The 56891-nt window shown below is 65.7% G+C and carries 52 protein-coding genes (1 of these 52 running past the window's edge); 31 read left to right on the top strand and 21 right to left on the bottom strand.

Translation table 11 applies throughout. The features are described from left to right. From narI to HG262_RS06735, 13 genes are all read left to right on the top strand, one after another. On the top strand, positions 1–170 hold the end of the coding sequence (gene narI / locus HG262_RS06795) for a respiratory nitrate reductase subunit gamma (RefSeq protein ID WP_169270290.1). The gene continues 514 nt to the left of window position 1, outside the view; 170 of the gene's 684 nt are visible here — the last part of the coding sequence; its start codon lies beyond the left edge, outside the window; the stop codon is at positions 168–170. A gap of 25 nt (positions 171–195) precedes the next feature. Continuing rightward, positions 196–960, top strand: a complete 765-nt coding sequence (locus tag HG262_RS06790) for a peptidylprolyl isomerase (protein ID WP_169270289.1) — start codon at positions 196–198, stop codon at positions 958–960. Further along, entirely contained in the window at positions 957–1955 is a 999-nt protein-coding gene (gene moaA, locus HG262_RS06785; RefSeq protein ID WP_169270288.1) for a GTP 3',8-cyclase MoaA, read from the top strand. Before HG262_RS06790 ends, moaA begins: the two co-directional genes overlap by 4 nt. Position 1956: 1 nt before the next feature. Next, a complete protein-coding gene (locus HG262_RS06780) occupies positions 1957–2616 on the top strand; it encodes a carbonic anhydrase (protein WP_169270287.1) in 660 nt (219 codons plus the stop codon). Further along, entirely contained in the window at positions 2613–3110 is a 498-nt protein-coding gene (gene mobB / locus HG262_RS06775; protein ID WP_169270286.1) for a molybdopterin-guanine dinucleotide biosynthesis protein B, read from the top strand. Before HG262_RS06780 ends, mobB begins: the two co-directional genes overlap by 4 nt. A 46-nt stretch (positions 3111–3156) precedes the next feature. Continuing rightward, positions 3157–5094 (top strand): type IV pili methyl-accepting chemotaxis transducer N-terminal domain-containing protein, encoded by a 1938-nt coding sequence (locus HG262_RS06770; RefSeq protein ID WP_169270285.1) that lies wholly within the window; start codon positions 3157–3159, stop codon positions 5092–5094. Positions 5095–5106: 12 nt separating this feature from the next. After that, on the top strand, positions 5107–5769 hold the full coding sequence (locus tag HG262_RS06765; protein WP_169270284.1) for a response regulator transcription factor: 663 nt from the start codon (positions 5107–5109) through the stop codon (positions 5767–5769). 83 nt (positions 5770–5852) lie between these two features. Then, entirely contained in the window at positions 5853–6869 is a 1017-nt protein-coding gene (locus HG262_RS06760) for a peptidase U32 family protein (RefSeq protein ID WP_169270283.1), read from the top strand. Continuing rightward, positions 6866–7759: a U32 family peptidase gene (locus HG262_RS06755; protein ID WP_169270375.1), complete on the top strand. Its 894-nt coding sequence runs from the start codon at positions 6866–6868 to the stop codon at positions 7757–7759. The genes HG262_RS06760 and HG262_RS06755 overlap by 4 nt, the downstream gene beginning before the upstream one ends. Then, the gene (locus HG262_RS06750; protein ID WP_169270282.1) at positions 7756–8193 is read left to right on the top strand and encodes an SCP2 sterol-binding domain-containing protein; all 438 of its coding nucleotides are present in this window, start codon (positions 7756–7758) and stop codon (positions 8191–8193) included. The genes HG262_RS06755 and HG262_RS06750 overlap by 4 nt, the downstream gene beginning before the upstream one ends. Positions 8194–8347: 154 nt before the next feature. After that, positions 8348–9700, top strand: a complete 1353-nt coding sequence (locus tag HG262_RS06745) for an MFS transporter (protein ID WP_169270281.1) — start codon at positions 8348–8350, stop codon at positions 9698–9700. Then, a complete protein-coding gene (locus tag HG262_RS06740) occupies positions 9697–10716 on the top strand; it encodes a histone deacetylase family protein (protein ID WP_169270280.1) in 1020 nt (339 codons plus the stop codon). The genes HG262_RS06745 and HG262_RS06740 overlap by 4 nt, the downstream gene beginning before the upstream one ends. 70 nt (positions 10717–10786) lie before the next feature. After that, the gene (locus HG262_RS06735; RefSeq protein WP_248293261.1) at positions 10787–11770 is read left to right on the top strand and encodes a LysR family transcriptional regulator; all 984 of its coding nucleotides are present in this window, start codon (positions 10787–10789) and stop codon (positions 11768–11770) included. 29 nt (positions 11771–11799) lie between these two features. On the opposite strand, the gene HG262_RS06730 is transcribed toward HG262_RS06735, so the two are convergent. Beyond that, positions 11800–13959: an ABC transporter permease subunit gene (locus HG262_RS06730; protein ID WP_169270279.1), complete on the bottom strand. Its 2160-nt coding sequence runs from the start codon at positions 13957–13959 to the stop codon at positions 11800–11802. Between the two features lie 63 nt (positions 13960–14022). After that, a complete protein-coding gene (locus HG262_RS06725; protein ID WP_169270278.1) occupies positions 14023–15045 on the bottom strand; it encodes an amino acid ABC transporter substrate-binding protein in 1023 nt (340 codons plus the stop codon). Positions 15046–15214: 169 nt separating this feature from the next. Here HG262_RS06725 and HG262_RS06720 point away from each other — a divergent pair, with 169 nt between their 5' ends. Next, positions 15215–16354, top strand: coding sequence for an aminotransferase class V-fold PLP-dependent enzyme (locus tag HG262_RS06720; protein WP_169270277.1), 1140 nt, complete (start codon positions 15215–15217; stop codon positions 16352–16354). Positions 16355–16390: 36 nt separating this feature from the next. After that, positions 16391–17686 (top strand): aminotransferase class I/II-fold pyridoxal phosphate-dependent enzyme, encoded by a 1296-nt coding sequence (locus HG262_RS06715; RefSeq protein WP_169270276.1) that lies wholly within the window; start codon positions 16391–16393, stop codon positions 17684–17686. A gap of 141 nt (positions 17687–17827) precedes the next feature. Here the strand turns inward: HG262_RS06715 and HG262_RS06710 are convergent, their stop codons facing one another. After that, entirely contained in the window at positions 17828–18757 is a 930-nt protein-coding gene (locus tag HG262_RS06710) for an AraC family transcriptional regulator (RefSeq protein WP_169270275.1), read from the bottom strand. A gap of 204 nt (positions 18758–18961) precedes the next feature. Here HG262_RS06710 and HG262_RS06705 point away from each other — a divergent pair, with 204 nt between their 5' ends. The 5 genes from HG262_RS06705 to HG262_RS06685 are packed head-to-tail and all read left to right on the top strand — an operon-like array spanning position 18962 to position 23527. After that, positions 18962–19516 (top strand): carboxymuconolactone decarboxylase family protein, encoded by a 555-nt coding sequence (locus HG262_RS06705; protein WP_169270274.1) that lies wholly within the window; start codon positions 18962–18964, stop codon positions 19514–19516. Further along, positions 19516–20646: an acyl-CoA dehydrogenase family protein gene (locus tag HG262_RS06700; RefSeq protein WP_169270273.1), complete on the top strand. Its 1131-nt coding sequence runs from the start codon at positions 19516–19518 to the stop codon at positions 20644–20646. The genes HG262_RS06705 and HG262_RS06700 overlap by 1 nt, the downstream gene beginning before the upstream one ends. Next, a complete protein-coding gene (locus HG262_RS06695; RefSeq protein WP_169270272.1) occupies positions 20643–21440 on the top strand; it encodes an ABC transporter ATP-binding protein in 798 nt (265 codons plus the stop codon). Before HG262_RS06700 ends, HG262_RS06695 begins: the two co-directional genes overlap by 4 nt. Before the next feature lie 33 nt (positions 21441–21473). Beyond that, complete coding sequence (locus HG262_RS06690) at positions 21474–22664, top strand: ABC transporter substrate-binding protein (RefSeq protein WP_169270271.1); 1191 nt, start codon at positions 21474–21476, stop codon at positions 22662–22664. Beyond that, positions 22661–23527, top strand: coding sequence for an ABC transporter permease (locus HG262_RS06685; protein ID WP_348984369.1), 867 nt, complete (start codon positions 22661–22663; stop codon positions 23525–23527). The genes HG262_RS06690 and HG262_RS06685 overlap by 4 nt, the downstream gene beginning before the upstream one ends. A gap of 9 nt (positions 23528–23536) precedes the next feature. On the opposite strand, the gene HG262_RS06680 is transcribed toward HG262_RS06685, so the two are convergent. Further along, positions 23537–24106 (bottom strand): surface-adhesin E family protein, encoded by a 570-nt coding sequence (locus tag HG262_RS06680; RefSeq protein WP_169270270.1) that lies wholly within the window; start codon positions 24104–24106, stop codon positions 23537–23539. Positions 24107–24252: 146 nt separating this feature from the next. Here HG262_RS06680 and HG262_RS06675 point away from each other — a divergent pair, with 146 nt between their 5' ends. Beyond that, positions 24253–25569 (top strand): hypothetical protein, encoded by a 1317-nt coding sequence (locus HG262_RS06675; protein WP_169270269.1) that lies wholly within the window; start codon positions 24253–24255, stop codon positions 25567–25569. A gap of 27 nt (positions 25570–25596) precedes the next feature. On the opposite strand, the gene HG262_RS06670 is transcribed toward HG262_RS06675, so the two are convergent. Beyond that, positions 25597–26016 (bottom strand): universal stress protein, encoded by a 420-nt coding sequence (locus tag HG262_RS06670; protein WP_169270268.1) that lies wholly within the window; start codon positions 26014–26016, stop codon positions 25597–25599. Then, complete coding sequence (locus HG262_RS06665; protein ID WP_169270267.1) at positions 26013–27020, bottom strand: TerC family protein; 1008 nt, start codon at positions 27018–27020, stop codon at positions 26013–26015. The genes HG262_RS06670 and HG262_RS06665 overlap by 4 nt, the downstream gene beginning before the upstream one ends. Before the next feature lie 101 nt (positions 27021–27121). Between HG262_RS06665 and nhaR the strand changes: the two genes are divergently transcribed. Continuing rightward, positions 27122–28105: a transcriptional activator NhaR gene (gene nhaR / locus HG262_RS06660; protein ID WP_169270266.1), complete on the top strand. Its 984-nt coding sequence runs from the start codon at positions 27122–27124 to the stop codon at positions 28103–28105. A 33-nt stretch (positions 28106–28138) separates the two neighbouring features. Here nhaR and HG262_RS06655 read toward each other — a convergent pair whose 3' ends face one another. Then, entirely contained in the window at positions 28139–28828 is a 690-nt protein-coding gene (locus HG262_RS06655) for a GntR family transcriptional regulator (RefSeq protein WP_169270265.1), read from the bottom strand. 125 nt (positions 28829–28953) lie between these two features. Here HG262_RS06655 and araD point away from each other — a divergent pair, with 125 nt between their 5' ends. The 3 genes from araD to HG262_RS06640 all read left to right on the top strand — a co-directional run bounded on the left by araD (position 28954) and on the right by HG262_RS06640 (position 32522). Continuing rightward, the gene (gene araD / locus HG262_RS06650) at positions 28954–30684 is read left to right on the top strand and encodes an L-arabinonate dehydratase (protein WP_169270264.1); all 1731 of its coding nucleotides are present in this window, start codon (positions 28954–28956) and stop codon (positions 30682–30684) included. A 78-nt stretch (positions 30685–30762) separates the two neighbouring features. Continuing rightward, a complete protein-coding gene (locus tag HG262_RS06645) occupies positions 30763–31473 on the top strand; it encodes a ribonuclease activity regulator RraA (protein WP_105557239.1) in 711 nt (236 codons plus the stop codon). Between the two features lie 59 nt (positions 31474–31532). Beyond that, the gene (locus HG262_RS06640) at positions 31533–32522 is read left to right on the top strand and encodes a tripartite tricarboxylate transporter substrate binding protein (protein WP_169270263.1); all 990 of its coding nucleotides are present in this window, start codon (positions 31533–31535) and stop codon (positions 32520–32522) included. Between the two features lie 22 nt (positions 32523–32544). Here HG262_RS06640 and HG262_RS06635 read toward each other — a convergent pair whose 3' ends face one another. Together HG262_RS06635 and HG262_RS06630 are read right to left on the bottom strand one after the other, a co-directional pair. Continuing rightward, positions 32545–33501 carry a tripartite tricarboxylate transporter substrate binding protein gene (locus HG262_RS06635; RefSeq protein ID WP_169270262.1) on the bottom strand — a complete coding sequence of 319 codons (957 nt, stop codon included), beginning with the start codon at positions 33499–33501 and terminating at the stop codon, positions 32545–32547. Positions 33502–33524: 23 nt separating this feature from the next. Further along, entirely contained in the window at positions 33525–34427 is a 903-nt protein-coding gene (locus HG262_RS06630) for a dihydrodipicolinate synthase family protein (protein WP_169270261.1), read from the bottom strand. Positions 34428–34707: 280 nt separating this feature from the next. On the opposite strand from HG262_RS06630, the gene HG262_RS06625 reads away from it, so the two are divergent. Next, the gene (locus HG262_RS06625; RefSeq protein ID WP_169270260.1) at positions 34708–35433 is read left to right on the top strand and encodes a GntR family transcriptional regulator; all 726 of its coding nucleotides are present in this window, start codon (positions 34708–34710) and stop codon (positions 35431–35433) included. A 33-nt stretch (positions 35434–35466) separates the two neighbouring features. Here HG262_RS06625 and HG262_RS06620 read toward each other — a convergent pair whose 3' ends face one another. Together HG262_RS06620 and HG262_RS06615 are read right to left on the bottom strand one after the other, a co-directional pair. Further along, positions 35467–36453 (bottom strand): tripartite tricarboxylate transporter substrate binding protein, encoded by a 987-nt coding sequence (locus HG262_RS06620; RefSeq protein ID WP_169270259.1) that lies wholly within the window; start codon positions 36451–36453, stop codon positions 35467–35469. Positions 36454–36563: 110 nt separating this feature from the next. Further along, positions 36564–37688 (bottom strand): muconate/chloromuconate family cycloisomerase, encoded by a 1125-nt coding sequence (locus HG262_RS06615; RefSeq protein WP_169270258.1) that lies wholly within the window; start codon positions 37686–37688, stop codon positions 36564–36566. A 107-nt stretch (positions 37689–37795) separates the two neighbouring features. Between HG262_RS06615 and HG262_RS06610 the strand changes: the two genes are divergently transcribed. Next, positions 37796–38677 carry a LysR family transcriptional regulator gene (locus tag HG262_RS06610; RefSeq protein WP_169270257.1) on the top strand — a complete coding sequence of 294 codons (882 nt, stop codon included), beginning with the start codon at positions 37796–37798 and terminating at the stop codon, positions 38675–38677. Here the strand turns inward: HG262_RS06610 and mug are convergent. Both mug and HG262_RS06600 read right to left on the bottom strand, forming a co-directional pair. Then, positions 38604–39194, bottom strand: coding sequence for a G/U mismatch-specific DNA glycosylase (mug, locus tag HG262_RS06605; protein ID WP_169270256.1), 591 nt, complete (start codon positions 39192–39194; stop codon positions 38604–38606). The two genes, HG262_RS06610 and mug, sit on opposite strands and share 74 nt — an antisense overlap. Positions 39195–39205: 11 nt before the next feature. Further along, on the bottom strand, positions 39206–40195 hold the full coding sequence (locus tag HG262_RS06600) for an SLAC1 anion channel family protein (protein ID WP_169270255.1): 990 nt from the start codon (positions 40193–40195) through the stop codon (positions 39206–39208). A 99-nt stretch (positions 40196–40294) separates the two neighbouring features. On the opposite strand from HG262_RS06600, the gene HG262_RS06595 reads away from it, so the two are divergent. Continuing rightward, complete coding sequence (locus tag HG262_RS06595; protein ID WP_169270254.1) at positions 40295–41203, top strand: LysR family transcriptional regulator; 909 nt, start codon at positions 40295–40297, stop codon at positions 41201–41203. Between the two features lie 123 nt (positions 41204–41326). Here the strand turns inward: HG262_RS06595 and HG262_RS06590 are convergent, their stop codons facing one another. From HG262_RS06590 to HG262_RS06570, 5 genes are all read right to left on the bottom strand, one after another. Next, on the bottom strand, positions 41327–42514 hold the full coding sequence (locus tag HG262_RS06590) for a hypothetical protein (RefSeq protein WP_169270253.1): 1188 nt from the start codon (positions 42512–42514) through the stop codon (positions 41327–41329). Between the two features lie 151 nt (positions 42515–42665). Next, positions 42666–43169, bottom strand: a complete 504-nt coding sequence (locus tag HG262_RS06585; RefSeq protein WP_169270252.1) for a hypothetical protein — start codon at positions 43167–43169, stop codon at positions 42666–42668. Positions 43170–43213: 44 nt separating this feature from the next. Next, a complete protein-coding gene (locus HG262_RS06580; protein WP_211186987.1) occupies positions 43214–44122 on the bottom strand; it encodes a hypothetical protein in 909 nt (302 codons plus the stop codon). Positions 44123–44440: 318 nt separating this feature from the next. Continuing rightward, the gene (locus HG262_RS06575) at positions 44441–45781 is read right to left on the bottom strand and encodes an MFS transporter (protein WP_169270251.1); all 1341 of its coding nucleotides are present in this window, start codon (positions 45779–45781) and stop codon (positions 44441–44443) included. Positions 45782–46020: 239 nt separating this feature from the next. Further along, a complete protein-coding gene (locus tag HG262_RS06570; RefSeq protein WP_248293260.1) occupies positions 46021–46839 on the bottom strand; it encodes a leucine-rich repeat domain-containing protein in 819 nt (272 codons plus the stop codon). Positions 46840–47050: 211 nt separating this feature from the next. Here HG262_RS06570 and HG262_RS06565 point away from each other — a divergent pair, with 211 nt between their 5' ends. Continuing rightward, positions 47051–47680, top strand: a complete 630-nt coding sequence (locus HG262_RS06565) for an arylsulfatase (protein ID WP_169270249.1) — start codon at positions 47051–47053, stop codon at positions 47678–47680. Positions 47681–47776: 96 nt separating this feature from the next. Here the strand turns inward: HG262_RS06565 and HG262_RS06560 are convergent, their stop codons facing one another. The 3 genes from HG262_RS06560 to HG262_RS06550 all read right to left on the bottom strand — a co-directional run bounded on the left by HG262_RS06560 (position 47777) and on the right by HG262_RS06550 (position 51026). Further along, the gene (locus tag HG262_RS06560) at positions 47777–48643 is read right to left on the bottom strand and encodes a tripartite tricarboxylate transporter substrate binding protein (RefSeq protein ID WP_248293268.1); all 867 of its coding nucleotides are present in this window, start codon (positions 48641–48643) and stop codon (positions 47777–47779) included. 107 nt (positions 48644–48750) lie between these two features. Beyond that, entirely contained in the window at positions 48751–49815 is a 1065-nt protein-coding gene (locus HG262_RS06555) for an NADPH:quinone oxidoreductase family protein (RefSeq protein ID WP_169270247.1), read from the bottom strand. After that, positions 49815–51026, bottom strand: coding sequence for a CoA transferase (locus HG262_RS06550; RefSeq protein ID WP_169270246.1), 1212 nt, complete (start codon positions 51024–51026; stop codon positions 49815–49817). The genes HG262_RS06555 and HG262_RS06550 overlap by 1 nt, the downstream gene beginning before the upstream one ends. A gap of 90 nt (positions 51027–51116) precedes the next feature. Between HG262_RS06550 and HG262_RS06545 the strand changes: the two genes are divergently transcribed. Then, the gene (locus HG262_RS06545) at positions 51117–52076 is read left to right on the top strand and encodes a LysR family transcriptional regulator (RefSeq protein WP_169270245.1); all 960 of its coding nucleotides are present in this window, start codon (positions 51117–51119) and stop codon (positions 52074–52076) included. Positions 52077–52452: 376 nt separating this feature from the next. Continuing rightward, on the top strand, positions 52453–56891 hold a 4439-nt coding region (locus HG262_RS06540), incomplete at its 3' end, for an autotransporter-associated beta strand repeat-containing protein (RefSeq protein ID WP_248293259.1).

Here is a 56891-nt window from a genome sequence, read left to right as displayed (position 1 = left end):
GCGACGCCGCCAGCCATGTCGCCGACGTGCCGCTGCTGTTCAAGGCGCATCTCTTCATGGGCCTGACGCTGTTCGTGATCTTCCCGTTCACGCGTCTCGTCCACGTCTGGAGCGGCTTTGCTTCGCTGGGCTATCTGGGCCGCGCGTGGCAGCTGGTCCGCCCGCGTTGAACCGACACGCACCCAGGAGCTGAACATGCCTGTCATCGTCAATGGCGTCGAACTGAACGACGCGGATCTGGAACGTGAACTGCCGCTGCACGCGGATGCCGGCAACCCGATGCGCCACGCGATCACCGCGCTGGTCTTGCGCCGGGTGCTGCTGGACGAGGCCGCCCGGCTCGGGCTGGCCGCGGGGAACGAGGAGGGCGCCATCAGCGCCTTGCTCGCCGCGCAGGCGCCGGCGCCCGAAGCCGACGACGCCGCCTGCCGCCGCTTCTACCAGATGCATCCGCAACGCTTCATGGTGGGCGAACTGGTCGAAGCCGACCATATCCTGTTCCAGGTCACGCCCAGCGTGAACCTGGACATGCTGCGCGCCCACGCCAACGTGGTGTTGCAGGAGCTGCTGGCCGACCCCTCGCGCTTCGCCGAGGTGGCGCGCGAGCAGTCCAATTGCCCGTCTGCCACGGTGGGCGGCAACCTGGGCCAGTTGGGCCGGGGCGACACCGTGCCGGAGTTCGAGCGCGCCGTCTTCGCGCTGCCCTCGGGTGGGTTGCTGCCGCATCTGCTGCAAACCCGTCACGGCCTGCACATCGTGCGGGTGACGCGCCGCATCGAAGGCCGGTTGCTGCCGTACCAGCACGTGGCCCAGCAGATCGCCCTGGCCCTGACCGCCATGAGCCGCGACACCGCCTGGCGCCAGTACACCAAGCTGCTGGTCGAGCGCGCCGACGTTCAGGGGATCGACCTTGAGGCGGGCGGCGAACCCGACCGCGTCTACGGCGGGAGCGCCGCATGATGGACGAGCCTGCTGCCGGACCTTTGATAGACGGATTCGGGCGCCGGATCGATTACCTGCGCGTTTCCGTCACCGACCGCTGCGATCTGCGTTGCAGCTACTGCCTGCCGAAAGACTTCAAGGGTTTCGAAACCCCGGCCAATTGGCTGCGCCATGACGAAATGGCCAGGCTGGTCGGCGTGTTCGTGGGCCTGGGCATCAGCAAGGTGCGGCTGACGGGAGGCGAACCGCTGCTGCGCCGGGGGGTGGCGGGCCTGGCCCGCGACATCGCCGCCATGCCGGGGTTGACGGATCTGTCCGTCTCCACCAACGGCACGCAATTGGCCCGGCATGCCGAATCCTTGCGCGCCGCCGGCGTGACCCGCCTGAACATCAGCCTGGACACGCTGGATGCCGCCGCGTTCAGCCAGATCACCGGACGGGATTGCCTGGATTCGGTGCTGGCGGGGTTGGCCGCGGCGCGGCAGGCGGGCTATTCGCCCATCAAGCTGAACAGCGTCGTGCACGCCGCCACGCCCGAGGCCGAGGTGCGGCGCTTACTGGATTACGCGGTCGAGCAGGGGTTCGTGCTGCGCCTGATCGAACCCATGCCGATGGGCGAATGCGGCCGGGGCTTCACGCATACCGACCTGAATGCGCTGGGCGCGCGCCTGGCGGCCGACGCGGGGCTGGTGCCGGCGCTGTCGGGTTCGGGCACGGGTCCGGCACGGTACTGGACGGCAGGCGAGGGCGCGCCGGTGCTGGGCGTGATCACGCCTATGTCGCGCCATTTCTGCGCCACCTGCAACCGGGTGCGCCTGGGCGTGGACGGCACCCTGTACCTGTGCCTGGGGCAGGAAGCCCAGGTGCCGCTGGGCAGACTGCTGCGCGGCGGGGCCGGCGACGCCCAACTGGCGAGCGCGATCCGGGCGGGCATCGCCGCCAAGCCCGAACGCCACGATTTCGTGAGCCGCCCCGATCGCATCGTCCGGTTCATGGCGCAGACGGGGGGCTGAGATGGGAGACATCGAACGTTTCATCGACGGCTTCCAACGCTTCCAACAGCAGTATTACGAACAGGCGCCCGCGCTGTACCGAAATTTGCGCGACGGCCAGCACCCCAGCACGCTGCTGATCGGCTGCTGCGATTCGCGGGTGGATCCCGCCATGATGCTGGGCTGCGACCCCGGCGACATCTTCGCTGTGCGAAACGTGGCCAACCTGGTGCCCCCCGCCAGCGCCGACCGGGGCCTGCAGGGCGTGCTGGCAGCGATCCAGTTCGCCGTGGAGCAACTGCGGGTCAGCCGCGTCATCGTGCTGGGGCATGCGCATTGCGGCGGCATCCGGGCGCTGATGGAGCGTCGTACCCGCAGCGACGGCGAAACCGATTACCTGGAACGCTGGATGGACATCGCCGAACCGGCCCGTCACCGTGTGCTGCGCCAGATGCCCGCCGCCACCGACGCCGAGCGCCGCCGCGCCTGCGAGCAGGCGTCCATCCTGATCTCGTTGCGCAACCTCGAGGACCTGCCGTTCGTGCGCCGCGCCGTCCAGGCGGGCGATCTGACGCTGCACGGCTGGTACTTCGACCTGGTGGCCGGGGCATTGCTGGCATACTCGCCGCGGGCGGACGCGTTCCTGCCCATGGTCTGTCCCTTGTTTACGGAGCATGCATGACCCCAGTTTTCGGTATTGCCGGCCGGTCCGGCAGCGGCAAGACCACCCTGATCGAAGCCATGTTGCCTTTGCTGGCGGCGCGGGGCTTGCGGGTGAATGTCATCAAGCACAGCCATCACGACTTCCAGATGGAGCCGCCCGGCAAGGACAGCGCGCGCTTCCGGCTGGCCGGCGCGCAGGAAGTGATGGTCGCATCGCCGTACCGCTACGCCATCGTGCACGAGCTGCGCAACGCGCCCGAGCCGTCGCTGGCGCAACAGCTGGCCCGCCTGTCGGCGGCCGATCTGGTGCTGGTCGAAGGCTTCAAGCAGGCGGCGATTCCCCGGATCGAAGTCTATCGGCCCGCGCTGGGCAAACCGCCGCTGCATGCCGAAGACGTCAGCTTCCTGGCGGTCGCGACCGACGTGCCGCTGGACTCCGGATTGCCCTGCCTGCCGTTGAACGACCCGGCGCGCGTGGCGGATTTCCTGTGCGGCGCGCTGGGCCTGGAATGAAGGCGACTACACTATCAGCCGTGCCGCCCCGCCTGTACCGATCTTCATGACGCCTTCCTCACCCATCGTCGGGCTTGATGGCCTGCCTTCCCCCTGGCATCGCCTGTCCACACGCATCATCGCCAGTTCGCTGGTGGCGCTGGTGGTCGTGCTCTCGATGATCAGCTGGACGCTGTGGCTGTCCTGGCAACTGGAAGGCGCGGGCGCCGCTATCAACGACACGGGCAGCCTGCGCATGCGCGCCAACCGTGTCGCGGTCGAACTGATGCGTCCGCAGGCGGGCCGCGAGGTCCGCACCCAAGAGCAGATCGCGGTGCTGGACGAAACCATCGCGCGGCTGGCGCGGGGCAACCCGGCCCGCCCGCTTTTCATTCCCAGCAACGCGGAGATCCGCGCGCAATGGCACGACGTGGCCACTTACTGGCAAGACGTCATGAAGCCGGCCGCGCTGCGTGCGATCGGGCAGCCCGACTCGGCGGCGTATCTGCAGACATTGCCTGAATTCGTCTCGCGCGCTGACACGCTGGTAGGGATGATCGAACAGGACAACGCCGGCAAAACCACGTCGCTGCGGTTGTCGCAGGGCATCCTGGCGGCGATCGCCAGCGCCGGCACGCTGGCGATGATCTATCTGCTGTATTTATGGATCATCGCGCCCGTGCTGCGTTTGCGCGACGGCTTGAAGCGCATGGCCGAACGCGAATTCAGCACGCGGATGCCTGTGGAAAGCCAGGATGAATTCGGCCTGCTGGCGCGCGGCTACAACCGCATGGCGGACGAACTGCAAGACCTGTACACCAGCCTGGAACAGCGCGTCGAGCACAAGACCGCACAGTTGGCCGCGCAGAACCGCGACATCGGCGCGCTGTACGACATGGCGGCCTTTCTGAACCAGCCCAATGAGATCGAAGCCATGTGCGACGGCTTCCTGCGCCGCGTCATGCTGCAGTTCGACGCCGAAGGCGGCAGCATCCGCGCGCTGGATCCCACCAATGAAAAGCTGAACCTCGTGGTGTCCGTGGGCTTGTCCGACGCACTGGTGGAATCCGAGCATTGCATGAAGGTGGACGACTGCTACTGCGGCGTGGCGACGCGGCAGGCCGGCGTCATCGTCATCCAGGATTTTCGCCAGTCGCCGCCCGAACTGGACCTGAACTGCCAGCGCGATGGCTTTGCCAGCGTGGCGGTGTTCCGCATCGTGACCCGCGACGAGGTCCTGGGATCGTATTCGCTGCATTTCCGCCAGCAACGCCGTCTGGCGCCCTCCGATTCCCAGTTGCTGGAAACCCTGGGCCAGCACTTGGGCGTGGCGCTGGACAACCGGCGGTTAAGCGCCCAGGCCCGGCAGCTGGCGGTGGTCCAGGAACGCGGACTGGTCGCGCAGGGCCTGCACGACAGCCTGGCGCAGGGCCTGAACTTCCTGAACCTGCAATTGCAGATGCTGGACGCGGCGGTCAAGCGCGGGGACCAGGAAGAGATCACCGAGATCCTGCCGTTGCTGCGTACGGGCGTGGATGAAAGCTATCAGGACGTGCGCGAACTGCTGACCAACTTCCGCAGCAAATTGGGGCAGGGGGATTTGCAGGCCGCCATCGAATCCACGGTAGACCGTTTCCGGCGGCAGACCGGCATCGACACGGACCTGCGCTTTGGCGGGGACGAAGGCGGGCCGCTGCCGCCCGAGCAGCAGCTGCAAGTGCTGTTCATCCTGCAAGAGGCGCTGTCCAACGTGCGCAAGCACTCCGAGGCCAGCCAGGTCTGGGTCTTGGTCAGCAACGAGCGCGATTTCTCGTTGTCGATCCGCGATAATGGGCAAGGCTACGACCCTGCTGAAGTGGCCGCGCGCGGCGAGTCCCATGTCGGCCTGCACATCATGCAAGAGCGCGCCGCGCGGATGCGCGCCGTGATAAACCTCGAATCCCAGCCCGGCGCCGGCACGCGCGTCGCGCTGACTTTGCCTGGCAGTGAACGCCAGGCCGCCTGACACGTTCCGAACATGCCTATCCGTATCCTGCTTGTCGATGACCATACGCTGTTCCGCTCGGGCGTGCGCCTGCTGCTGCAACGCCAGCCCGATTTTGAAGTGGTGGCCGAGGCGGGCGATGGCGTCGAAGGCATCAAGCGCGCCAAGGAGCTCAAGCCCGACGTGGTGCTGCTGGACTTGAACCTGCCTGGCCTGTCCGGCCTGGAGACGCTGCAATTGCTGACGCAGGATCTGCCGTCCTGTGCGGTCATCATCCTGACGGTTTCCGAAGAGGCCGATGAGCTGGGCCAGGCACTGCGCGACGGCGCCCGCGGCTATCTGGTGAAGAACATCGACGCCGAGGTGCTGACCGCCGCCATCCGCCGCGCCGCGGCCGGCGAATCGGTCATCGCCGAAAGCATGACCGCCAAGCTGGTCGACCAGTTCCGCGGGCAGGCCACGCTGGCGGCGCAGGCGTCCGGCAACGCGGAACGTCACCGGCTGACCGCGCGCGAAACGCAGATCGTCCAATGCCTGGCGCGCGGCGCCAGCAACAAGGTCATTGCGCGCGAGCTGGACGTCAGTGAAAGCACCGTCAAGATCCACGTGCAGAACGTGCTGAAAAAGCTGAATCTGACCAGCCGCGTGCAGGTTGCCGTGTACGCCGTGGAACACGGCTTGCATTCCGACGAATAGCGCCGCGTTTTTCGGCGCGCGGGCGCAGTCGGATTTGATCTGCGACAAGGCCCGGATGGCGGCCGGCCCCTAGACTGGCCGGCATGCAAACTCGAACCTCTCCCATCGAGCTCGTGGCCCCCGCCGGCAGCCTGGCTGCCCTGAAAGCCGCCATCGAGGCGGGCGCCGACACCGTCTATCTCGGGCTCAAGAATGCGACCAATGCCCGCAACTTCGCCGGGCTCAACTTCACCGAAAGCGACATCCGGGCTGGCGTTGAGCTGGCGCACCGCAAAGGGCGCCAGGTGCTGTTCGCCATCAACACGTTCGTGCAGGCAGGCCGCGCGCAGGAGTGGCGCGACGCGGTGGATGCTGCCCATGGGCTGGGCGCCGACGCGGTCATCATGGCCGATCCCGGGCTCCTGGCCTACGCCAGCGACCGCTATCCTGATTTGCGCTTGCACCTGTCGGTGCAGGGCTCCGCCACGCATGCGGATGCCATTGAACTGATGAAAGAGCAGTTTGGCATTCGGCGCGTGGTGCTGCCGCGCGTGCTGACCCTGGCCGAAGTCGCGCGTATCTGCGCCAACGTCAGCGTGGAAGTCGAAGTCTTCGGCTTCGGCAGCTTGTGCGTCATGGCGGAAGGCCGTTGCCTGCTGTCGTCCTACGCCACCGGCGATTCGCCCAACAACAAAGGCGTCTGTTCCCCCGCGCACGCCGTGCGCTGGGTAGAAGAGAACGGCCGCATGGACGCGCGCCTGTCCGGCATTCTCATCGACCGCTACGAACCCGGCGAACCCGCTGCCTATCCCACCCTGTGTAAAGGCCGCTTCGAAGTCGACGGGCAGGCCGACCACGCGCTGGAAGAGCCCACCAGCTTGAACGCCATCGGCCTGTTGCCGCAGCTGGCGGAAATGGGCGTGTCCGCCATCAAGATCGAAGGCCGTCAACGCAGCCCGGCCTATGTCACGCAAGTGGTGTCCACGTTGCGTGCGGCGCTGGACAGCGTGCATGCCGATGCCGCGCGCTATTCCCCGCGCCCCGAATGGAACGCCTTGCTGGCGCGCCACGCGGAAGGATCCCAAGTCACCCAAGGCGCATTTGAACGTCCATGGAAATGAAACCGAACGCATTCCAGATATCCGTCGGCCCGTTGCTGTACTACTGGCCGCGCCAGCGCACGCTGGACTTCTACGCCGATCTGGCCGATAGCCCGGCCGACATCCTCTACCTCGGCGAAACGGTCTGTAGCCGCCGCCACGAACTGCGTGCGGACGATTGGCTGGATCTTGCCCGAGACCTGCGGGCCGCCGGCAAGACCGTGGTGCTATCGGGCCGAACGCTGATCGAAACCGGCGCGGAGGCGCACGCGCTGAAAAAGCTCTGCGGCCAGGACGAGTTCATGGTCGAGGCGGGCGAATTGGGCGCCGTGCGGCACTTGGCGGGCCGTGCTTTCGTGGCGGGCCCCCACGTCAACGCCTATCACGGCGGCACGCTGCAATGGCTGGCCAGCCAGGGCGCGGTGCGCTTCGTGGCGCCGCTGGAAATGGATGGCGGCACGCTGGCGCGCTTGCTGGAGGAGCGCCCGGTGGATCTGGCCGCCGAAGTGATGGTGTGGGGCCGCATGGCGCTGGCCTTTTCGGCGCGCTGCTTTACCGCCCGGCATTTCCGGCTGAAGAAGGACGATTGCGGCTTCCGTTGCATCGAACACCCGGACGGGCTGGACATGCGCACCCGCGAGTCGCGCGAATTCCTGGGCATCAATGGCATCCAGGTGCAATCCGCCGCGTGCCTGGACTTGCTGGCGCAGGCGCCCGAGCTCGCCCGCATGGGCGTCGACGTCCTGCGCGTCAGCCCGCAGTCGGCCGGCACGTTGGAGGCGGTGGCCGCGTTGGACGCGACGCGTGGCGGCGGCGAACCCATGCCGGTTGCGCCGCCCGCCGGCATCGGCCGGTGCAACGGCTATTACCACGGCCGCTCCGGCATCGAATTGCTGGAGGCCGCGGCATGAGCACCGCCTTGAACCTGGACCCGCCGGCGTGGGTCGCACGCCTGGGCCGGCGCCTGCCCGCACCGTTTGTCTCGCTGCACTTCGTGGCGGGGCTGGAGCTGGCGCGACGGCTGAATTGGCTGCAGCCTACGCCGGAACTGAACGGCCGCAGTTTCGGCATCACCATCGAAGACCTGGGCCTGCGTAGTGCTTTTACGGTGCGCGACGGTGCATTCCGGCCGGCGTGGGACCGGGCTCCTTGCGAACTGGAGTTGGGCGCCAAGCTGGCCGACCTGTTCAGCCTGATGCGGGCGGAAACCGACGCGGACACCTTGTTCTTTCAACGCCGCCTGCGGATTTCGGGCGACACCGAGCTTGGCCTGATCGTGAAGAACTGGCTGGACGCCGCGCCGCGTCCGGCCTGGTTGCAGCGGCTAAATGGGGTAGCGGGCTAGACGCGCAGCGGCAGCGCGCAATTGCATGAAAATAAGGGTTTTTACTCATTAGCCAAAGTAATTTGGCGGATAAGAAATAAGAATTTTTCTTATGGTGGGGCCGGGGCTATAACAGCGGGCTGATAGACCTCAACCTACCGTAAGAGAGATAAACATGAGGGGAAAACCTGCGACGGGGCACCAGCCGGTGCGCGCGTCGAGCGCCGCTTTCGTCGGCACGATGATCGAGTGGTACGACTTCTACATCTACGCCACCGCCGCGGCGCTGGTGTTCGGCAAGCTATTTTTCCCATCGGCCACAGGCTTCTACGGAACCCTGGCCGCCTTGGGCACGTTCGCGGTGGGCTTCTTCGCCCGGCCGTTGGGTGGCGCGATCTTCGGCCATATCGGCGACAAGATCGGCCGCAAGAAATCCCTGGTGATCACGCTGGTCATGATGGGCACGGTGACCGTGCTGATCGGGCTGCTGCCCACCTATGCGTCCATTGGCTTCTGGGCGCCCGTCCTGCTGATCCTGCTGCGCATTGTGCAAGGGATCGCCGTGGGGGGCGAATGGGGCGGGGCGGTGCTGATGGCCGGCGAGCATTCGCCGGACAAGAACAAGCGCACCTTCTTCGCGTCGTTCGCGCAATTGGGCAGCCCCGCCGGGCTGATCCTGTCGATGCTGATGTTCAAGCTGGTGACGGGCCTGGATGACGAGGCGTTTCTCAGTTGGGGATGGCGCGTGCCGTTCCTGTTTTCGGCGGTGCTGCTGATCGTGGGCTTCGTGATCCGGCTAAGCGTCAACGAATCGCCGGATTTCCTGGCTGACAAGCAGGCGCAGGCCGACCGCGCCAAGGCCACCCCGTCCCACAAGCCGGCCACACCCGCCCAGGCGCCGCTTGCGCAGGTGCTGCGCGGCGCGCCCCGCCTGCTGATACTGGCGGTTGGCGCCAACGTGCTGGGCATTGCCGGCTTCTACTTCACCAACACGTTCATGATCGCCTACACCACGCAGTACGTGGGCCTGAACCGGGCGGTGATCCTGGACTGCCTGCTGGTCGTGTCGATCATGCAATTCTTCATTACGCCGCTGGCCGCCTATATCGCCAGCCGGGTCGGCAACTTGCGGTTCCTGGGCGCGATGGCCTTCGTGTCGATGTTCACGCCTTACGCCATGTTCAACCTGGTCGACCAGGGCTCGCTTACCAGTATTACGCTGGGCGTCGGCGTGGCGGTATTCTTCATGGGCGCCTACTACGCGGTGATCGCGGGCTACGTCAGCGACAGCTTTCCGACGAGCATCCGCTACACCGGGATCTCGATGGCTTATCAGCTGTCGGGCGCGATCTTCGGCGGTTTGACGCCGTTGCTGGGCACCGTGCTGGCCGAGAACTTCAAGGGCCAGTGGTGGCCGCTGGCGTTGCTGTTTTCGGCGATTTCTTTGCTTTCCCTGGTTTCCGTCCTGCTGCTGGGCAATGCTGGCCAGCGCACCGAGCAATTCCAACTGAAGGATCAGCAAGCATGAAGGCATTTTTTCACGACGACCAGAAGCTGCACCATCCGCAGACATATTTTTCGCGCGGCAAGATGCGCACGCCCCAGGAAGTGCCCGCGCGGCTGGACGGCCTGGTGCAAGCGGCGAAGAAGCTGGGATTCGACGTGCAGACGCCGGCTGATCACGGCGCGGGGGCCTTGTCGGCCGTGCATTCCCTGGACTATCTGCAATTCCTGCAAAGCGCCCATGAAGACTGGATGAAGCTGCCGGGCGATTGGGGCGGCGAAGTCGTCTCCAACGTGTTCGTGCGCGAACCCAACGCGCTGCGCGGTGTGCTGGCCAAGGCCGGTCGCTACCTGGCCGACGGCAGTTGCCCGGTGGGTCCGCAAACCTGGCAGTCGGCCTATTGGTCGGCCCAGTGCGCGGTCGCCGGCGCCGAAGCCGTGCTGGCGGGCGACCGCCACGCCTACGCGATCTGCCGGCCGCCCGGCCACCATGCGCGTCGCGACGCCGCAGGTGGGTTCTGCTATCTGAACAACGCCGCCATTGCCGCCCAGCACTTGCGGTCGAGGTACCGGCGTGTGGCGATCCTGGATACCGACATGCATCACGGCCAGGGTATCCAGGAGATCTTCTACGAGCGCAATGACGTGCTGTATGTGTCGATCCACGGCGATCCCGAGAACTTCTACCCCGTGGTCGCGGGCTTCGAGGACGAGCGCGGCGCGGGCGAGGGCTACGGCTACAACATCAACCTGCCGATGCCCCACGGGTCGCCCGAATCCGTGTTCTTCGACCGCCTGGCCCAGGCGCGCCGCGCGATCGACCTGTTCCAGCCGGACGCGCTGGTGCTGTCGCTGGGCTTCGACATCTTCGAGAAAGACCCCCAGGCCATGGTCAGCGTCACGGAAGACGGCTTCGAGCGCCTGGGCCGCGAGGTCGGGGGCCTGCGGCTGCCGACGCTGATCGTGCAGGAAGGCGGCTACTATATCGAAGGGTTGGAATCCAACGCGTCGCGGTTTTTTGCGGGGCTGGCCGGCAGGTGAGGCGCGCGGCGCCGGCATGGCCAGCGGGGGTTCGGAATCCGTCCATTTTTTTGATCCCGTCCGCGAAGCCATGCCTCAGCCGCCCGCCCGAAAACCGACCTCGCCGCCCACCGCGCTGACGCTTGCGCCCGAACGCATGGACTGGAACCTGCTGCGCACCTTCATGTTCGTGGTGCAGGAGCGCGGGGTCGGCCGGGCGGCGCAGGCGCTTCATCTGAGCCAGCCTGCGGTCAGCCAGGCGCTCAAGCGACTGGAAGAGGCGGTGGGCGGCTTGCTGCTGCACCGGCGCAACGGCGAATTCCGCTTGACGGGCCTGGGCGACGAGATCTACGCGATCGCCCGCGACATGTACGGCACGATGGCGCGCATCGAGAACGCCGCGACCCAGGACAAGGCCGAAATCGCGGGAACGCTGCGGCTGCTGGTGATGAGCAAGGTGCAAAGCCCGGCATATGACGACTTCCTGGCGCAATTCCATCGGCGTTACCCCAAGATCGAATTCCATATGGACGTGCTGCCCAGCGCGGCCATCCTGGATGCGCTGACCAAACGCGTGCCGGCGCTGGGTATCTGCCTGTGCCGCAAACCCGTGGATGGGCTGGAACGCCGCCTGTTCCTGCGCCACCACTACGCGGTCGTCTGCGGGCGCCATCATCCGCTTTTCTCCAAGCAGCGGGTCAGCATCGAAGACCTGATGGATCAGAATTTCGTGTGCTTCGCCAGCGACCAGATCGGCGACACGCTGTCTCCGCTGACTATCTTCCGCGACCAGCAGGGGTTCACGGGCCGGATCGTGGGTACGTCGTCCAATATCGAAGAAGTCCGGCGCATGGTGGTGGCCGGCATCGGATTGAGCTTCCTGCCGGAACACTTGATCCGCCAGGATGTGGTCAACGGCGAACTGCGGCGCTTGCCGCCGGCCGAATCCGTGGCCGAGATGGACGTCTTCCTGACCTGGCACAAACAGCGCAAACTCACGGCGGTCGAAGTGGCGTATCTGAATGCGTTCGACCGCTTTCTGAACCGCACGCCTTTGGGGTCTCGGGCGGGGTGATTGCGCAAAGACGAGGAGGGCGATGCCTTCTAGGCGGCATGCGCCTCCATCCGCCGCGCAACCTTCGACAACGCCAGGCTGGCCGCAAAATACAGCAGCGCCACCGCCAGGTATACCTCGACGTGATAGGGCCGCCAGTCGGTGCCGGCGACCACGGCCTTGGCCGCGCCCAGCACGTCGAACACGCCGATGATGCTGACCAGCGACGTGTCTTTGACGGCGCCCACGAAGACGCCCAGCGCGGCGGGGGCGGCGATGCGGCGGACCTGCGGCCAGATGACCGTGGCATAGGCCGTGGCCGGGCCCATGCCCAGTGCGCGCGCCGCCATCATCTGGCCCGGCGGGATGGCCTGCAGCGCGCCGCGCAGCACTTCGGCCAGCAGGCAGGCGGTGTGCAGCGTCAGCGCGGCCAGCGCCATGCTGAACTTGGAAACCCCGCCGCCCAGCAACATGGGCAAGACAAAAGAGGCGAACAGCAGCTGCGTCACCAGCGGGACGCCGCGCACGGCTTCAACCAGGCCGGCGGCGGCGAGCGAAGCTGCGCGACTGCCGGAGCGGCGCAGCAGCGCCAGCGCAAAGGCCAGCGGCACGGCGGCCGCCAAGGCGGCGATGGACAGGATCAACGTCACCAGCAACCCGCCCCAGCGCTGGGGGCCGATCAAGGCGCCGCCCCACGGCCAACCGGTCAATGCGCTGACGACGATCAGCAGCAGGACGGCAAGCGTTGCGGCACGCACGCGGGCGGGCAGGCGGCGCGCGCCCAGCGTCAACCCGATTCCGCCCAGCAGCGCCGCGCAGGCGATGAAGCCCGGGTAGCGGTCGGCGGGCGTCATGGTGCCGAAGAAGAGCAGCGGCAGGTTCTCTCCCACGGCCGCCCAGCAGGCGCCGGCGGCGTTGGCGCAGGCCGCGGGGTCGCCCCGCCAGACGGCGTGCATCACGGCCCATTCCAGCAGCGTCCAGGCCGAGACGGCCGACAGCACGGTCAATGCCGCCGACAGGATTTTGCCGCGCCACGGATGCGGATCGCTTCCCGCCTCGCGCCAGAGGGGGCGGTCGCTGAGCCTCGCGCCGTGGGTGTCGCCGGGGTCGTGCCGGGCATGGCGCGCGTTCCAGGCCGACAAGCCGCCGCCCAACACCAGCGCCACCGTCAGATAGGCCAACACGGCCAATGCAATGCCCTCGAGCGCCAGGCCAGTCTGTGTGATGGCGGTATTGATGACGGCCATCAATTCCTGGTAGCCGATGGCGATCGCCAGCGTGCTGTTCTTCACCAGTGCCAGGCACTGGTTCGCGTAGGGGGGCAGGGCGACGCGCGTGGCGTAGGGGGCGATCACCCGCCGCAGCACGCCCCAAGGCGCGAGGCCCATTGCCTGGCCGGCCTCGACCAGCCCGACCGGGACGGCGCGTACTGACGCGCGTACGATGTCGGCGATGTAGGCCGCATGGAAGACGACCAAACCGATCAGCAGCGCCGCGAATTCGATGCTGGGTTGCCAACCGCCTTGCAGGCCCAAGCCGCGTTTGACCGGCAGGTCGACCTGCATGGCCGGCAGCAAGGTCCAGCCCAATGCGGCGACGGCCAATGTTGCGAATGTGGCGCCGTTGCCCCAGCGGCGCTTCGCGCGCCAGCCCACCGCCACGGCAAGCAGCAAGACGGCGGCGTACGGCAGCCCGCCCTGCACGGCGGGCAAGGCCAGTCCGCGGTTGGACAGCAGCACGGAAGGCAGCGGCGACCACGCTTGCCGCATGTCCGGCAGCCGCAGCAGCAGTCCGTACCACACGAACAGCTGCAGCAGCACGGGCGTGTTGCGCAGCGGCGCCACGATGACGGCGGCGCAACGCGCGGCCAGCGGATGGGTCGACAGGCGCATGAGGCCCAGTGCGATGCCCAGCGCGGTCGCAAGCGGAATGGCCACGGCCGCCACGGTCAGCGTATTGACCAGGCCGGCGGCGATGGACATCCAGTACGGGTCGTCCGGCGAGACGGCGAGCAGGCTTTCTGAAATGCGAAAGCCCGCGGCTTGAAACAGGAAGCCGAATCCGCCCTGGATGCCGCGCGCGGCCTGTACAGATTCAATGTGCAGCACCAGGACGGCGACCATGCCGCCCAGGGCCAGGATCCAGGCCAGGGACGGCAGCCAGCGGCGCAGCAGGCCGGGAGAGGGGAAGGAAAGGGTCGTTGCAGTCATGATGGCCGGTACCAATGCAAAAGGCGGGCAAAAGGCCCGCCTGCCGCGTTCAGGGGATCAAGCTCACTGGAACGGCGGTGCATATAGCAGGCCGCCCTGGTTCCATTGCGCGTTCAGGCCGCGGTCCAGCTTTAACGGCGTGGCCGCGCCCAGGTTGCGGTCCCACACTTCGCCATAATTGCCGACGGCCTTGATGGCGTTCTTCGCCCAGCTTTCATCCAGGCCGAAACTCTTGCCGATGCCCGCGTCCACGCCCAGCAGGCGGCGGACCTGCGCATCGGTGCTTTGCGTCTGGCTGTCGGCATTCTTGGCCGTGATGCCGAGCTCTTCGGCGGCGACCAGCGCGTTGACGGTCCAGCGCACGATGGCCGCCCAATTGGCGTCGTCCTGCCGCACGAAGGGGCCCAGCGGCGATTTGTTGATGCGCTCGGGCAAGATCACGAAGTCGTCCGGTTTACCGGCCCGCGCGGCGCGGCTGGCCGCCAGCGTGGAGGCGTCCGACAGATAGACGTCGCATCGGCCGGCATAGAAGGCCTGCTCCAGTTCCACCAGGTTCTCGATCACCACCGGGCGGTACGTGAGCGTGTGCTTCTTGAAGTAGTCGACCAGGTTCTGTTCGTTGACCGTGCCGGGCTGTACGCAGACCTGCGCGCCATCCAGTTCGGTGGCGCTTTTGACGCCCAGCTTGCGCGGCACAAGAAAGCCCTGACCGTCATAGAAGACGATGCCGGCGGACACGATCCCCAGACCCGCGTCGCGGCTGGACGTGATGGTCGTGTTGCGGTTCAGGACGTCGATCTCGCCAGATTGCAACGCGGGAAAGCGCTGCTGCGAACTGAGCGGAACGAAGCGCGTCTTCTCGGCGTCGCCCAGCACGGCGGCGGCCAGCGCGCGGCACAGGTCCGCGTCCAGGCCCGTCCAGCGGCCCTGCTTGTCGGCGATCGACAAGCCCGCCGAACCCTGGCTGACGCCACACACCAGTTCGCCGCGTTTCTTGATGGTGTCCACCGTGCCGGCGTGCGCGGCGCCGGCGATCGTCAGCGCCGTCGCGACGCCCGCTGCTTTGAATAATCGAGTCAATCGCATGCCGTTCCCGTATCGTGTGTATGCAAGAAAGGCATGAATTATGAGCGGATGCCGCAGGTTTCCGAGCGACGATATGGTCATATCAATATAAGAACTAAGCCTTATCCAGATCCGCGTCATATACCTAGAATTCCGGCATACCAAGTTGGAATCACAGGGAAGGTCGCGCATGAGCTGGCAGGACGAATTCAGGCAGTTTTTTCCCGTCACGCGTGACAAGGCCTACGCCAACATCGCCTACACCAGCCCGCTATCGCCAAAGGTGGCGGACGCTGTCGCCGCCTTCTTCGACGGCATCACGCATGCCCGCAGCGACAAACCGCAATGGCTGCGCGATGCGGATGCCTTGCGCGTGCGGCTGGCTCGGCTGATTGGCGGAGACCCGCGCCGGCTTGCCTTCACCAAGAACACCACCGAAGGCTTGAACACTGTCGCGCAAGGCCTGGCATGGCAAGACGGCGACAACCTGATCGTCGACGACCAGGAACATCCCACGAACGCCTTGCCCTGGCTGAACCTGCGCCGCCGCGGCGTGCAGGTGCGGGTGGCGCAGGCAAATGCGCACCGCTACACCGTTGATGACCTGTGGCGGCATGTCGACGCCCGCACCCGATTGATCGCCGTGTCCTGGGTGCAGTACGGCACGGGCTTGCGCACCGACATCGCCGAGCTGGGCCGCCGTTGCGCGGCGCTCGGGATCTGGTTGGTCGTCGACGGCATCCAGGGCGCGGGCCTGTTGCGCGCCCAGGTCGATGAATGGCACGTGGACGCGTTCGCATGCGGCGCGCACAAAGGCCTGCTGGGCCCGCTGGGCGTGGGCTTCCTGCACGTGTCGCCCAAGCTGCTGGATGCGCTGGAGCCGCTCTATATCGGCCCGTCTGGCGTGACCACCTTGGACAAGTCCGGTCTGCAATGGCAGGTGGGCGTCTCCGACGCGGACGATGCGCGCCGGCTGGAATCCGGCAACCTCAACTATCCTGGCATCGCCGGCTGGGCGGGCGCATTGGATTTGATCGAAGGCGCGCAGCCCGAGCGCATCGAACCATGGGTGCTGGAACTGTCGCAGGCGCTTGGCGACGGCTTGCGCGGGCTAGGCGCGCAGGTGGTGTCGCCAGCCGGCGCCGCAATGCGCAGCACCACCACGGCGTTGCGCGTGGCCGATCCCACCGCCGCCCTGGCCCATCTGAATCAGGCGGGCGTGGTTGCCAGCGTTGTGGAGTATGGTTACGTGCGCGTGTCCGTCGGCGCCTACAACAATCATGCAGACGTCGAACGCATCTTGCGCGCCGTGCGCGCGCTTGGCGTCTGATCTGAATCATCAATAACGCATCTCAAGGAGAGACACATGACCGAACCGAAGAAGCCTAACTGGCGCTTGGAAACCGTTGCCGTGCATGGCGGCTACCGGCCCGACCCCACGACGCGCGCCGTGGCCGTGCCCATCTATCAAACGGTCGCCTATGCGTTCGACGACACGCAGCACGGCGCCGACCTGTTCGACCTTAAGGTGCCGGGCAACATCTATACCCGCATCATGAACCCCACGACCGACGTGCTGGAACAGCGCGTGGCGGCGCTGGAAGGCGGCATCGCCGCGCTGGCGCTGGCCTCGGGCCAGGCCGCGGTTACCTATTCCATCCTGACCATCGCTGAAGCGGGCGACAACATCGTGTCGTCCAGCACGCTGTACGGCGGCACTTACAACCTGCTTGCACACACGCTGCCGCAGTACGGCATCACCACGCGCTTCGCCAACCCCAGCGACGTGGCCGCTTTCGAGGCGCTGATCGACGACCGCACCAAGGCCATCTTCGCGGAGTCGGTCGGCAACCCACTGGGCAACATCACCGACATCGCCGCGCTGGCCGACGTGGCCCATCGCCATGGCCTGCCGCTGATCGTGGACAACACCGTGCCGTCGCCGTACCTGCTGCGCCCGATCGAGCACGGCGCCGACATCGTGGTGCAGTCGTTGACCAAGTACCTGGGCGGCCACGGCACGAGCCTGGGCGGCGCCATCATCGATTCCGGCAAGTTCCCCTGGGCCGAACACAAGGCCCGCTTCAAGCGCCTGAACGAACCTGATGTCAGCTACCACGGCGTGGTCTACACCGAAGCCTTCGGCGCCGCCGCCTACATCGGCCGTGCGCGGGTCGTGCCGTTGCGCAACACGGGCGCGGCGATCTCGCCGTTCAATTCGTTCCAGATCCTGCAAGGCATCGAAACGTTGGCGCTGCGCGTGGACCGCATCGTCGAAAACGCCGTCAAGGTGGCCAGCTACCTGCGCGAGCACCCGAAGGTGGAATGGGTGAACTACGCCGGTTTGCCGGACCACCCCGACCATGCGTTGGCAAAGAAGTACCTGGGCGGCAAGGTCCCGGGCCTGTTCACCTTCGGCGTGAAGGGCGGCCGCGACGCCGGCGCACGCTTCCAGGACGCCCTGCAGCTGTTCACGCGCCTGGTCAACATCGGCGATTCGAAGTCGCTGGCTACGCACCCGGCGTCCACCACGCACCGCCAGCTGAATCCTGAAGAACTGCAAAAGGCCGGCGTGCGCGAAGAAACCGTGCGCCTGTCGATCGGGATCGAGCACATCGACGACCTGATCGCCGATCTGGAACAGGCGCTGGCGCAGGTGTGACGCAATGACGCTGATTCCCCGTAGGACCCTGTTGAAACTGGCTGCCGGGTTGCCCGCCCCGCACGAAGCGCACATCACGCATCCCGGCGTGCTGGCAGAACTGCTGCTGGGCTTGGGCTGACGGTTGGGGCGCCTTTCCTCCTAGCCTTGCGCCACGCCGCGCTTGCGCCAGACCGAAGGCGCTATGCCTTCCGTACGCTGGAACACACGGCTGAACGCGGCCTGGGATTGATACCCCACGCGTTCGGCCGCGTCCTGGATGCCCATGCCCTGGCTCAGGAGGCGGCGCGCCACCCGCATCCGCAACCGCTGCAGCAACTGCGCAGGCGTCGTGCCGCTTTGCAGCGTGAAGCGCCGATGGAACGTCGCCGTTGACATATGCAGGCGGTCCGCCATGTCCTGCAGGCTCCAGGTGGCGGCGGGATCCTCCAGAATGGCTTGAAGCAGGCCTGCCATGGCCGGATCCCGCGCCAGTACGAACAGGCCGTAGGCCTGCCGGTCGTGGATGGCCAGATGGCGCAGCATGAAGAAGATCAGCAGGTCGGTCAGCCGTTCCAGCACCACGGGCGAGGCGCCGGGTTCGCGCGCCGTTTCGCCCAAGATCAATTCAAAGACGCCCCGGGCCGTGCGGAAGCGTTCGTCATCGGCACGCAGCACCAGGAAGTCGGGCAGCGTGTCGGCCAACAGGTCCGCCAGGCCGGGGCGGAACTGGAAAAAGCCGCAAGCAAGGCCCGTGCTGTCGGCTTGCCGCGGCAGCAGCGGCTCCATGGCCGTGCACAGGGTGGTGCCGGAAGCGGGCGGGTCCAGCGGCGTCAGGGCATGGGGGATGTCGTGCAGGAAGAAGATGCCGTCGCCCGCGGCCAGCGTCAGCGCGTCTTGCCCTTCGCCCAGGTCGACCCGGCAACGGCCATGCAGGATCAGATGAAAACTGGCGCGTGCCCGCCCGCTGGTGCTGGCGGACCAATTGCCGCAGTATTGCCCCAGGTGATACAGGCTGGATTGGACTTCCAGGCTGGACAGCAACAGGGCATCTACGGCGGCCTGGTCGGTATGGTCGGGATGCAAGGGCAAGATGGATGGGCCGGGTAGGGGGCGTCAAACTGATCCGGTCAGAACGCCGTCGCAGTTTGCGAGGATGATGGAAGATCGAATCCGGTTATAAGCGCATAGCTGAAAGTCGATAAGATCTAGCATCAAGTTGCGATCTTCGTGCATTGTCGCTTGTTGCCGGCCACCCGCACAATATGGTTTTCTACGATACCCCAGGAGATCTTCATGGCCCGTTTGCCTGTCCATACCGCGCAAAGCGCTCCCGAACCCACGCGCGCCGCGCTGGCCGCCGCGGAACAGGCGTCGGGATACCTGTCCAATCTGCTGGGGGTGCTGGCCAACGCGCCCGTCGCGCTGGAGGCCTACCAGACGCTGTCGCAGATCAATGCGCGCGCGGGCCTCACCCTGCAGGAACGCGAAGTCGTCCAACTGGTGGCGGGCACCCGCCATGGCTGCACGTTCTGCGTGGCCGGCCATACGGCGCTGGCCCGCAACAAGGCCAGACTGTCGCCCGAAGTCGTGGATGCGCTACGCGCCCAGGGCGTGCTGCCCGATGAACGTCTGCAAGCCCTGGCCGCCTTTACCGAGGCCGTCATCCAGACGCGCGGCCGCGTCAGCGACGAGGCCTTGCAGGCATTGCGCGACGCCGGCTACTCGGACGGCAACGCCTTGGAAGTCATCGTGGGCGTCGGCCTGGCCACGATCTGCAACTTCGGCAACAACCTGGCCCAGACGCCGTTGAACGACCAATTGCGCGACTACGCCTGGAGCGGCGCGTGATGGCGGAGCAAAGGTTCAGCGACGAGTCCGCCGCAGGCTGGACCTTGTCCGAGGATCTGGCGGCATGGCTGGATCAGCGCGCCGACGCCCTGGATGACGGCAGCCTGGACGCCGCCGCCGTGCTGCCCCGGCTGGCCGACGGCGGCCTGTTCCGCATCGGCGTGCCGGCGGGCCAAGGCGGCTTGGCGGGCACCGACATCGGCGATGCCATTGAAGCCGTTTCCCAGGTGGCGGAACGCTCGGTCGCCAGCGCCTTCGTGGCCTGGAGCCAGCGCGTCTTTATCGAATACCTGTTGCGCAGCCCGAACACGGCGTTGGCCGATGCCTGGATGGCGCCGCTGCTGGCGGGTGAACAAGCCGGCGCGACCGCGCTGTCCAACGCCATGAAGTTCCTGTCGGGCATCGAATCCCTGCAGATCGGCGCCCGCGATGCCGACGGCGAATGGCTGCTGGACGGCCGCATGCCGTGGGTGACGAACTTGCGGCCGCAGGGTTTTCTGGTGGCGGCGGCGGTCACGGCGCCTGACGGCACGCCCGCCGTGGTGGCGCTGCCGCACGACATCGCCGGCCTGGTCCGCAGCCCGGACCTGTCCTTGCTGGCCTTGCAATCCAGCAACACCGCGGCGCTGGCCGTGCAGGGGGTGCGTATCGGCCCGGAATGGCTGATCCATCCCGACGCCCGGCAATATCTGCCGCGGGCGCGTCCGGCCTTTGCCGGCCTGCAATGCGGCCTGTCCATCGGGCTGGCGCGCCGAGCCCTGCAAGCCGCAACGCAAACCGGCCAAGGCCAGGCGTCGCGCGGCATCCTGGGCGAGCCGCTGCGTGCCCTGCACGCACAGGTTGAAGCGCTTAGCGCCAGCCTGATCGCCGGCGTGCGCAGCGACCGCTTTGTGTCCGAACCCTGGGCCCTGTTCGACATCCGCATTGCGCTGGCCGAAGCGGCCCATCAAGCGGTGCAGCTGGAATTGCAGGCCAGCGGGGGCGCCGCCTATCTGAAGCCCGCCGGGGCCGGGTTTGCCCGGCGCTGGCGCGAAGCGGCATTCCTGCCGATCGTCACGCCCAGCCTGGTCCAGTTGAAGACCGAACTGGCCAAACGCCAGGCCAAGCTGGCTGCCGAGGCCGCTGCATGACGGGCGGTGTGCCACCGGTATTGCAGGCGCGCGGCTTGGCGTTGCGCTATGCCGGCGCGGCCGGCCCCGTCTTCCATGGCGTGGATCTCGATTTGGCGCGCGGCGAAGTGGTGGCGGTGTTGGGCGCCAGCGGGGCAGGCAAGTCCAGCCTGCTGCGCGTGCTGGCGGGTTTGCAGACCGCCACGGCCGGGTCGCTATTGATGGAAGGCGCGCCGCTGACGGGTGTGCATCCCCGCGTGGCCGTCGCGTTTCAGGACCCCAGCCTCTTGCCTTGGCTGTCGCTGGAACGCAATGTCGCGTTCGGCCTGGATTTCAAGCATCAACCCGCGCTGACGGACAGCCAGCGCCGGACGCGAATCGACCAGGCCATCGACGAAGTCGGCCTGTCACATGCGCGGCATCTGCGTCCGTCGCAATTGTCCGGCGGCATGGCGCAGCGCACCGCCCTGGCGCGCTGCCTGGCGCGCCAGCCGTCGGTGCTGCTGCTGGACGAACCCTTCGGCGCGCTGGACGAAGTGACGCGCAGCGATATGCAGGCGTTGCTGCGCAAGGTCGTGGCCGACTTTCGGACCGCCGCCGTCCTGATCACGCACGATATCGACGAAGCACTGGTGCTGGCCGACCGGATCGTGCTGCTGGGCGGCGCGCCGGGACGCATCCTGGGCATATGGCAGGTGGCGCTGCCGCACCCGCGCGCCGACCTGTTGCCTGAAATGGGCGCGCTGCGCCTGGAAATCCTGACTCGCTTGCGTGCTGCGCTGCGGGCCGTGCGCGACGATGCCGCGCTGGTTTGAACTGACGTTTGACCCCTTGCTAGGAGCTCATTGATGTGCCTGGAACACATGTCGCGTCGCGACTGGTTGAAACTCTCGGCCCTGCTGACGGCAGGCGGTGCAACCTCATTGCTGTCGGCGTTCAACGCCCGCGCGCAGAGCGAGCCCGACGCGCCGGTGCGCATCGGTTACCTGCCTATCACGGACGCTGCGCCGTTGCTGGTGGCGCACAACAACGGCTTGTTCGACAAGGCCGGCGTCAAAGCGGAAAAGCCGACATTGCTGCGCAGTTGGGCACAGGTGATTGAAGCCTTCATTTCCGGCCAGGTGAACGTGGTGCACCTGCTGTCGCCGATGACGGTATGGGCGCGCTTTGGCAGCAAGGTGCCGGCCAAGGTGGTGGCCTGGAACCACGTGGGCGGATCGGGCCTGACGGTCGCGCCCGCCATCAACAACGTCAAGGAACTGGGCGGCAAGACGGTCGCCATTCCGTTCTGGTATTCCATCCACAACGTCATGCTGCAGTACCTGTTGCGCGAGAACGGCCTGACGCCGGTGGCGCGGAAAGACGGGTCGGTCGGCGCAAACGAAGTGAACCTGATCGTCATGGCGCCGGCCGACATGCCACCCGCGCTGGCGCAGAATCGCATCGCCGGCTACATCGTGGCCGAACCCTTCAACGCCGTCGCCGAGACCCTGGGCGTGGGCAAGGTGCTGCGCTTTACCGGCGACGTCTGGCGCAACCATGCCTGCTGCGTGGTCTTCATGCACGAGCGCGACCTGGAGCAACGCCCCGAGTGGTCGCAAAAGGTGGTGGACGCCATCGTGCAGGCGCAATTGTGGATACGCGACCACCGTTCGGAGACCGCCCAGCTGTTGTCCAAGGAAGGCATTAACCGCTATACGCCGCACGGCCTGCCGGCTTTGACCAAGGTGTTGGCGCCGCCGGCGTCCGACCGCGAGGCGTACCTGGGCAGCGGCGCTATCCGCCACGCCGATTGGGACGAACGCCGTATCGACTTCCAGCCCTATCCGTTCCCCAGCTATACCGAGGAGCTGGTGCGCCGCTTGCGCGATACGCTGATCGAGGCCGACCGAGGCTTCCTGTCCGACCTGGACCCGGCACGCGCCGCGCGTGAGTTGGTCGACGACCGTTACGTCAAACGCGCGATCGAATCCGTGGGCGGGCTGAACCGCTTCGGCTTCCCGGACGCCTACACGCGGACCGAAATGGTGCAGGCGTGACGGTTCGCGAGTCCTACGCTGGCTCAGAAGGGCACGCAGCAGTTACGCCGGCCGGTTCCACTGACCCGGCCGGATCAACCGCCAAACCGGCCAGCCGCGCCAGTAACCCCGGCCTGGGTCTGGGCGGGCGGTGCGCGATGGGGCTGGCCGGCTTGGCGGTCTTGCTGGCCTTGTGGTGGCTAGGCACCGACGTGTTCTCGCCTGCGGGCAGCATGGCGCGGCGCTTTTCACCGGGCGCGACCTTCTTGAGCCTGGCGGAATTGCTGACCGCCTCGGACCTGCCCCTGCACATCCTGGTCAGCCTTCGGCGCATCGCCGTGGGGCTGGGTTTTGCGCTGTTGATCGGCGTGCCGCTGGGGCTGGCGATCGGCAGTTGGCGGCGTCTTGAGGCCACCTTGTCACCCGCCATGCAGTTCCTGCGGATGATCTCGCCGCTGTCCTGGATGCCCATTGCCGTGATGGTGTTCGGTGTCGGCGACGACCCCGTCTATTTCCTGCTGACTTTCGCCGCCGTCTGGCCCATCGTGCTAAACACCGCCGCTGGCGTGCAGCAGCTGGATCCGCGCTGGCTGCAACTCGCCCAAAGCGTGGCCGCCACCCGCTGGGAGACCTTGCGCAGCGTCATCCTGCCCGGCGTGCTGGGCCACATCCTGACCGGGGTGCGTCTGGCGATCGGCATCCTGTGGATCGTGCTGGTGCCTTGCGAAATGCTGGGCGTGTCGGCAGGGATGGGGTATTTCATCCTGGACACGCGCGACAGGCTGGCCTATTCCGAACTGATGGCCATGGTGCTGATGATCGGCGTCCTGGGCTTCTTGCTGGACGCGGCGGCACGGGCGCTGTACCGCTATTGGCGCGGGTAGGGCGCCGCGCTATTTGCGCACGGTCTTGCCCGGGGCCGGGCAGACCATGGCGCGCAGCTTGCGCTGGACGGGGTCGCGCGCCACCGGCGCGTTGTGGATGCCGGCCACCGGGATGGATTCCACCAGCGCGCCCGTGGCGTCGTTGCCGGCGTAATGCCGGGTTTCGGTAACCGTGTAGGTGTTGGCGCTGCAGTTCAGCATGATCGGCTGCGACACGGATCCATAGGACTGGCCGTTCGTTTCCGACACGCGGGGCTGCGCATAGAACCACGCTACCGTCACCGCCATCACCACGGGCCGTTCGGAAATCGGCGCAATCGACGCGCTATCGTAGAACACGCCCGGCATCGCCTGCGGATCCAGCGGCGTCCACGCCGGACCGTCGCCAAACACGATGAGCGATGCGTCAAGGTTGCGGGGCACGATATTCACTGCGCAAGCATCCGGCGGAATCGGATCGCCTTCGCGCACGGTCACCGCCTGGCAATCGTAGGGCGGCGCGGCCAAGGCCGGTTGCATCCAACCGGCTGTCCCCAGCAAAGCCAGGGCCAGAGCGTAGCATGCGTGCCTTGCGATCATGTCGGGTTTCCGTGTGCTGCCGGGTGCGGCGTGAGAGTATGTCACGTCAGTATAGAGAACGTCTCGCAACACGCTATAGTTTCGTCTGTTTCCCTAAAGTCGCCGGCCGGATGGCGGGCGCCCACGCATCAGGATGCTTTGCAGCCATGAACCTTAGACTGCTTGCCAGCGGTACCGCGATCGTGATCGCGGGGGTCATCGGCTATGGCATCTATCAATTAGCACCCATAGGCAAGCCGCTTGCCCGCAGCGAGGTGATCGGCGAACTCAACGGTCCGCCGTTGGCCTCGTCTTCCCGCGTGTCGCTGCAACGGTTCGGCGAACGCCAATTGCTGATCGGGCAGCGCCTGGTCACGGGCAAAGACATGGCCGGCCTGGAAAAAGCGCCGCTGCTTGACGCGCTGGTGCCTGCCCTGAATACCCGTCCTCAGAATCCATGGCAATTGGCCGACACGCGCAACCTGATTTACGGCGGGCAGGGCACGGGCGTATTCGAACTGCTTGGCTCGATCAGCGGCGATACCGGCGTGAGCCTGATCGGTTCCCCTCAAGGCCGCACGCTGTATCTGATCACCGGGACGCCGCGCAGCCCCAGCCCCGGAAACGGGAGCGATCCGTCGGCCGCCTGGGAAACGTTGCGCTCGACCGACCAGGGCAAAACCTGGGCCTACGACCCGGACACCGTCCTGGGGGCGCCACTGCAATACACGGTGTTCCTGACCCAAGACCGCGTCATTGCGCTGGAACGGCATGACACCGGTCAGCGCCTGCTGGTCAGCGAAGACGGCGCGCGCCACTGGTCCGCCACGTTGCTGGATGAGCAGGTCTGGCCCGACGCGCAAGCCTTTGATCGCGCTTTCCAGGAAAAAGACGGCAAGGACGGCAGCCAACTGGCCTATGACTGGTCGCTATACCCCCTGGACGACAGGCGTGCCGTGGGTTGGAGCTGGCGCACGCGAATCAGCCTGAACGCGGCGGAAAGGAACGAGGTGCTGGAAACCCGGCGTTTCGAGGTGGAGTTCCAGCACGGCGCATCGCCTGCTTTCCGCATCACCCCGCACGCGACGCCCGTCCCGGCGCCTGCGCCCGATGCGCGCTTTGCCCCGGACGAGCCCGTGTTCGAGACGTCGGGCAATGCCATCTTTGAATTGGACAAGGCCGAACGGACCTGGCACCCGCGTTCGGTATCGCCCACTGTGCAAGGCAAACCCACCTGGATCGGCGACGCCTGGTTCAGCCGCAACGCCTGGGTGATCAAGACCTACGCAGACCATCTGTTTTCATTCAACGAATACACCAAGACCTATTTCGCGACGCGCGACCAAGGCAAGACGTGGACACCGTTCCAGATACCGCAGGAGGTGGAGACGGGGTTGCTGGGCATGGATGCGTCCGGTGAAGCCTTGCTGTCGCTGGCGGAACGGGACGGGAAAACGGTGATCCGGCGGTATCCGCTGGATTGACGTCCGCCGGATGCCGCCGAAAGCCGGTCAAACCACCAGCACCGGGCATGGCGCCTGCGCCAGAATCCTTCCACTCACCGATCCCAGCAACGCATTGACGAGCGGACTTCGGTGATGCGATCCCAGTACGATGCAGGCGGCGTTGACGCTTTCCGCGTACGTGACGATCTTTGCGGGCGTGAATCCCGTCAGCTCGTGGCATTCATAGTTCACGTTGCCGCGGCGAAGGATGTCCACCACCGAACGCATCGCCTTGCCGCTTTCTTCGTGGTGCCAGGCATCGACCTCGGCCTTGCCGATGAACGACTCGACGTCCCCGGACACCTGGGGTTCGCAATGCACCACATGCACGACGAAATCGCGGTTCAGCAGGGGGCTGGCGACCAGGTAGCGGGCCGCCTCATCGCTGTACGTCGATCCGTCGGTAGCGAGAATGATCGTGTTCATGGCAGCTCCTCGGTGTGTGCCTTCTTCACGTTGTGGCGATTGGCTGATGCCTTTCGCCGGGGCAGCAGCAAGCTGGCGCCGATGGAGGCGGCCAATACCAGGCCGACCACGCCAAGCGACCAGTGCACCGGCACGTGGACCCATTGCGCCGCCAGCATCTTGCCGCCGATGACGATCAGCACGATCGCCAGCCCATACTTCAGATAATGAAAGCGGTCGACCATGTCCGCCAACAGGAAATACAGCGCCCGCAAGCCCATGATGGCGAAGATATTCGAGGTGAAGACGATGAACGGGTCCCGCGTGACGGCGAAGATCGCGGGGATGCTGTCGACGGCGAAGACGACATCCGTTGCCTCGATCACCAGCAGGACGACGAACATGGGCGTGGCGTAGCGCAATCCGTCGATGCGGATGAAGAACGACTGTCCGTGATAGTCCGGCGTGATGCGCATTCTTGCCCGCATGAAGCGGACCAGCGGGTTCTGGCCGATGTCGGGCTGGCGTCCGCCCGTGGCCAGCATCCTGGCGCCGCTCAGTATCAGGAAGAGGCCAAGCACATAGAACAGCCAGACGAATTTCGACAGCAGCCAGACGCCGGCAAGAATCATCCCGATGCGCATCACGATGGCGCCCAGCACGCCGTACAGCAGCACCCGCCGCTGCAATTCCGGGGGCACCGCGAAGTACGTGAATATCAGGGAAAAGACGAACATGTTGTCCGCCGACAGCGACAGTTCGATCAGGTATCCGGTGAAGTATTCCAGCGTTTTCTGGTTGGCCACCGCCCGGCCGGCGCCGGCATCCAGAAACCACCACATCGACAAGCCGAACAGCGTCGCCAGCGTGGACCAGGCGAGCACCCAGGCCAGTGCTTCCCGCGACGACACCCGGTGTGCGCGACGTCCGCCCAGCGCATAGAGATCAAGCGCCAGCACAGCCAGCACGAAGCCGATGAATCCCACCCACATCGGCGTTGTGGCGAACGTCTCGACCTGACCCATTGCCGCCTCCTGCAAGGTACGAGGCCAGTCTAGATCACGCTTATTCGTCGGACAATTCGCATATCATGAAGTGATAGTCAGATTTTTTGGATTGATCGGCCATGGTCACGCTCAACTACAAGCATCTGCGCTATTTCTGGATGGTCGCCAAGGCGGGCAGCATCGCTCGTGCGGCGCAGCAATTGCAGCGCACGCCGCAATCGATCAGCGGCCAGTTGCAGGAACTGGAATCCTCGCTGGATTCGGCGTTGTTCCGGCGAGTGGGGCGCGGCCTTGAACTGACGGATATCGGCCGCCGCGCGTTGCAGTACGCGGACCGCATCTTCACCCTGGGCGACGAGTTGCTGGACGATCTGCGCGACCGGCCCGCGCGGCCTGCCGTGGAGTTCAGGATAGGGATCGCCGAAGGGGTGCCCAAATCGCTGGTGTACCGAATGATCGAACCCGTGCTGCGCCTGGAGGAGAACGTGCGGCTGATCTGCCGCGAAGGCCGGCTGGCCTTCCTGCTGGCGGATCTGGCGGTGCATCGGTACGACATGGTCATCGCGGACCGCCCCATGCCCAGCCATTTGAATGTCCGTGGTTTCAGCCACCTGCTGGGTGAGAGCAGCCTGACGTTTTTTGGTGCGCCGGCCTTGCTTGAGCAACTGCGGGGCCGCTTTCCCAAGATGCTGGACCAGGCCCCGTTCCTGCTGCCGGGCGAAGACGCGGCGATCCGGCCGCGGCTGGTGCAATGGTTCGACGACCACGATATCCGGCCCCGCATCGTCGGCGAGTTCGACGACAGTGCATTGCTGAATTCTTTTGGCCAAACCGGGGTGGGCCTTTTTGTGGCGCCGACGGCCACCACCGCCTATCTGGTCAAGCAGTATCGGGTGCGCGCCATCGGCAGCACCGCGGCGGTCAAAGAGCAGCTTTACGCACTGACTACGGACCGGCAACTGCAGCATCCCGCCATCATCGCGCTGAACAAGGCCGCTCAGGAGGACATCTTCGGGCAGGGCGATCGGCCGCCTCGCGCAAAAGCGCGCAAACCGCCGGTGGCCAGGAAAGGTCGCGCCAACGGTGCAAAGGGCCGGGCATGACCGGCGCCGATACGCCGGACCGAGTCGCGGGGCTCACTCCGCCAACACGTACTCCGGGTAGCGCTTGCAGATCTCGGCGACCTGGCTGAGCGTGCCCGACAGGTGTTCGCGCAGCACCTGTTGCGCGCGTTCCGGCGCTTGCGCCACGATGGCGTCCAGCAGGCGCTGGTGGTCGTCCATGATGCGTTCGGCTTTGCCGGCCTCTGGCAGGTGCAGCCGGCGCAGGCGGTCCAGGTGGCCGCTGTAGCGTTGCTCCAGTTCCCACAGGCTGGTCACGCCGGCAGCCGCATGCATGTCGCGGTGGAAGGCCTGGTCGGCGTCGATGAAATGCTGGTATTGGCCGTTGGCGTGGCTGACGCGTTGCAGGTCGATGCTGGCTTGCAGACGCTTGTGCAGCATCGGGTCGGGCCGTTGCGCCAACTGGTGCACGATTTCCAGTTCCAGCGATTGGCGCAGGAAATGGGCTTGCCGGGCGGCCGGGATGTCGATCCGGCTGACGACCGTGGTGTGTTGCGGGTAGATCTCGACCAGGGCCTCTTCGGCCAGGCGCATGAGGGCGTCGCGGATGGGAGTCTGGCTCAGGCCGTAGGTTTCGGCCAGCGTGACGCGCGATAACGCGGTGCCCGGGGCGAGCTCCAGCGATACGATCTGTTCGCGTAGATGTTCGAAGACCTGGGGGGCGGCGTGGCGCGAACGGTCCAGTCTGAGCTTTTGGCTTTGCATCCGAAGGCGTGTCGGGAGTACGGTGGTCGAAGCCCGCAGTGTAGCGGGTTTTTACCTAGCTGACGCACTAATGTATTAGTGTTTAAATGATCCCATCCCCACCACGCTTCACTCCCCATTCCCCTATGAAACGTTCCTACGAAAGTCTGCGCAGCGCCGCCTGGATGGCCAAGGATGACCTGCGTTCGTTCGGCCACCGTTCCCGCATGATGCAAATGGGCTATGCCCCTGACGATTGGGTCGGCCGGCCCATCATCGCCATCATCAACACGTGGTCGGACCTGAATCCCTGTCACAGCCATTTCAAGCAGCGCGTCGAAGACGTCAAGCGAGGCGTGTTCCAGGCAGGCGGCTTCCCGGTGGAGCTGCCGGCGATTTCCGTGTCGGAATCCTTCGTCAAGCCGACGACCATGCTGTATCGCAACTTCCTGGCCATGGAGACCGAAGAGCTGCTACGCAGCCATCCGGTCGACGGCGCCGTGCTGATGGGCGGCTGCGACAAGACGACGCCGGGGCTGCTCATGGGCGCCATCAGCGCCGGGTTGCCGTGCGTGTACGTGCCTGCCGGCCCCATGCTGCGCGGCAACTGGAAGGGCAAGATCCTGGGGTCGGGCTCGGATGCCTGGAAGCTGTGGGACGAGCGCCGCGCGGGCAAGATTACCCAGGAGCAATGGACCGAAGTGGAGGGCGGCATCGCCCGCAGCTACGGCACCTGCATGACGATGGGCACGGCCAGCACCATGACGGCGATCGCCGAAGCCATCGGCATGACGCTGCCAGGCGCCTCTTCCATTCCTGCGGCAGACGTCAACCATATGCGCATGTCCGCCGAGTGCGGCCGCCGCGTGGTGGACATGGTCTGGGAAGACCTCAGCCCCAACCGCATCCTGAGCCTGGCGTCCTTCAAGAATGCCATCAACGTGGCCATGGCGATGGGCTGTTCCACCAATGCCATCGTGCACCTGGTCGCCATGTCGCGCCGCGCCGGCCACGCGGTGAGCCTGGACGATTTCGACGCCGCCAGCCGCAAGGTGCCGGTCATCGCGAACATCCGCCCCAGCGGCGATACCTACCTGATGGAAGACTTCTACTATGCGGGCGGCCTGCCCGCGCTGATGTCGCGCCTGCACGACCACCTGGACTTGTCGGCCATGACCGTCACGGGTAAATCGCTGGGCGAGAACATCGCCGGCGCCGAGGTCTATAACGACGACGTGATCCGCAAGCTGGACACCGCCATCTACGACGAAGGCGCACTGGCTGTCCTGCGCGGCAATATTGCGCCAGACGGCTGCGTGATCAAGCCCAGCGCCTGCGCACCGCAGTTCCTGCAGCACACCGGTCCGGCGCTGGTGTTCGATGACTACCCCAGCATGAAGGCCGCGGTCGACGACGAGAACCTGGACGTCACGCCCGAACACATCATGATCCTGCGCAACGCGGGCCCGCAAGGCGGCCCCGGCATGCCGGAGTGGGGCATGCTGCCCATCCCGACCAAGCTGGTCAAGCAGGGCGTGCGCGACATGCTGCGCCTGTCGGATGCCCGCATGAGCGGCACGAGCTACGGCGCCTGCATCCTGCATGCGGCGCCCGAAGCCTACATCGGCGGCCCATTGGCGCTGGTCAAGACGGGCGACACGATCACGGTGGACGTGCCCGCCCGCAGTATCCACCTGAACATCAGCGACGAAGAGCTGGCCGCGCGCCGCGCCGCCTGGACGCCGCCGCCCAAGCGCTATGAACGCGGGTACGGCTGGATGTATTCCAAGCACATCCTGCAAGCCAACGACGGCTGCGATTTCGATTTCCTGGAAACCGACTTCGGCGCGCCTGTCCCGGAACCTGAAATCTTCTAAGCACGCCGGGCGGGTCGCACCCGCCACGTGCCCCCTTATCCATTGTCTACCGCCCCCCCCGGAGTCATCGTGTCCCAAATGAATCCCGAAACCCGCGCCCGCCTGGCCGGCATCAGCACGGCCACGCTGTGCACGGCCCTGTTCAAGCGCGGCCTGCGCAACCAGTTCATCCAGGACGTGCGCCCGTTGAACGCCAATCTGCCCAATATGGTCGGCCCGGCTTTTACCTTGCGCTATATCCCTGCCCGTGAAGACCTGAACACCATCAAAGTGTTCGAAGACCGCTCGCACCCGCAGCGCGTCGCGGTCGAGACCTGCCCGGAAGGCGCGGTGCTGGTCATGGACAGCCGCAAAGACGCGCGCGCTGCGTCCGCAGGTTCCATCCTGGTCACGCGCCTGATGAAGCGCGGCGTGGCGGGTGTGGTCACCGATGGCGGTTTTCGAGATTCCCCCGAAATCGCCGAGCTGGGCTTTGCCGCCTATCACCAGAGGCCGTCGGCGCCCACCAATCTGACATTGCATCAGGCGCTGGACATCAACGCGCCCATCGGCTGCGGCGACGTGGCCGTGTGGCCGGGCGACATCGTGGTGGGCGACCGCGAGGGCGTCGTGGTGATCCCCGCGCATCTGGCCGACGAGATCTCGGTCGAGGCCGTGGAAATGACCGCCTTCGAAGACTTCGTGACCAGCCAGGTGCAGCAGGGCGCGTCCATTCTGGGCCTGTATCCGCCCACCGACCCGGGCACCAAAGACAAATTCGCCGCGTGGCGCAAAGAACAGGGCCGTTGAGCCTTGCCGCCGGCCGTCCGGCCGGCGACCCATACCTATAAATCAAGGCAGGAGACATCATGAATAAGCAACGACGCAGCGCGTTGGGCGCGCTGCTGGCCGGCGCCGCCCTTGGCCTGGCGGCCATGCCAGCCAGCGCCGCCGACTGGCCCGCCCAGAAGCCGATTTCCTACGTGGTGCCGTTCACCGTCGGCGGTTCGACCGACGTGGTGGGCCGGGTGTTGGCCCAGAAGCTGGGCGACCGCCTGCATCAGAACGTCATCGTCGAAAACAAGCCTGGTGCTGCCGGCGGCATCGGCGCGACCTATGTGGCCAAGGCGCCGCCCGACGGCTACACGCTGTTCGGCGGCACCATCAGCACGCACGCCATCAACGCCAGCCTGTACAAGAACCTGAAGTACGACCCGGTGAAGGACTTTGAACCGGTGTCCCTGATCGCCTACCTGCCCAATGTGCTGCTGGTGGATCCCAATCTGGGCGTGAATTCGGTGGCCGACCTGATCGCCTTGCTCAAGCGCGACCCGAACAAGCGCACGTTCGCGTCTTCCGGCGCGGGCACGTCCACCCACTTGGCCGGCGAACTGTTCTCCAGCATGATCGGCGTGCCGCTGACGCATGTGCCGTACAAGGGCACGCCGCCCGCGATGGTGGACGTGTCGTCCGGCGCTGTGACCTTCATGTTCGACCAGATGACGGCGGCCTTGCCGCTGTTGCAGACGGGCAAGCTGAAGTTGCTGGCCGTCACCACGAAGGACCGCATCTCGCTGGCGCCTGACGTGCCGACCATGCAGGAGGCCGGCGTGCCGGGCTTCCAGATGGCTTCGTGGCAGGCCGTCTATGCACCCAAGGGCACGCCCAAGCCGATCCTGGACAAGTTGGCGCAGGAAATCGCGGTCATCCTGAAAGAGCCCGACGTCCAGGAAAAGCTGGGCAAAACCATGGGCATGGAGCTGGTGGGCAGCACGCCGGATGAACTGCGTGCGCTGATGGCCACCGAGATCCCCCGTTGGGCCGAGGTCGTGAAGACATCCGGCGCAACGGTGGAATAGGGCGCGAAAGCCCCGGCTGGACCTACGGTTTCAGGTTCAGCTTGGGCACCAGGATGTTGAAGGCCTGTTCCTGGCGGGCCACGTCGGCGGCGAACTGCGGTTGATCGGCATAGGACGGCGTCAGGTTCTGCTTGCGCATCAGGCTCTGGAATTCCTTGGATTGCGCCACCTGGCCGGCGGCGGCGCGCCATTTCGCCACCGCGTCCGCAGGGGCGGATTTGGGCAGGCCGATGCCACGCCAGACGCTGAATTGCAGGTCGGCGCCGCGTTCCTTCATGGTCGGCACGGCGGGCAGGTTTTCCAGGCGTTGCGGCGCCATCACTGCCAGCGTGCGCAGCTTGCCGGTGTCAACGTGCTGCTGCAGTTCGGCGTAGGCGACCGTCGTGGCTTGCACGTCGCCCGCCAACAGGCCCATGATGGCCGGCGCCGATCCCTGATAGGGCACGTGCACGAACTGCACACCGGTCTGTTCGCCCAGCGCCGCGGCCGCCATGTGCGGCACGGTGCCGATGCCTGCGTTGGATACCGCCACCCGCTCCGGGTTCTTCTTGGCGTACTCCAGGAACTCTTCCACTGTTTTCCATGGCGCATCGGCACGCACCGTCACCGACGACGGATCGTCCGTGAAGCGCGCGATCGGCAGGAAGTCGTTGACGGTGGTCTTGCCGATGCCCATCAGCGGCACCACCAGCATTTCCGGCGTCATCAGGACGAGCTTGTAGCCGTCGGGCTGCGCGTTGGCCACATACGACCAGCCGATGGAGCCGCTTGCGCCGGGCTTATTGATCACGACGGTGGGCTGGGCCAACAGCGGCGGGCGCACGGCTTCAGCGATAGCGCGGGCGGTGTTGTCGCTGCCGCCGCCCGGCTGGTAGGCGACCACCAGTTCCATGGAGCGGACGGGATAGTCTGCGGCATGCGCGGCGGACTGGGCAATCAGGGCGCTGAGGATCAGCGCGGGCAGGCGGATGAGTCGCATGGTGGCGGTTCCGGAATCAGTGATCAGTAGCCCAGGGCGGACAGGTCCGCGAGCGTCTGTTTGGTGATGGCGATGGTGCGTTCGCGTTCCGCGCCGGCAAGGTCCAGGCGCGGTGGCTTGACGGTTTCGGCGCTGCCGGTGATCAGGTGCTCGGCCAGCTTGATGTGCTGTACCAGCTTGACCACCGTGTCCAGGTGGAACAACGGCGTCAGCGCCGCGTACAGCTTGCGGGCACGCACGAAATCGCCCTCGGCAGCCAAGCGCAGCAAGTCGACCGAAGCCTTGGGAACGGCGTTGGCCATGCCCGATACCCAGGCGGTCACGCCCAGGGCGGCGCTTTCCAGCACCAGGTCGTCCACGCCGCAGACCACCGCCAGACGGTCGCCGAAACGGCTGATCAGGTCGGTCACGCGCGTCGTGTCGTAGGACTCTTCCTTGATGGCCACGATGGTCGGTTCTTCCAGCAATTCGGCCACCACGTCCGGCGTCAGGTCGACGCCATAGCCGCGGGGGTTGTTGTAAAGCAGGATGGGCAGGGGGCTTGCCTGCGCCACCGCCCGGTAGAACGCCACCGTTTCACGATTGTCCGACTTGTAGGTCAGGCCCGGAAAGACCATCAGGCCGTTCACGCCGATCTTCGCGGCTTCCTGTGCGAACGCGGCGGCGCGGGCGGTTCCGGTTTCGGCCACGCCGGAGATCACCGGCACGCGCCCGCGCACGGTTTCCACGGCCGTGCGCAGGACCGTCAGTTTTTCGTCGGGCGATAGTTGGGCGTTTTCACCCACCATGCCCATCATGACGACGCCGCCCACGCCGCTGGCGATCAGCCGTTCCAGGCCTTGGCGCAATGCGTCCAGGTCCAGCGAGAAATCGGGATTCAGTTTGGTGGTGACGGCGGGAAAGACGCCTTGCCATTGAATGCTCATGCTGCCGCTCCTGATGCGTGCCCGCCTGTTTGTTTCAGGCGGATATTGGTTATTGGATATTGGATCCAAAAATTAAACGTCAAAAAAACGAGGCGATTTGCCTCGGAGCGCCGCATCGTTAGATGGCGGCGTTAGTCACTGGATCATGGATCCAATATACTTACATTAAACGGGCATCGTGTACCGGCTGTCTCTCAGGGTTTTCCTGGGAATAACGGACTTGATGCCGGCATTCCCTGTCGCCTGGCGTTTGCCGGCGGCCCAACCAGGCAGGTTTCACGTGTCCCAGCATTCGCCGCTTTCCGCTTCCCCGACCCGTCCCCAGACCGGAACCGCCGGGCGGCTTGTCCGCAAGACCGCTGTCGATCTGGTGGTGGACGAACTGCGCGACCGCATCCTTTCGGGCGTGATCCCGCCGGGTTCCGCGCTGCGCCAGGAGTTGTTCGCGGAAGAGCTGGGCGTGAGCCGCCTGCCGGTGCGCGAGGCCATCCGCCAATTGAGCGCCGAAGGGCTGATCGACATGATCCCGCATCGGGGCGCCTATGTGTCGATGCTGTCGCGTGCCGAAGTGCAGGAGTTCTTTGATATCCGCATGCGGCTGGAGCCTTGGCTGTTCCGCCTTGCCGTGCAGCAGCATGACCGCGGCGATCTGGACCTTGCCGAAGCCGTGGTGGCGCAGATGGACGCGGCGGCGCCCGAGCAGTGGGGGCGGCTGAATTGGCAGCTTCACGAGTTGCTGTACCGGTCCGCGCAACGGCCGGCGGCGCTGGGCATGGTCCGTGCGCTGCACGAAAAATCCGAACGCTATTTCCGGTTCCAGATCGTCAATGCGCCGATCCGCCAACAGGCCCATGACGAGCACCGGGAATTGATCGCGCTTAGCCGCCAAGGCCAGGCGGAAAAAGCAGAGGCCGCGTTGGAACGGCACATCGGGCTGGCCGCCGAGCAGATCCTGGCCATTGTCGACCATCTGCTGGATGCCTCGGCGACGCTTGCGCCCGCTTAAGGTATTCAGGCGGGCAGTGCCCGCCCCGCCGCATCAGTTGATCTTGATGTTGCGTTCCTTGACCAAGGTCTTCCACTGTTCGGTTTCTTTGGCCAGATGGTCGCGCAGCGCGTCCGGGCTGCTGCCGATCGACTCCGCGCCGATCGAATCCAGCGTCGCCTTCACGTTCAGCTCGGCCAGCGCCGTGCGCATGGCGTCGTTCAGCTTGGCGACCACTTCCGGCGGGGTGCCGGCGGGAGCGAAGGCCGCGAACCAGGGCATCAGCTCGTAGCCCGGCACGCCGGCTTCCTGCAGGGTCGGCACATCGGGCAGGGCGGCGGAGCGCTTGGTCGTGGTAACCGCCAGGGCACGCAGTTTGCCGGTGGTGATGTGCGGTTTGGCGGACGTGATGCTGTCGAACATGTAGTCGACCTGGCCGCCCAGCAGATCGGCCACAGCCGGGCCGCTACCCTTGTAAGGCACGTGCAGCATGTCGACGCCGGTCATCGACACAAAGAGTTCGCCCGCCAGGTGGATCGACGTGCCCACGCCGGCCGAGGCGTAGGTGTAGTGGTTGGGCTGGGCCTTCGCCTTGGCGATCACGTCTTGCACGCTGGTTGCGCCAGTGCGGGCGGGATTGGTGACCAGCACATTGGGCACCACGGCCAAGAGCGAAATCGGCGCGAAGTCCTTGATGGGGTCGTAGTTCAGGTCGGCATACAGCGCCGGGTTCACGGCCATGCCGTTGGCCACGATCAGGATCGTGTAGCCGTCGGGCTTGGACCGTGCGACCGTGGCCGCGCCGATGTTGCCGCCCGCGCCGGCACGGTTCTCGACGATGACGGACGTGTTCAATTGCTTGCCCATGGATTCGCCCAGCGTGCGGGCGATGCTGTCCATGGCGCCTCCGGGCGGGAAGGGCACGACCCATTTGATCGGACGGTCGGGATAGCTGTCCGCCAGCGCGGCGGACGCGCCGCCCAGCAGCGATAGCGCCAGGACGGCGCGGGCAAAGGGTTTGAGTACATGGCGCATGCGCATGGTTGTCTCCGTGGTGCTTGAATTATTGTGGGTGCGCCCTTCAAGGCGGGCGCGGCCGGGTGTGTCCTGGTGCGTATTACGTTTTGCGTGCGTGCGTGCCCGTGGGCCGGTCAGCGGTCCCGGCGGTAGAAATTCAGTTTGTCTTCGTCCAGCGTCAGTCCCAGGCCGGGGCCAGTGGGCAATTCAAGTTCGAAATCGGCATAGCGCGGCGGGTTGGCGACGATGTCGTCTTTCAGCAGCAGCGGGCCGAACAGTTCGGTGCCCCAGGACAGGCGCGGCAGGCACGCAAAGCCGTGCGCCGATGCGATAGACCCGATCGAGCCTTCCAGCATCGTGCCGCCGTACAGCGACATGCCGGCCGCATCGCCCACGGCTGCGGTGCGCAGCATCTCATACAGGCCACCCGACTTGGCGATCTTCAGCGCCAGCACGTCGGCCGAGCCCTGGCGCGCGATGTCCAGCGCGTCCTCGGGACCGTTCACGGCTTCGTCCGCCATGATGGGCACCACGAAACGCGCGGCCAACCGGGCCATGCCGGGCAGATTGGCGCGCGGGATAGGCTGTTCGATCAGGTCGACGCCGGCCGCTTCCAGGCGCGCGATGGCGCCGGCGGCATCGGCTTCGTTCCAGGCTTGATTCACGTCCACCGTCACGCGGGCGCGGTCGCCCAGCGCTTGCTTGATGCGCGACACGTGCGCCACGTCTTCCGACACGGCGCGGCGGCCCACTTTCAGCTTGAACGTATTGTGGCGGCGGCTGTGCAGCAGCGATTCGGCTTCTTCAATGTCGCGGGCGGTGTCGCCGCTGGCCAGCGTCCACAGCACCGGCATGCGCGTGCGCACGGCGCCGCCCAGCAGGGTCGATACGGGCACGTTCAGGCGCTTGCCTTGGGCGTCCAGCAGTGCGGTCTCCAGCGCGGACTTCGCAAAGCGATTGCCGCGCGCCACCTTTTCCAGGCGCTGCATGGCCGCATGGATGTTGGTCGCGTCCATGCCGGCCAGCGCCGGGGCCAGATAGGTATCGATAGCCAGCTTGATGCCTTCGGGGCTTTCTTCGCCATAGGACAGGCCACCGATGGTGGTGGCTTCGCCAATGCCTTCGATGCCGTCGCTGCAGGTCAGGCGAACGACCGCGAGCGTCTGACGCTGCATGACGGCCATGGCCAGTTGGTGGGCGCGGATGGTGGGCAGGTCCACCAGAATGGTCTCGACCGAGAGAATGCTTGCCGGATTCATACTTTTATTGCCAAGAATGTCGCGATTTTGCCAGTATGGCTTGCGCTTTCTCATTGAGTCCAAGACTATATAGGTTCCGATTCATACCTTTACAGTCTAAATAAACCATGCAACTCAGACAGTTGCGCTATTTCCAGGCCGTCGCGGAAGAGGGCAGCTTCACACGCGCCGCCGCCCGTCTGCACATCGCCCAGCCGCCGCTCAGCCGGCAGATCCGCCAATTCGAGGACGCACTGGGCGTGCAGCTGTTTGAACGCACGACCCGCGCCTTGCGGCTGACCGAAGCCGGACGCTTCCTGCTGGAGCAGTCCAGGCTGCTGACCGCGCGGCTGGACGAAGTGCTGGAAGGCACGCGCCGTCTTGGGCAAACGCAGCGGCGCTGGTTCGGCATCGGTTTCGTGCCGTCGACCCTTTATGGATTCGTGCCCGAACTGATCCGCCAATTGCGCAGCGCGGATCCGCAGGTGGAAGTGGGGTTGACGGAAATGACCACGCTGCCCCAACTTGAGGCGTTGAAGGCTGGGCGCATCGACCTGGGAATCGGCCGGATCCTGTTCGATGATCCGGCGATCGAACGCCGGGTGCTGATGACCGAACCGCTGATGGCTGCCGTGCCGCGGCATCATCCGCTGGCGGCGATGGGCAGCGTATCGGTGGACCGCCTGGCGCAAGAGCCTTTCGTGCTGTATCCGGCCAGGCCGCGGCCGAACTTCGCGGACCACGTGCTGGGGCTGTTCCGCGCGGCGGGCTACGCGCTGCAGGTCGTGCAGGAAGCCAACGAGTTGCAGACGGCGATCGGTCTGGTGGCGGCGGGCCTGGGCGTGTCAGTGGTGCCGGCTTCGGTGCAGCGCCTGCAGCGGCAGGATGTGGTCCATGTGCGGATCGAGGGCGACGCGTTCGTGTCGCCGGTGATTGTCAGCTACCGCAAGGACGACCAGTCAGCGTTCCTGGCGCGGGCGTTGGCATTGGCGGCGGGGTTGGCGACGTAGCAGCAACTAGTGCCCGATAGGCGCCCACCAGGTCGTCCACGCTGAACAAACGGTTCAGCCCGCTGGGGTTCGGCAAGACCCATGCCTGGGCGCCGCCGAAAGGCTCTGCCTGGCGTCCCCACAAGACCTGCCGCTGTCCGGAGATGGCCGCGTAAGCGGCTTTGCCCAGGAAGGCGATGTGGGCGGGACGATACCGCTGGATCTTTTGCCGCAGCGCCATTGCCGAATCCAGCAGTTCCTGCCGCGACAACTGATCCGCGCGCGCCGTTGGCCGGCCCACCGCCGTGGTCAGCCCGCAACCGTAGGCAAGCAGGTCCCGATCGTCGGCGGGGCGGATTTGCATGGGGGTGAACCCGGCCAGATGCAGGACCCGCCAGAAGCGGTTGTTGGCCCCGTCGAAATGATGGCCCGTCGCCGCGGCCCGCAAGCCGGGATTGATGCCGCAGAAGACCACGGCCAGATTTTCCGACAGCAGGTCCGCCAGGGCGGGCGGCGGAGTGGGGACGTGGACAGGCATGAGGAATTGTCTCAGGCGGCCAGCAGGCGGCCGTTGCAAAGGATGTGCAGCGTCTTGACGAAAAGCACCGCGATCGCAAGCGTCAGCAAGGCCAGCAAGAGTATGGCGATGGCCGTGATGGGCCACGCCTGCACGAACGCCGCGTACTTCAATGCGGCGCTGGCCAGCGCCGCCATCGGGAAGCTGATCGCCCACCAGCCGGATGCGAACGGAATGCCGCGGCGGAACACTTTCGGCGCCAGGGCCAGGAAGATGAACAGACCGAAGTAGAACAGCAGGCCCGCGAACGCGTCGATGCGTTGCGTGAAGCTGGTGTAGGCCAGGAATCCGACCGCGAACGGCGCCATCAGGATCAGCAATGACGGAACCATGCTGGCGGGCAGCGGCTCGTGGTGAATCATCCGCGACATGATCATGGTGAAGAACAGCAGGGCGATCATCGTACCCACCGCCAGCGCGAACAGGTTGACTTCATGCGCCCAGGGCATTGGCATGGCGCCGCCCGTGACGGCGATATCCAAGGTGGCCACGCCAGGGATGAACCAGGCGGGGACGGCGTGCGCGGCATCGATTTTGCCTTTCAATAGCCGGCTGGCGATCACGAAACTGAGCGCCACGGTCAAGATCGCGCCCAACGTCCAGACCGCCTCAGCCAACGGCGCGCTTAACGGGGCGATGACGGAAGACAGCAGCAAGATGGCGATGGTGATCGTGCCGAAAAAATTGCCCGCGACAGGGTGGCGGTATTCGCCCAGCACCGCGTCGGGATGGCGCAGCGCCTTGGCAAGGTAGCTTAGGGCCAGGACCACGAATACGACCAGCGCGGCGATGCCGGCGGCCTCGCCCATGAGGGGGCTTACCCCGAACGCCTGGCTGGCCTGGCGCCATGCGATGGACAGCCCTGCAATGCCCATCACCGACGCGAACAGGTTGACCGGCAAATGCCTGAGGGACGTGTGCCTGGATAAAGGCTGCGGGCAGGGATTCGACAATAGGGACACAGCGCGTGCTCCGACTTCTTGAAGACGCAGAGCATATTTGTTTTCAGATAAATAGATAATCCGATATTATTGGGAATATTATTTCCAGAATTCGAGAATATGGCGGATCGGCTCGAATCCATGTCCATCCTGGTGGCGGTCGTGCACGCGGGCAGCTTCTCTGCGGCGGCGCGCGATCTCAAGATGCCGCTGGCCACCGTCAGCCGCAAAGTCGCGGATCTGGAAGCGCACCTCAGCACGCGTTTGCTGCATCGTTCCACCCGCCAGCTGTCCTTGACCGAAGCGGGCCAGGCGTACGTCGCCGCTTGCCGGCACATCCTGGAGGCCGTGGGCGAGGCAGAGCGCGCAGCGGCTGGCGAGTATGCCGCGCCGAAAGGCGAACTTGTTCTTACCGCGCCGATCGTCTTCGGCCGCCTGCACCTGTTGCCCGTGGTCGCGGCGTTCCTCAAGACCTATCCGGACATCGACGTGCGCATGGTGTTGACAGACCGCGTGGTGCCCTTGATTGAAGAACATGTCGATGCCGCATTGCGGATCGCGGATTTGCCCGACAGCAGTTTCATCGCAGCGCCGATCGGCTGGGTGCGCAGGGTGGTGTGCGCAAGCCCTGCCTACCTGGCCGAACACGGCACCCCGGCGCATCCGCGGGAACTGGGCCGCCATGCCTGCATCACGTTTGAACAGATGGCGTCGCGGCAGGTCTGGAACTTTGCGTCCGGCAAGTCCGAAATCGCCGTGCCCGTGCGGTCGCGGCTGGCGGTCAGCACGGCCGAAGCCGCCGTCGATGCGGCGGTGGCGGGCGTGGGAATCACGCGCGTGGTGTCGTATCAGATGGCCGACGCGTTGCAGGCCGGCGCGCTCCGGATCGTGCTTGCGCCGTACGAGCCGACACCATGGCCCATCAACCTGGTGCATACCGGGCAAGGTATCCTGCCGTTGAAACTGCGCGCCTTTCTCGATTTCGCGGTGCCGCGCCTGAAGGCAAGGGTGGCCGGACTGGCCGATTGACGGCGCGCTGGCGAACGCCTTGCACCTTTCCTATACCTGGCGGGCCGCCATCAGCGGCTTCGCCGTGATACAGACCAGGCGAGGCGATCCGCGCGCGCCTTCCCCTGTTGATGCCAAGATGCGTCAGGCCGCGATTGACCAATGCGGCAGCGCCTGAACCTCCGGAACTTCCGGCAGTGCAATGTCGGCATGGCCCGGGCGTACCCAGCGCACCCGCTCGCGCGTCGCGTCGATGCAGCCGCCCTGGTCATACACGCCTTGCGGATCGCGGATCCGCGTCATGCGCGCCAGCACGTCGGCGGTCGCCGTGGGGTCGTCCAAGGTCTGCCGTACGCGCGCCTTGACGATCTGTTCGTCGATGAAGGGCTTGCCGGCGGCGTCCGTGCGAAGCCCGTGGCGCCAATGGAAGATCTCGACGCACTTGGTCGCCAGCGTGAACGGGCGGTCGCGTTCCCAGAAATTATTGAACTCGCCATTGCCCAGGTAGAACACCCATGACCCCTCGTACCCTTCGACGTCGGACGAGGCCGCGTCCGGGTTGCGGAACCACAGCCGGTCGCCCGGTACGTAGAAGCGATGGGGCAGGGGGACGGCAAGTGAACCGTACTCGTGCAGAAAGGCCTCGTGGAAGCGGCCGGACATGACCGCGCGCGTTTCCCATTGGCGTTGCAGGCGGCGGCCCAGTTCGGGATTGGCATGCTGCAGCTCCTGCGCAATGCCCAGAACCGTCACGTACTCCGTCGCCCGATAGCACGAGAACGCGTACAGCTGGCCCGACGCCTCGGGTTGCGTGGCTTTGCGCAGGCCCTCGATCAGCGACCGCCCCGGCAGCACGGTGAAGCCCCGAGCCTCGTCGTAGGTCCAGTAGTCCGACGGCCGTTCGGCATGTTCGGTGTCGAAGGCCAACGCGGTCTTGCGCGCGGCCTGGACGATATAGCGGCGGATGCGCACCGCCGATTCCAGTTCCGCGATGTCGGGAAAGGTGAATGCGACCGGGCTGGCCAGCATCGCCAGCACGATTTCGCGGTCCAGATCGACGTCGTCGGCGTCCGTGCGCAGGTTCAATGCGCGGGCGACGCCGGTCGTATCATGGCCCGGCATGCAGGCTGCGGCGAAGGCGGTGTTAAGCCACGCCTGGGCGCCGGGCGCCGCGCCGGCCACGCCGGAACAGTTCGCCGTATCGCGTAGGCCCAACGCCGACAGGTAGTGCTGGATGGCGTGCAGCACGGCGGCTGCCTGGCGTGCCTCGGGCGGTGCAATACGGATGCCGCCCCGGTCAGGATATGTCGATGAAAACTGAAGGAACGGCATGACAGACGAACCGGGAATGCGATTCGGAAATTGTAGTCATGCGGGCTTAATAACAGCTTTAAGCGACCCCCGTGAAACCGCCTGTTTTACCGAGATTTTGCCGCATTTCAGGCGTATTTCAGCCGTGCTTCAGCGGAGTTTCAACCGGCTTTCATGGTTGTTGCGAGGTGTTTGCGCGCGGTGTTCCGGGCACGCCATGGAACAGCAGCGTGCACACCACGGCCGCGGCCAGGCCGGGCAGGGCGCCCGCTTTGATGGCGTCGACGGCATAGGCCAGCCGCGCCGTTCCGAACGCCGCCAGCAGGAACAGAAACCCGTACGCCGTACCCGCTGCGCATACCCACGCCAGGCGCGGCCAGGAGGGCTGCGAAAGTTTCAACGCGCCTGCCGTCGAGCCGCACAGCACCGCGGGCGCCACGCCGAAAAGATAGGCGGCGCGCAGTCCGTCAAAACTGTACAGGGTGACCGGAAGCGTCATCGTGGCCATGACGACGAGCCAGCCTATCGGGGGGCCGATCAGCCCGAAAGCCAACGCGCCGGCAAGTACGCTGCGCGCGATGGAGCGTCCGGTATCGCGAGGCTGGCGGCGAACGCATCGATAGACGACGCTTGCCGCCGCAAGCAGTGCAATCAAGACAAGCAGGATCAGGTTCATGGCGTAACAAGTGAAGCCGCCACGTGCGCAGCGGCGCAAACGCGTTATTGGCTGACGTACCGCTTGGTCTTGGCGTCGAACGTGTAATGCGTGACGTCGGCGGCGCCCAGTTGGCGGGTTTTGTTCGGCCCCGAGATCGTCGTGCCGCTGGGCTTGACCGCCACGCGCGGCATATCGTTGGCGGCGTCCGCGGTGAACACCAATTCGCCGGTGCTGCTGGTGCACGGCATGACTTCGCCATCCGAGCAGGCGGCGCTGTTGTCTTCACCTGTCAGGACGCTGCCCACATACGTCCAGACGTTGCCGTCCGATTCCGTTTTCAGCCGTTCGGGATCGAACACCAGCAGGGAATAGCCGTCGCTGTTGATGCCGTTGTCGAAACTCGTGTCGGGCACGGCCAGCAGCAGCTTGCCGGCGGGCGTGCGGTATTCGACCGGCTTGCGGCGAGTGTCGACGTCGGGGGCGCGTTCGTACGCGCCGAATTCGCCGATGGTGTGTTCCATGCCACGGAATTTCCAGGGGCGTTCGGCCGCCGGGTCATTCAGCACAAACGTGGATTCGGCGATATTGACCTGCGTACCGGGGCCGACCTGATCTTCACCCGGTTTGCCATAGCGTTCCGCGGTCTCCCAGACGAAGCCCGTGTAGTAATGCGTGCCTTCCGATTCGAAGGCATGGCCGAACCAGTACGTGGCGATGCTGCCGTTCGCCACTTCGTAAGACGTCTCGCCTTTGCCGTCGATCTGATAGATGAAATACATCACCGTGGCGGCATCGGGAGGCGTCACGGCGGCGGCTGCGGATTTTTGTATTGCTGGCGCGGCGCTGTCCGTGGCGGCGAGCGCGGGCGCCGGGCCGCTCAGGACGGCAAAGGTGGAGGCAAGCAGGCCGGCCATGGCGGTGCGGACGCACCGGCGGCGGAAACGCGGGCTGACCTTCATAAGGGTTCTCATGAGTTGGGAAACGTCCTGTCGAATTTCTATAAAAATGTTTTGATTGTTGATGTCGGTATAGAACGGTCGATCTGCCGGTGTGGGTGGGCATGCAAACGTGATGGTGGCCGGCAGATTTGGGATGCGGAGGCGAGTATACGAGGCCTGTTTATCGTCCAGGCTTCACGATATTGCAGGTATTGCTAGCCTGTTACATTTGAGCTTCTGATCGTGTCATCCGCCTGGCACGGGCCCCGACGCGCTGACGCGGCTGATGGCGCCGCCGTGCCCGGCATGGTGGCGCGCCCCGTGTGGCATTACATCCCCGGAAAGGGCGCTTCAGCCGCCCGAGGCGGGTGGCGTTTCCTGCGCGGCCGACAGGACCGGCTCCGCCGCGTCCGTGCCGGGTACGACATTGGTCAGGTCTTCGGTCATTTCGTGGTCCAAGGCACCTTGGACCAGGTCTTCGGTGACGCGCAGTTCCACGCCGGCAGGCGACATCTGGGCGGCCGCGGCGAATGGAGCGACAGGCGAGGGGGCCGGGCGTTCGCGGCGGCGCCACATGAAGAAGGCCATGAGGCTGGCGTTCAGCAGCGCAAAGCACCAGAACAGCCCGGCCGCGCCGTACTTCGCCATCACCTGAGAAATCGCCAGCGGGCTCAGCGCCGACCCGAGTGAATTGATCAGCAACAGGCCTTGGATCATGCGCACCAGCGCATCGGCGGGCGCCCGGTCGGCGGCGTGGCTCACCGCCACCGGATAGATGGCGAACACGCCGCCGCCCAGCAGGAACAGCAGGACGATCAACAGCGGCGACCCGGGGGGCAACAGCAGGATCACGAGGCTGAGCACGGTGCAGAAAATGGCCAACGCGATCAGCACGACCTGTCGGTCGCGCAGGTCCGACCAGCGGCCGACGGGATACTGCAGCACCATGGCGCCCAGGATCACGGCGCCCATCATCTTGCCGACTTCGGCGACCTCCAGCCCGATGCGCTGCAGGTACAGCGGCAGCAAGGTATACACCGCCGCGATCGCGACACCCGAACCGAAGCAGCCGACGACCCCGGTGGGCGTCATGCGGATCAAGTGTTGGGGCATCAGCGGTTCGACGCGCTCGACCAGCGGAGAAATTCGCGGAATGATGACCATCGGCATCACCGACAACGAGGCCAGCAGCCCGGCCACCATGAACGGCGCCATGTCGCCCAGCTGCGTCAGGGCGCCAAGCTGGATCTGGCCCAGCATGCCGGACCCGTACAGGGAAATCATGTAGAACGCCAGCAACCGCCCGCGCATCTTCGGGTCGCCGGCCAGCAGCAGCCAACTTTCCACCACCAGGAACACGCCGACGCTTGCCCACCCGTTGATCAGCCGCAGCACGAACCATGCCTCGGCGCTGAAGACCAGCCCTTGCAGCAACACCGTCACCGCGATCAACGACGCGAAACTGCTGTATGCCCGGATATGGCCGATGCGCACGATCAGCCGGTCGTTGAAGATCGCGCCCAGCGTCAGGCCGATGAAGTACGACGACGAAATCAGGCCGATGACGGTGGCGGACTCGCCGGCCGCGTCCAGTCGCAGGGTGGTAAGGGAAGCAATGAAAGCGTTGCCGATGCAGACAACGAACAAGCCAAGAAGCGGCCCCAGGACAAGCGCCAACAACTGCCGAGACATGACATCCTCGATCGCGAAAAGCGGAATACACCCGGCCTGGCCGGATCACTGCAATGAAAAGTCAGGGGAAAGCGCGGAGGGCGCCGTTGCGGGCCTGCCGTGGTCCTTCTGAGGGGGAGTGTTGTCGCCGAAAGGCGAAAACCGCGGGGATTGTAGCGCCGTTCGTTGGGCGGGCCGTTCAGCGGGCCAGGGGGCTGAAACCCCTTCCCGGTTACAAGCGTCGCCGCGCGCCACCGCTGCTATTGTGTCGCCGCAATATTCGTGCGCCGCAAGCCGGCGCGCAAGGTATGTTCCAGATCGCCCAACCCGATATTGCCGCAACCGACCAGCGTCAGTTCCTGCAGTGCGGGCAGTTCGCCCAGGACATCAATGTCGGCGATTCGCGTGCAGTACTGAATGTCCAACCGCTCCAGGCCCGGAAGCGCGGCGACCGGGCGGATCGCTTGCAACATGCCCTGGTTCTTCAGCCGCAGCGAACGCAATCCGGCAAGCTGTTCGATACCGGACAGCGTTTTCAAGGTGCGGCCGCCCAGCAAGCCAAGCGCCAGCAGCGGCAATTCGGCGATGCGATCGAATACCGACGAATCGAATGGCACGTTCCACAGGTTCAGTTCCCTGAGTGGCAAGCGCAACGCGCGGTCCAGCAGCACGCCGCGCCGGTCTGGAACCGTGGACAGCGATATCAGCGTGGGGAATTCTTCCGGCTCGAAGCGGAACGTCGCGTCTACCGTCAGCGCCTCCAGCCTGGGCATCGGACCGGCCTTCCAGGTATACGCACCTTGCTCTGGATGCAGGGAAAGGTGACGCAGGCTGGCGGGCAGCATGTCCGCGCGCAACCCTGTCATGAGACTGGCCGGGATGGCGCCAGGCCCCACAGACAGGTGAATCAACGACGGCAGCCGGGCGATGAGCGCCGGCAGTTCTTGCAGCGGGTCCTCGTGGGGCGCCCAGAGGTGGACGTCCTCGATCGTGGCCAGCGTCGCTTCGTCTGGCGGCGCGTCGTACAACAGGACGCGGTCAGGCGACCCGGGGAAATACGCACGCTGGCGGCTATGCATGCACCGCCAGGTCTGGTCCCGGCTTGGCCGAGGCGTTGAAAACGGGATGAACGACATGCGGCCTTCCAAACAATCCGTCGGGAGGCAAGTTTACGACGTGGGGATGGCGGGGTGGCGGGAATTGACGATACCAGTATGGCCAATGGCCTTGTTGCAGCACGGGACCGATAGAACAATCCCTGTCGAACATAACTTCGAAAGGATGGCTCGCATGAGAATTTCGTTTTTGCACACGATGGGAAGCAACGAAGCGGTCTTCGGATGCGCGGCCATGAAAGCGGGTTGGTCAGCAGACCAGATACGTCATACGGTTCGCGCAGACCTTCGGCAGGCAATGGAGAAGACGCCGGCGCCGGGCGGCGACGCGCACGACCTTGTCCACGAAACGCTGCGGGCCTTGGCGGTCGAGGCTGATGCGGTGATTGTGACTTGCGCGACGCTCGGTCCTGCAGTCGACACCATGCAAGCGTCCTCGGTTCCCATTATCCGGGCAGATGCGGCCTTGGCGGCGGCGGCGGCTCGCGCTGGGAATAACCTTGCCGTGCTCTGTGCAGTTGAATCGAGCGTTGCGCCCAATCAGGCACTCTTTGCGCACTACGCGGCGGCTACCGGCGCCCGCGTGACCGTCCAGTTGATTCCCGGCGTCTGGGCGCTTTACCAGGAAGGGAAACAACACGCGTGGATGGCGGCATGTGCGCAGGCGGCATGCGAGGCGCACGCCCAAGGCTTTGATGTGGTGGTTTATGCCCACCCATGGATGGCGGAAGCTGGCGAGTCAGTGGGAAATGCGTGTCGGCCGTTGCACGGCGTGCAGGCGGCACTGGACGCCGTCCGTGTTTGACCTTTGAAGGATGTGCCAGTCCGAGGTTCTCTGCGGCGGAGTCTACCGCGAGGGCATCTCCGCCGGAACGAAGAACCTGAAAGCGCCCGGGTTCCACTATTGCGGCGTGATTTGCGCCGCCTTCACGATGTCGCGCCACTTTTCTCCCTCGGAGGCAGTGAAGCGTGCGAAGGTGGTCGGGTCCGATCCCACCGGCTTGGCACCCAGTCCTGCGTATTGGGTCACGACGTTGGGCTGCTTGAGCGCTCGCGCGGCATGGTCGGCCAGCTTGGCCACGATCTCGGGCGGCGTGCCCTTGGGCGCCCACAGGCCGTACCAGGTGCTGATATCGAAGCCCGGGAAACCGGATTCCGCCATGGTCGGCACGTCGGGAAGCTCATCCACCCGCCGCGCGGTCGTGACCGCCACCGCGCGCAGCTTTCCGGACTTGATGAACGGCATGGCCGATGGCATCGAGTCGAACATCAACTGGATCTGTCCACCCACCAGATCCGTCAATGCCGGCGCGCTGCCCTTGTAGGGCACGTGCTGCATCTGCAGGCCGGAGCGCACCTTGAACGACTCGCCCGCAAGCTGCTGAGCCGAGGCAGACCCCGCCGAACCGAAGTTCAGCGCCTGCGTCTTGCCCTGCGCGACCAGGTCCTGAACGGTGCGGACCTTGGCCGTCTGCGGCACGACCAGCACCAGCGGCACGTCCGCCAGCTGGGTAATGGGCGCGAAATCCTTGAAGGCGTCGTAGCGCATCGTCGCGTAGATGTACGGATTGATCACGTGCAGCGATGCGTTGGCCAGGAAGGTATAGCCATCCGGCGCGGCGCGCGCCACAAGATCGGCGCCGATCATGCCGCTTGCGCCGGGCTTGTTGTCCACGATGATGTTCTGGCCGATGGTCTTGGACATTTCCGCCGCCACCAGGCGCGCCACGATATCCGTCGGGCCGCCCGGCGGGTAGGGGACGATCATGGTGATGGGCTTGGTGGGAAACGCGGGGTCCGCGGCCAGCACGGTCAAAGGGCCTGCGGCAAGGCCCAAGGCGAGCGCGGCGGCGGCCAGCTCTCTGGCGTGTCGCGCTAGGCGGGAGCTGCTCGCCCTGGGGGCGAGTCGGGCGGTGATGGCGTGCATGGGTTTGTCTCCGTCGTTATTGTGATCGCCACCTTGCCGACGACTTGTCGGCTTTCCAGGGCGGCGAGTGCTGCGGCAAGACCGGTGATCGGATAGATCGCCGTTACAGCTGGCCGGATCCGCTTGCTGCGGGCCCAGTCAAACAAAGTGGACATCGTGCGCTGCATGGCGGGCGCGTGGACGATGCGTTCGTCGGCGGGCGTCCAGCCTATGTAGCGGCCAAAGAAAAATCCATGCAGGGCAATGTTCTTCACAAGCAACAGGTTCAGCGGCACGTCGGGAATGCGGCCGCTGGCGAAGCCGACCGAGACCATCCGTGCATTGGCCGCCGCCGCCCGCACGCTGCGTTCGAAGGCGTCGCCGCCCACGGCGTCCAGCACGACGTCGGCCCCGCGCCCGCCGCTTGCCGCCTTGACCGCCTGCGCCATGCCTTCGTCCGCGGCGAACGCGTGCGAGGCGCCCGCGGCCAACGCGGCCTGTCGTTTGGTGTCCGTGCTGGCGCACGCCAGCACCGTGGCGCCCAGCGACGAGGCGATTTCCACGGCCGCCAGGCCGACGCCGGATCCGGCTCCCAGCACCAGCACCGTGTCGCCGGGTTGCATGGCGGCACGCCACAGCAAGGCGCACCAGGCCGTCCCGTAGGAAATGGGAATGGGCAGGGCGGACAGCAGCGGCAAGTCGTCGGGTACGGGGTAGACGGTGTGCTCGGGCAGCGTCAGGCGTTGCGCGTAGCAACCCCAGCGCGACAGCGCCACCACTTTGTCGCCCGGCTTCAGGCGCGTGACTTGCGCACCGCAGGCAATGACGCGCCCGGCCGCTTCGGTGCCAGGCACAAAGGGCAGGGGCGGCCGACTTTGATAGCTGCCTTCGATCAGCAGCTTGGTCGCGTGGCTGACGCTTGCGTATTCCACGGCGACCGTGACGTCGTGGGGACCAGGGGCGGGGGCGTCCGCGATGTCTCCCGGCAAGACGTCCTCAACCGGACCATGGCGTTGGCAGATCAGCGCGCGCATCAGCGGTCCTCCTGCGCCGATGGCGCCTGGCGCAGCACGCCCACGTCCAGCATGGATTGGATGTCCGAAGGCGGCACGCCCCAGTCCGTCAACACGGCGACCGTATGCTGGCCGACCGCAGGCGCAGCCTGCAACGACCGCCGGGCAGCCGCGCCGGGTACGCGCGCAAACGGCAGGGACTCGCCGCCGGGCTGCGCCAGCGGCTCCAGCAGGCCGATATGCGCGGCCTGCGGATGCGCGGCCAGGCTGTCATAGTCCCTGACCCGGGCATGCAGCACGTCTTCGCGCGCCAGGCGCTCCACCCAATGCGCGGCCGGCTGCGCCGCCAGTTGAATGGACAGTTCGCGGTGCAGGCGCTCGCGCTGCGCCATGCGGCCGGCGTTGCTGGATAGCGCCGGATCGGCCAGCCAGTCGGGCCGGTCCAGCGCGCGGCAGAGCCGGGCAAACTGGTCGTTGTTCAGCGCCAGGACCGACAGGCTTGCGTCCGCCGTATTGAATACGCCATTGGGCGCGCTGACCGCGCCCGTCGCGCGCGCGCCTGTCATGCCGAACGCCAGGATGTCGTTCACCTGCAATGCGGCGCAGGCCTGGAACAGGCTCAACTGCACGTGCTGGCCGCGGCCGCTGCGCGCCTGCTGATACAGGGCGGCGCTGGTGGCCTGGACGGCATAGAGCGCGGTGGCGATGTCGGCCATCAGCAACCCGATCCGGCGCGGCTCGCCCTCGGGCGTCTGGTTCGCGAACATCAGCCCGCTGTCGGCCTGCATTACCGAGTCCGAGGCCGGCGCGTTCGAGCTGGGGCCATCCGGGCCGTAGCCGCTGATGGACACGTACACCAGGCCCGGGCAGCGCTCGGCCAGGCTGTCATAGCCCACGCCCATGCGTTCCGCCACACCGGGGCGGAAATTCTGGATCAGGATGTCGGCGCGTTGCGCCATTTGCGCCAACAAGGCTTTGCCCTGCGGCTGGCGGGCATCCACGCATACGCCGCGCTTGCCCACGTTATAGGCAATCGACAACGCGCTCTGGCCGTCGCGCACGACGCCCACATGGCGGCCCCAATCGCCGTCCGGCGGCTCCACCTTCACAACGTCGGCGCCTTGCTGCCAGAGGATCTGGGCGCAGTAGGGGCCCGCGATTCCCTGGCTGAGGTCCAGTACGCGCAGGCCTGAGTAGGGGCCGCAAGCGGGGTCGAACGGCGGGATGGGCATGGTTGCGATAAGGCTAAGGACAATGCGGTCGATGCTAGACTCGCCGACAGAATTGGACAATCTACGTATTTGTGCCTGGAATGGTGAACCATGATTGACAATATGCCGGATCTGAACCTGGTCAGACTCTTCGTGGCGATGGTGGAGTCGCGCAATCTGAGCGCCGCCGCCGTGCGTTGCGGCATGACGCGTTCGAACATGTCTCATCGTTTGAAGCGGCTTGAATTGGATCTGGGCGCGCAACTCTTCCGGCGGACCACCCGGCATGTCGAGCTGACGCAAGCCGGGCAATTGCTTTACCAGCATGGCATCCGCCTGCTTGACGAAATGCGCGCGGTGCAAGCCGCCATCGACAGCCTGGACGGGGCCGTCCGGGGAGACGTTCGCATCCGGCTGCCGACGGGCCTGGGCCATCTTTATCTGGCGCCCGTGCTGCTCGATTTCGCGCGCACCCATCCCGACATTTCGCTGCGCGTGCATATCAACGACGGCATCGGCGACTTGATCTCCGCTGAAGTCGATATCGCGTTGAAGATCACCTCATCGCCGCCCGAGGATCACGTCGCGCGCCGCGTCTGCGGGATCCAGTGGTGCCTGTGCGCCTCGCCGGCTTTCCTGGCGGATAACGGGCCGGTCCAGCAGATGGAGCATCTGGGGCGTTGCGACCTGATTGCGCCGCAGTCCCTGGGCCGTCGCTTTGACCTGCGTCTTAAGCAAGAGCACGGCGACCCGCTGATCCTGCGCGTGGCGCCAAGGCTGCAATCGGGCGACTACCCATTTCTGCGGGATGCGGTCCTGGCGGGGCTGGGCGTGGCCTTGCTGCCCCGTTACGCGGTATGGAGCCAGTTGCGCGACCGGACGCTGGTTGAAGTGCTGCCCGAGTTCGAGCCCGAAGGCGTGGGCGACGCCATCTACCTGCTCACCGCGCCCAACCGCTTCCCGTCGATGGCGACGCGCGTGCTGGCCGACTTCATCCGCGAGCACATCGAACGGCATTTGCAGGACTGGGACAGGAGCGCCCGCGGCACACCTTCCGCTGCGCGGAAGTGAGGGAGCACACGAAAATACCAAAAACGAGGGATGTGCAAAGTTAGAGGCAATCTTTCTAATTGTAATTCCCGAGCTGGCCGTCGTCCCCCAGCGCGAATTCCAATTGCCGCTTGCGGGATATTTCCCTGCGGGCACCCACCACATAGAACAGCCCATGAACCGCACTTATCGCATTGTCTTCAACCGTAGCGTGGGTTTATGGCAGGTGGCAAGTGAGCATGCAAGAGGGCAGGGCAAAAGCGGCAGTCAGACTCGACGCGTGAACGATACGAGACGCAGGGCGATAGGCACCCACGGTGCCGGCATCTCGCAGCGTTACGCACCGACGTTCATACCCGGAGTCCTTGCGGCGGCCACGCTGTTGGCCGCTTGCACCATGTCTCCAGCGGCTACGGCGCAAAGCATCGCCGGCTCGGGCGACGTTCTTCCCTATCACCCGGCAGACTGGGCATTGGCGGAGAACTTTATCGTTGGCGACACGGCTGTCGGTTCACTGCGGATATCGGATGGAGCGTCCCTGTACAACGCCAACGGCGTGGTGGGCAAGGAGGCGAGCGGGATCGGCATGTTCTATGTGGCGGGGTCAGGCAGCCGCTGGGTACTGGGTCAGACGCTGTCCATCGGCGACGGAGGTATCGGCACGTTGAACCTGTGGAACGATGGGCGAGTGCAGGTCTTGGGCTTAGGAACCGTGTCGCTGGCTAAGGCGGCAACGGCGACCGGCGTTATCAACATCGGGGCGACGCCGGGCGCGGCGCCGTTGGCACCGGGCCAACTGCTGGCGAAAGAGGTCTTCTTTGGTGCGGGCACGGCCAAGTTGAACTTCAATACCAATTCGGTGAGTGATTTCTCTGCCAGCCTGAGAAGTGACAACTCAGGCGTCCACGAACTCAATCATTACAGCGGTACCACGCGCCTGATTGCCGACAGCAACGGTTTTCTAGGCAGCATCAACGTAACTGGCGGCGAGCTGCAGATTCTGGACAAGCTGGGTTCCAATGAAAGCACCATTGAGAATGTGTCTGGGTTCGTCACCTCCGCGGCTGTCACGGTAGATGGCCCGAATGCCGTCTGGGCCAACACGGGAAATTTGTTCGTCGGCAGGACCGGCACGGGGGCATTGACGGTGAGCCATGGCGCCCAGGTAAATAACCTGTTTGGCACGGTCGCTGCTTTGCGTAACGGCGCCGCCCAAGTCACGGTGTCGGGCGAGGATTCCGTCTGGCGCAATCGTCAGGCGCTTAGCGTCGGTACGCAAGGAGGACGGGGCAAGGTTTCCGTCGAGGCAGGCGCTAGTTTGTTCAGCGCCGGCGCGTACATCGGCAGCGACGCAACCGGCATAGGCGACCTGACGGTGGCGGGTTCTGGCTCGTCCTGGCATAACGACGGCGATTTGCGAGTGGCCGACCTCACGAGTCAGGGCAATCTGTCTGTCCTGGCCGGTGGCGTGGTGAGCAACAACAGCGCCGTGATCGGCAGCTCGGGAGGCGCCGGCAAGGTGACCGTCGCTGGAGCGGGTTCCGTATGGTCCAGCGACGGCCCGATATCAATGGCCGTGGGGGGCGGCGACGGCACGTTGACCATCGCGGACGGCGGCACGGTCACCACTGGCGTCGCTGGCACACAGGCCGTGGAGTTGGTGAGCAACACGTTCCCGTACCCGGCCGGTTTCGCCACTATCCATATCGGGGGCGAGACCGGCTTGGCTGCGGTTCGAGCCGGCACGCTCAATGCCGCCGAGATCAAATTCGGCGCAGGCATCGCCAACTTGAACTTTAACCACACCGATACGGACCTCAAATTCGCGCCCGCCCTGCGCAGCGTGGGCGCTGGCCAACATCGGCTGAATCAAGTGGCCGGCACAACGGTATTGACGGGGAACAGCGCCGGTTTCACGGGCAAAACGACCGTGTCGGGCGGCAAACTGGTCGTGCTGGACAAGCTGGGCGGGTCGGCCGACGTGTCCAATGGCACCTTGCAGTATGGCGACGGCGCCATCGGCTCGGCGAACCTCCTCTCGGGCAACCTGAGCGTCGCCGGCACCCTGGGCAGGCTATCCATCCAGGGGCCTGCGACGCTGGAGGTGCTGGGTGACCTTGCGATGGCCGACAACACCCTGTTGGCGGTGGGGGCGGGTACGGGCGGCCCCGCTTTGCAGGCCGCCTCGATGTCACTGGGCGACGGCACGGTGCTCAACCTGAGCGGCATTGCCGACGAAACCCAGCTAGGGAAGGTGCTGATCGCCACCCAAGGCGGTATTAGTGGAGATTTCACGTCGGTGAACGTCGGCGGCTTTACGGGCGCGGTGGATTACCTGACCGTTCACACGGGCAAGTCGGTCGACAACCGGCAGTACCTCGCCACCTACGGCCTCAGCTGGACCGCCAACAACAATCTGCGCCACGGTACCTTCACGCTGGCTCAGTCCACCGACCTCTTCAACGTGGGCGCAGCGCTTGGCGATCAGACGGCCAACGCATCGACGGGCTGGAACGGCACGACCTTGACCAAGGCCGGCGCGGGCACGTTGGTCCTGGACGGCGACAATACCTACACGGGCGGCACCGAGATCCGCCAGGGGACGCTGCGCGTGTCAAAGGACGCCAACCTGGGCGCGGCGAGCACCGCGTTGGCCATGACGGACGGGACCTTGGCGACGAGCGGGAGCTTCAGCTCGAACCGGCAGATCAGCCTGTTGCAGAACGGCGCGATTGACGTCGCCAGTGGCACGCGACTGGACTGGAACGGGGTGATCACGGGCGGCGGCAACCTGATCAAGCAAGGCGCCGGCACGCTGGCGCTGACTGGCGCCAATACCTATGGCAACACGCGCGTGCAGGCCGGCACGCTCGTCGGCGACAGCGCGTCGATCCGCGGCAATCTGCAGAACGATGGCACGGTCATTTTCGATCAAACGTGGGACGACAGCGTGTCCGGCCAGATGATCGGCACCGGCGCCATCGTGAAACGCGGGGCGGGCATCCTGACCCTGAATGGCTTGAATACGCTGAACTGGAACATCGAAGCCGGCACGCTCGCAAGCGACGTGACCCGGTACACCGCCAACGCCACGATCGGCGCCGCAGGCACGTTGCGTTTTGATCAGGCCACCGATACCGACTATGCGGGCAGAATCTCTGGCAGCGGCACGTTCGAGAAGACCGGCGCGGGCGCCTTGAGCCTGAATGCGGATAACAGCGCCTTTACCGGCACGACGCGCGTCTCGAGCGGCACGCTGGTCGTGGCCAACACGCTGGGTGGCAACGCTGAGGTGTCCAGTGGCCGCCTGCACGTAACCGGCGTCTTGAGCGGCAATGCGGCCATCGGCAACAACGTCGTGCTGTCAGGCACCGGCACCCTCGGCCAGAATGTCACGCTGACCGGTGGCGTGCTGCAAGGCATGCAAGGCAGCACGCTAAAGGTGGGCGGCAACCTTACCCTGGACAACGCCAGCCGGGTCAACGTGGCGTTGGGAAGCGCCGCGTCCGCCGCCCTGTTCGACGTCGGCGGCGACCTGGCGTTGGCGGGCACCCTGAACGTGACGGAGCAAGGCGCGTTCGGCGCAGGCGTCTACCGCCTGTTCGACTATGGCGGTGCGCTGACCGCCAATACGCTGGCGCTGGGAACCGTGCCCACGGGCACCACGGCCAATGACTTGCGCCTTCAAACGGCCGTGGTTGGCCAGGTCAACCTGATGTCCACGTTTGGCACCACCTTGAGCTTCTGGGACGGCGGCAATGCCGCGCAACGCGACAACGGCGTCATCGATGGCGGCTCGGGAGTCTGGCGGACGGACGGGCTGAACTGGACCAACGAGGACGGCACGCTGAACGGCCGTTTCCAGCCCAACCCGACCTACGCCGTTTTCCAGGGCGCGTCCGGCATCGTGGAGGTGGACGCGGGAGCCGGGGCCGTGGGCGTGACGGGCATGCAGTTCTCGAGCGGCGGCTACCGCGTCCAGGGCGATGCCATCGCGCTGGACGGCGCGGATGGCCAGACTGTCGTGCGCGTGGGGTCGGGCCTGGCCATCGGCGCCGGCACGACCGCCACCCTCGCGTCTCGCCTGACGGGCGCCAGCAAGCTCGTGAAAGCCGATTACGGCACGCTGGTGCTGGCGGGCAACAACACTTATACGGGCGGCACCGAAGTTCGCACGGGCGCGTTGTCCGTGTCGTCCGACGCCAACCTGGGGGCATCAGCAGGCGCGTTGACGTTGAACGGCGGCGCGCTTGCCACCACGGCCAGCTTTGATTCGGCGCGTGCCGTGACGCTGGCGCAAACCGCTGATATCAACGTCGCGGCAGGTACCACGCTGGGTTTGCAAGGGAGCATCGGCGGCGCGGGCAACCTGCAAAAGCTCGGCACCGGCACCTTGACGCTGTCGGGCGCCAACACCTACGGCAACACGCAAGTGCTGGCCGGCACGCTGGTGGGCCATGCGGGGTCGATCCGCGGGGATCTGCTGAACCACGGCGCGGTCGTGTTCAACCAGGCGACCGACGCGACCTATGCGGGTTATGTGTCGGGCACGGGCACGATGGCCAAGCAAGGGGCGGGCGTGTTGACACTGACCGGCGTCAACGCGCAAGACTGGCGCGTCGATGCGGGCACGTTGGCCGTCAGCGCCGGCCGCTACACCAGCAACACCACGATCGCCGCGGGCGCCGAGGTGCGCTTCAATCAAGCCAGCAGCACCTCGTTCAGTGGCGTGCTGGCGGGCGCGGGCCAGCTTACGAAGACCGGCGCGGGCATGTTGCAACTGCTGGGCGACAACAGCGGCTTTGCGGGCCGGACGCAGGTCCAATCCGGCATGCT

This window comes from Achromobacter sp. Bel (genome assembly GCF_012928505.1).
Lineage (GTDB): Bacteria > Pseudomonadota > Gammaproteobacteria > Burkholderiales > Burkholderiaceae_B > Achromobacter.
Note: the sequence above shows the minus strand (reverse complement) of the source record. Positions and strands in the feature narration are given on the sequence as shown.

Bases quoted from the DNA above. Each gene is read 5' to 3' on its own strand.
- HG262_RS06790 (WP_169270289.1), top strand. From the start codon at position 196: ATGCCTGTCATCGTCAATGGCGTCGAACTGAACGACGCGGATCTGGAA.
- moaA (WP_169270288.1), top strand. From the start codon at position 957: ATGATGGACGAGCCTGCTGCCGGACCTTTGATAGACGGATTCGGGCGC.
- HG262_RS06780 (WP_169270287.1), top strand. From the start codon at position 1,957: ATGGGAGACATCGAACGTTTCATCGACGGCTTCCAACGCTTCCAACAG.
- mobB (WP_169270286.1), top strand. From the start codon at position 2,613: ATGACCCCAGTTTTCGGTATTGCCGGCCGGTCCGGCAGCGGCAAGACC.
- HG262_RS06770 (WP_169270285.1), top strand. From the start codon at position 3,157: ATGACGCCTTCCTCACCCATCGTCGGGCTTGATGGCCTGCCTTCCCCC.
- HG262_RS06765 (WP_169270284.1), top strand. From the start codon at position 5,107: ATGCCTATCCGTATCCTGCTTGTCGATGACCATACGCTGTTCCGCTCG.
- HG262_RS06760 (WP_169270283.1), top strand. From the start codon at position 5,853: ATGCAAACTCGAACCTCTCCCATCGAGCTCGTGGCCCCCGCCGGCAGC.
- HG262_RS06755 (WP_169270375.1), top strand. From the start codon at position 6,866: ATGAAACCGAACGCATTCCAGATATCCGTCGGCCCGTTGCTGTACTAC.
- HG262_RS06750 (WP_169270282.1), top strand. From the start codon at position 7,756: ATGAGCACCGCCTTGAACCTGGACCCGCCGGCGTGGGTCGCACGCCTG.
- HG262_RS06745 (WP_169270281.1), top strand. From the start codon at position 8,348: ATGAGGGGAAAACCTGCGACGGGGCACCAGCCGGTGCGCGCGTCGAGC.
- HG262_RS06740 (WP_169270280.1), top strand. From the start codon at position 9,697: ATGAAGGCATTTTTTCACGACGACCAGAAGCTGCACCATCCGCAGACA.
- HG262_RS06735 (WP_248293261.1), top strand. From the start codon at position 10,787: ATGCCTCAGCCGCCCGCCCGAAAACCGACCTCGCCGCCCACCGCGCTG.
- HG262_RS06730 (WP_169270279.1), bottom strand. From the start codon at position 13,959: ATGACTGCAACGACCCTTTCCTTCCCCTCTCCCGGCCTGCTGCGCCGC.
- HG262_RS06725 (WP_169270278.1), bottom strand. From the start codon at position 15,045: ATGCGATTGACTCGATTATTCAAAGCAGCGGGCGTCGCGACGGCGCTG.
- HG262_RS06720 (WP_169270277.1), top strand. From the start codon at position 15,215: ATGAGCTGGCAGGACGAATTCAGGCAGTTTTTTCCCGTCACGCGTGAC.
- HG262_RS06715 (WP_169270276.1), top strand. From the start codon at position 16,391: ATGACCGAACCGAAGAAGCCTAACTGGCGCTTGGAAACCGTTGCCGTG.
- HG262_RS06705 (WP_169270274.1), top strand. From the start codon at position 18,962: ATGGCCCGTTTGCCTGTCCATACCGCGCAAAGCGCTCCCGAACCCACG.
- HG262_RS06700 (WP_169270273.1), top strand. From the start codon at position 19,516: ATGGCGGAGCAAAGGTTCAGCGACGAGTCCGCCGCAGGCTGGACCTTG.
- HG262_RS06695 (WP_169270272.1), top strand. From the start codon at position 20,643: ATGACGGGCGGTGTGCCACCGGTATTGCAGGCGCGCGGCTTGGCGTTG.
- HG262_RS06690 (WP_169270271.1), top strand. From the start codon at position 21,474: ATGTGCCTGGAACACATGTCGCGTCGCGACTGGTTGAAACTCTCGGCC.
- HG262_RS06680 (WP_169270270.1), bottom strand. From the start codon at position 24,106: ATGATCGCAAGGCACGCATGCTACGCTCTGGCCCTGGCTTTGCTGGGG.
- HG262_RS06675 (WP_169270269.1), top strand. From the start codon at position 24,253: ATGAACCTTAGACTGCTTGCCAGCGGTACCGCGATCGTGATCGCGGGG.
- HG262_RS06670 (WP_169270268.1), bottom strand. From the start codon at position 26,016: ATGAACACGATCATTCTCGCTACCGACGGATCGACGTACAGCGATGAG.
- HG262_RS06665 (WP_169270267.1), bottom strand. From the start codon at position 27,020: ATGGGTCAGGTCGAGACGTTCGCCACAACGCCGATGTGGGTGGGATTC.
- nhaR (WP_169270266.1), top strand. From the start codon at position 27,122: ATGGTCACGCTCAACTACAAGCATCTGCGCTATTTCTGGATGGTCGCC.
- HG262_RS06655 (WP_169270265.1), bottom strand. From the start codon at position 28,828: ATGCAAAGCCAAAAGCTCAGACTGGACCGTTCGCGCCACGCCGCCCCC.
- araD (WP_169270264.1), top strand. From the start codon at position 28,954: ATGAAACGTTCCTACGAAAGTCTGCGCAGCGCCGCCTGGATGGCCAAG.
- HG262_RS06645 (WP_105557239.1), top strand. From the start codon at position 30,763: ATGAATCCCGAAACCCGCGCCCGCCTGGCCGGCATCAGCACGGCCACG.
- HG262_RS06640 (WP_169270263.1), top strand. From the start codon at position 31,533: ATGAATAAGCAACGACGCAGCGCGTTGGGCGCGCTGCTGGCCGGCGCC.
- HG262_RS06635 (WP_169270262.1), bottom strand. From the start codon at position 33,501: ATGCGACTCATCCGCCTGCCCGCGCTGATCCTCAGCGCCCTGATTGCC.
- HG262_RS06630 (WP_169270261.1), bottom strand. From the start codon at position 34,427: ATGAGCATTCAATGGCAAGGCGTCTTTCCCGCCGTCACCACCAAACTG.
- HG262_RS06620 (WP_169270259.1), bottom strand. From the start codon at position 36,453: ATGCGCATGCGCCATGTACTCAAACCCTTTGCCCGCGCCGTCCTGGCG.
- HG262_RS06615 (WP_169270258.1), bottom strand. From the start codon at position 37,688: ATGAATCCGGCAAGCATTCTCTCGGTCGAGACCATTCTGGTGGACCTG.
- HG262_RS06610 (WP_169270257.1), top strand. From the start codon at position 37,796: ATGCAACTCAGACAGTTGCGCTATTTCCAGGCCGTCGCGGAAGAGGGC.
- mug (WP_169270256.1), bottom strand. From the start codon at position 39,194: ATGCCTGTCCACGTCCCCACTCCGCCGCCCGCCCTGGCGGACCTGCTG.
- HG262_RS06595 (WP_169270254.1), top strand. From the start codon at position 40,295: ATGGCGGATCGGCTCGAATCCATGTCCATCCTGGTGGCGGTCGTGCAC.
- HG262_RS06590 (WP_169270253.1), bottom strand. From the start codon at position 42,514: ATGCCGTTCCTTCAGTTTTCATCGACATATCCTGACCGGGGCGGCATC.
- HG262_RS06585 (WP_169270252.1), bottom strand. From the start codon at position 43,169: ATGAACCTGATCCTGCTTGTCTTGATTGCACTGCTTGCGGCGGCAAGC.
- HG262_RS06580 (WP_211186987.1), bottom strand. From the start codon at position 44,122: ATGAGAACCCTTATGAAGGTCAGCCCGCGTTTCCGCCGCCGGTGCGTC.
- HG262_RS06575 (WP_169270251.1), bottom strand. From the start codon at position 45,781: ATGTCTCGGCAGTTGTTGGCGCTTGTCCTGGGGCCGCTTCTTGGCTTG.
- HG262_RS06570 (WP_248293260.1), bottom strand. From the start codon at position 46,839: ATGCATAGCCGCCAGCGTGCGTATTTCCCCGGGTCGCCTGACCGCGTC.
- HG262_RS06565 (WP_169270249.1), top strand. From the start codon at position 47,051: ATGAGAATTTCGTTTTTGCACACGATGGGAAGCAACGAAGCGGTCTTC.
- HG262_RS06560 (WP_248293268.1), bottom strand. From the start codon at position 48,643: ATGATCGTCCCCTACCCGCCGGGCGGCCCGACGGATATCGTGGCGCGC.
- HG262_RS06555 (WP_169270247.1), bottom strand. From the start codon at position 49,815: ATGCGCGCGCTGATCTGCCAACGCCATGGTCCGGTTGAGGACGTCTTG.
- HG262_RS06550 (WP_169270246.1), bottom strand. From the start codon at position 51,026: ATGCCCATCCCGCCGTTCGACCCCGCTTGCGGCCCCTACTCAGGCCTG.
- HG262_RS06545 (WP_169270245.1), top strand. From the start codon at position 51,117: ATGATTGACAATATGCCGGATCTGAACCTGGTCAGACTCTTCGTGGCG.